This window comes from Pseudomonas sp. GW822-FHT02G04, from assembly GCF_058802085.1.
This window is the reverse complement of the sequence record NZ_JBXANU010000003.1, coordinates 111,679-168,449: the sequence shown is the minus strand read 5'-3', so window position 1 is coordinate 168,449 and position 56,771 is coordinate 111,679. Positions and strand designations below refer to the sequence as shown.

The 56,771-nt window shown below is 59.0% G+C and carries 52 protein-coding genes and 2 pseudogenes (2 of these 54 only partly in view); 34 read left to right on the top strand and 20 right to left on the bottom strand.

Features of this window, described 5'->3' with window-relative positions; translation table 11 throughout:
- The 28 genes from tssA to AC1RO5_RS05470 form a co-directional block, all read left to right on the top strand.
- A protein-coding gene (tssA, locus tag AC1RO5_RS05605; protein WP_493173437.1) for a type VI secretion system protein TssA crosses the window boundary here: on the top strand, positions 1–1,356 show its 3' portion. 201 nt of this gene lie to the left of the window's left edge; the window shows 1,356 of its 1,557 coding nt (coding positions 202–1,557); its start codon lies off the left edge, out of view; its stop codon occupies positions 1,354–1,356.
- A 32-nt stretch (positions 1,357–1,388) separates the two neighbouring features.
- A complete protein-coding gene (gene tssB / locus AC1RO5_RS05600; RefSeq protein WP_493173435.1) occupies positions 1,389–1,892 on the top strand; it encodes a type VI secretion system contractile sheath small subunit in 504 nt (167 codons plus the stop codon).
- A 28-nt stretch (positions 1,893–1,920) separates the two neighbouring features.
- On the top strand, positions 1,921–3,396 hold the full coding sequence (gene tssC / locus AC1RO5_RS05595; RefSeq protein ID WP_019580436.1) for a type VI secretion system contractile sheath large subunit: 1,476 nt from the start codon (positions 1,921–1,923) through the stop codon (positions 3,394–3,396).
- A gap of 12 nt (positions 3,397–3,408) precedes the next feature.
- Positions 3,409–3,816 carry a type VI secretion system baseplate subunit TssE gene (tssE, locus tag AC1RO5_RS05590; RefSeq protein WP_007934529.1) on the top strand — a complete coding sequence of 136 codons (408 nt, stop codon included), beginning with the start codon at positions 3,409–3,411 and terminating at the stop codon, positions 3,814–3,816.
- 10 nt (positions 3,817–3,826) lie between these two features.
- Positions 3,827–4,351, top strand: a complete 525-nt coding sequence (locus AC1RO5_RS05585; RefSeq protein ID WP_493173432.1) for a PAAR domain-containing protein — start codon at positions 3,827–3,829, stop codon at positions 4,349–4,351.
- A gap of 61 nt (positions 4,352–4,412) precedes the next feature.
- Positions 4,413–5,351 carry a DUF6402 family protein gene (locus AC1RO5_RS05580; protein WP_493173430.1) on the top strand — a complete coding sequence of 313 codons (939 nt, stop codon included), beginning with the start codon at positions 4,413–4,415 and terminating at the stop codon, positions 5,349–5,351.
- Positions 5,351–5,764, top strand: a complete 414-nt coding sequence (locus tag AC1RO5_RS05575; protein ID WP_493173428.1) for a hypothetical protein — start codon at positions 5,351–5,353, stop codon at positions 5,762–5,764. Before AC1RO5_RS05580 ends, AC1RO5_RS05575 begins: the two co-directional genes overlap by 1 nt.
- Before the next feature lie 69 nt (positions 5,765–5,833).
- Complete coding sequence (locus tag AC1RO5_RS05570) at positions 5,834–6,049, top strand: hypothetical protein (protein ID WP_493173426.1); 216 nt, start codon at positions 5,834–5,836, stop codon at positions 6,047–6,049.
- A 60-nt stretch (positions 6,050–6,109) separates the two neighbouring features.
- Entirely contained in the window at positions 6,110–7,897 is a 1,788-nt protein-coding gene (tssF, locus tag AC1RO5_RS05565; protein WP_493173424.1) for a type VI secretion system baseplate subunit TssF, read from the top strand.
- Positions 7,861–8,868 (top strand): type VI secretion system baseplate subunit TssG, encoded by a 1,008-nt coding sequence (tssG, locus tag AC1RO5_RS05560; protein WP_493173422.1) that lies wholly within the window; start codon positions 7,861–7,863, stop codon positions 8,866–8,868. Before tssF ends, tssG begins: the two co-directional genes overlap by 37 nt.
- A 13-nt stretch (positions 8,869–8,881) precedes the next feature.
- Positions 8,882–11,530 (top strand): type VI secretion system ATPase TssH, encoded by a 2,649-nt coding sequence (gene tssH, locus AC1RO5_RS05555; protein WP_493173420.1) that lies wholly within the window; start codon positions 8,882–8,884, stop codon positions 11,528–11,530.
- A gap of 10 nt (positions 11,531–11,540) precedes the next feature.
- A complete protein-coding gene (locus AC1RO5_RS05550) occupies positions 11,541–13,058 on the top strand; it encodes a sigma-54 interaction domain-containing protein (protein ID WP_493173418.1) in 1,518 nt (505 codons plus the stop codon).
- Between the two features lie 306 nt (positions 13,059–13,364).
- On the top strand, positions 13,365–13,505 hold the full coding sequence (locus AC1RO5_RS05545; protein WP_007894589.1) for a hypothetical protein: 141 nt from the start codon (positions 13,365–13,367) through the stop codon (positions 13,503–13,505).
- Positions 13,506–13,522: 17 nt separating this feature from the next.
- Positions 13,523–14,719 carry a type VI secretion system-associated FHA domain protein TagH gene (tagH, locus tag AC1RO5_RS05540; RefSeq protein WP_493173416.1) on the top strand — a complete coding sequence of 399 codons (1,197 nt, stop codon included), beginning with the start codon at positions 13,523–13,525 and terminating at the stop codon, positions 14,717–14,719.
- A 5-nt stretch (positions 14,720–14,724) separates the two neighbouring features.
- Positions 14,725–15,225, top strand: a complete 501-nt coding sequence (gene tssJ / locus AC1RO5_RS05535; protein ID WP_493173414.1) for a type VI secretion system lipoprotein TssJ — start codon at positions 14,725–14,727, stop codon at positions 15,223–15,225.
- 2 nt (positions 15,226–15,227) lie between these two features.
- Positions 15,228–16,559: a type VI secretion system baseplate subunit TssK gene (tssK, locus tag AC1RO5_RS05530; protein WP_493173412.1), complete on the top strand. Its 1,332-nt coding sequence runs from the start codon at positions 15,228–15,230 to the stop codon at positions 16,557–16,559.
- A 5-nt stretch (positions 16,560–16,564) separates the two neighbouring features.
- Complete coding sequence (icmH, locus tag AC1RO5_RS05525) at positions 16,565–17,440, top strand: type IVB secretion system protein IcmH/DotU (RefSeq protein ID WP_493173410.1); 876 nt, start codon at positions 16,565–16,567, stop codon at positions 17,438–17,440.
- 13 nt (positions 17,441–17,453) lie between these two features.
- Positions 17,454–20,993 carry a type VI secretion system membrane subunit TssM gene (tssM, locus tag AC1RO5_RS05520; RefSeq protein ID WP_493173408.1) on the top strand — a complete coding sequence of 1,180 codons (3,540 nt, stop codon included), beginning with the start codon at positions 17,454–17,456 and terminating at the stop codon, positions 20,991–20,993.
- Positions 20,993–21,721 (top strand): PP2C family protein-serine/threonine phosphatase, encoded by a 729-nt coding sequence (locus AC1RO5_RS05515; RefSeq protein ID WP_493173406.1) that lies wholly within the window; start codon positions 20,993–20,995, stop codon positions 21,719–21,721. Before tssM ends, AC1RO5_RS05515 begins: the two co-directional genes overlap by 1 nt.
- On the top strand, positions 21,718–22,734 hold the full coding sequence (locus tag AC1RO5_RS05510; protein WP_493173404.1) for a serine/threonine-protein kinase: 1,017 nt from the start codon (positions 21,718–21,720) through the stop codon (positions 22,732–22,734). Before AC1RO5_RS05515 ends, AC1RO5_RS05510 begins: the two co-directional genes overlap by 4 nt.
- A gap of 28 nt (positions 22,735–22,762) precedes the next feature.
- The gene (locus AC1RO5_RS05505) at positions 22,763–24,799 is read left to right on the top strand and encodes a type VI secretion system Vgr family protein (RefSeq protein ID WP_493173402.1); all 2,037 of its coding nucleotides are present in this window, start codon (positions 22,763–22,765) and stop codon (positions 24,797–24,799) included.
- Between the two features lie 11 nt (positions 24,800–24,810).
- Positions 24,811–25,842, top strand: a complete 1,032-nt coding sequence (locus AC1RO5_RS05500; RefSeq protein ID WP_493173400.1) for a tetratricopeptide repeat protein — start codon at positions 24,811–24,813, stop codon at positions 25,840–25,842.
- The gene (locus AC1RO5_RS05495) at positions 25,839–28,994 is read left to right on the top strand and encodes a glycoside hydrolase family 19 protein (protein WP_493173398.1); all 3,156 of its coding nucleotides are present in this window, start codon (positions 25,839–25,841) and stop codon (positions 28,992–28,994) included. The genes AC1RO5_RS05500 and AC1RO5_RS05495 overlap by 4 nt, the downstream gene beginning before the upstream one ends.
- Positions 28,991–30,091 carry a tetratricopeptide repeat protein gene (locus AC1RO5_RS05490; RefSeq protein WP_493173396.1) on the top strand — a complete coding sequence of 367 codons (1,101 nt, stop codon included), beginning with the start codon at positions 28,991–28,993 and terminating at the stop codon, positions 30,089–30,091. The genes AC1RO5_RS05495 and AC1RO5_RS05490 overlap by 4 nt, the downstream gene beginning before the upstream one ends.
- 115 nt (positions 30,092–30,206) lie before the next feature.
- Positions 30,207–31,115, top strand: a complete 909-nt coding sequence (locus AC1RO5_RS05485; protein ID WP_493173394.1) for a tetratricopeptide repeat protein — start codon at positions 30,207–30,209, stop codon at positions 31,113–31,115.
- Between the two features lie 97 nt (positions 31,116–31,212).
- Positions 31,213–31,761, top strand: coding sequence for a hypothetical protein (locus AC1RO5_RS05480; protein WP_493173392.1), 549 nt, complete (start codon positions 31,213–31,215; stop codon positions 31,759–31,761).
- Positions 31,762–31,816: 55 nt separating this feature from the next.
- On the top strand, positions 31,817–32,281 hold the full coding sequence (locus AC1RO5_RS05475; RefSeq protein ID WP_493173390.1) for a hypothetical protein: 465 nt from the start codon (positions 31,817–31,819) through the stop codon (positions 32,279–32,281).
- 81 nt (positions 32,282–32,362) lie between these two features.
- Positions 32,363–32,767, top strand: a complete 405-nt coding sequence (locus tag AC1RO5_RS05470) for a hypothetical protein (protein ID WP_493173388.1) — start codon at positions 32,363–32,365, stop codon at positions 32,765–32,767.
- Positions 32,768–32,822: 55 nt separating this feature from the next.
- Here the strand turns inward: AC1RO5_RS05470 and AC1RO5_RS05465 are convergent, their stop codons facing one another.
- Positions 32,823–33,203: a DUF6124 family protein gene (locus AC1RO5_RS05465; RefSeq protein ID WP_493173386.1), complete on the bottom strand. Its 381-nt coding sequence runs from the start codon at positions 33,201–33,203 to the stop codon at positions 32,823–32,825.
- 591 nt (positions 33,204–33,794) lie between these two features.
- Between AC1RO5_RS05465 and AC1RO5_RS05460 the strand changes: the two genes are divergently transcribed.
- Positions 33,795–34,178 carry a helicase gene (locus AC1RO5_RS05460; protein ID WP_493173384.1) on the top strand — a complete coding sequence of 128 codons (384 nt, stop codon included), beginning with the start codon at positions 33,795–33,797 and terminating at the stop codon, positions 34,176–34,178.
- A gap of 187 nt (positions 34,179–34,365) precedes the next feature.
- On the opposite strand, the gene AC1RO5_RS05455 is transcribed toward AC1RO5_RS05460, so the two are convergent.
- From AC1RO5_RS05455 to exbB, 6 genes are all read right to left on the bottom strand, one after another.
- On the bottom strand, positions 34,366–35,766 hold the full coding sequence (locus AC1RO5_RS05455; protein ID WP_493173382.1) for an aminoacyl-tRNA deacylase and HDOD domain-containing protein: 1,401 nt from the start codon (positions 35,764–35,766) through the stop codon (positions 34,366–34,368).
- A gap of 78 nt (positions 35,767–35,844) precedes the next feature.
- On the bottom strand, positions 35,845–37,920 hold the full coding sequence (gene recG, locus AC1RO5_RS05450; RefSeq protein ID WP_493173380.1) for an ATP-dependent DNA helicase RecG: 2,076 nt from the start codon (positions 37,918–37,920) through the stop codon (positions 35,845–35,847).
- 9 nt (positions 37,921–37,929) lie between these two features.
- Complete coding sequence (locus tag AC1RO5_RS05445) at positions 37,930–38,859, bottom strand: hydrogen peroxide-inducible genes activator (protein WP_008007618.1); 930 nt, start codon at positions 38,857–38,859, stop codon at positions 37,930–37,932.
- Between the two features lie 211 nt (positions 38,860–39,070).
- Positions 39,071–39,817, bottom strand: a complete 747-nt coding sequence (locus AC1RO5_RS05440) for a TonB family protein (RefSeq protein WP_493173378.1) — start codon at positions 39,815–39,817, stop codon at positions 39,071–39,073.
- Positions 39,814–40,242 carry a TonB system transport protein ExbD gene (gene exbD / locus AC1RO5_RS05435; protein WP_007934588.1) on the bottom strand — a complete coding sequence of 143 codons (429 nt, stop codon included), beginning with the start codon at positions 40,240–40,242 and terminating at the stop codon, positions 39,814–39,816. Before exbD ends, AC1RO5_RS05440 begins: the two co-directional genes overlap by 4 nt.
- A 6-nt stretch (positions 40,243–40,248) precedes the next feature.
- A complete protein-coding gene (gene exbB / locus AC1RO5_RS05430) occupies positions 40,249–41,199 on the bottom strand; it encodes a tonB-system energizer ExbB (protein ID WP_493173376.1) in 951 nt (316 codons plus the stop codon).
- 189 nt (positions 41,200–41,388) lie between these two features.
- Here exbB and AC1RO5_RS05425 point away from each other — a divergent pair, with 189 nt between their 5' ends.
- Positions 41,389–42,246, top strand: a complete 858-nt coding sequence (locus AC1RO5_RS05425) for an SDR family oxidoreductase (protein ID WP_493173374.1) — start codon at positions 41,389–41,391, stop codon at positions 42,244–42,246.
- Positions 42,247–42,322: 76 nt separating this feature from the next.
- Here the strand turns inward: AC1RO5_RS05425 and AC1RO5_RS05420 are convergent, their stop codons facing one another.
- The 6 genes from AC1RO5_RS05420 to AC1RO5_RS05395 all read right to left on the bottom strand — a co-directional run bounded on the left by AC1RO5_RS05420 (position 42,323) and on the right by AC1RO5_RS05395 (position 47,628).
- A complete protein-coding gene (locus AC1RO5_RS05420) occupies positions 42,323–43,063 on the bottom strand; it encodes a hypothetical protein (RefSeq protein ID WP_493173372.1) in 741 nt (246 codons plus the stop codon).
- Between the two features lie 69 nt (positions 43,064–43,132).
- The gene (locus tag AC1RO5_RS05415; protein WP_003177257.1) at positions 43,133–43,513 is read right to left on the bottom strand and encodes a RidA family protein; all 381 of its coding nucleotides are present in this window, start codon (positions 43,511–43,513) and stop codon (positions 43,133–43,135) included.
- A gap of 24 nt (positions 43,514–43,537) precedes the next feature.
- Positions 43,538–45,643: a bifunctional GTP diphosphokinase/guanosine-3',5'-bis pyrophosphate 3'-pyrophosphohydrolase gene (gene spoT / locus AC1RO5_RS05410; RefSeq protein WP_007934594.1), complete on the bottom strand. Its 2,106-nt coding sequence runs from the start codon at positions 45,641–45,643 to the stop codon at positions 43,538–43,540.
- 57 nt (positions 45,644–45,700) lie between these two features.
- The gene (rpoZ, locus tag AC1RO5_RS05405) at positions 45,701–45,964 is read right to left on the bottom strand and encodes a DNA-directed RNA polymerase subunit omega (RefSeq protein WP_003177259.1); all 264 of its coding nucleotides are present in this window, start codon (positions 45,962–45,964) and stop codon (positions 45,701–45,703) included.
- Between the two features lie 167 nt (positions 45,965–46,131).
- Positions 46,132–46,752 carry a guanylate kinase gene (gmk, locus tag AC1RO5_RS05400; protein WP_493173370.1) on the bottom strand — a complete coding sequence of 207 codons (621 nt, stop codon included), beginning with the start codon at positions 46,750–46,752 and terminating at the stop codon, positions 46,132–46,134.
- A gap of 12 nt (positions 46,753–46,764) precedes the next feature.
- Positions 46,765–47,628 carry a YicC/YloC family endoribonuclease gene (locus tag AC1RO5_RS05395; protein ID WP_018927482.1) on the bottom strand — a complete coding sequence of 288 codons (864 nt, stop codon included), beginning with the start codon at positions 47,626–47,628 and terminating at the stop codon, positions 46,765–46,767.
- 268 nt (positions 47,629–47,896) lie between these two features.
- Between AC1RO5_RS05395 and rph the strand changes: the two genes are divergently transcribed.
- Positions 47,897–48,619 carry a ribonuclease PH gene (gene rph / locus AC1RO5_RS05390; RefSeq protein WP_007934600.1) on the top strand — a complete coding sequence of 241 codons (723 nt, stop codon included), beginning with the start codon at positions 47,897–47,899 and terminating at the stop codon, positions 48,617–48,619.
- Between the two features lie 30 nt (positions 48,620–48,649).
- Complete coding sequence (locus tag AC1RO5_RS05385; RefSeq protein ID WP_018927483.1) at positions 48,650–49,018, top strand: DUF4870 domain-containing protein; 369 nt, start codon at positions 48,650–48,652, stop codon at positions 49,016–49,018.
- 90 nt (positions 49,019–49,108) lie between these two features.
- On the opposite strand, the gene crc is transcribed toward AC1RO5_RS05385, so the two are convergent.
- A complete protein-coding gene (gene crc / locus AC1RO5_RS05380) occupies positions 49,109–49,888 on the bottom strand; it encodes a catabolite repression control protein Crc (RefSeq protein WP_007934608.1) in 780 nt (259 codons plus the stop codon).
- 82 nt (positions 49,889–49,970) lie between these two features.
- On the opposite strand from crc, the gene pyrE reads away from it, so the two are divergent.
- Positions 49,971–50,615, top strand: coding sequence for an orotate phosphoribosyltransferase (gene pyrE / locus AC1RO5_RS05375; protein WP_008038033.1), 645 nt, complete (start codon positions 49,971–49,973; stop codon positions 50,613–50,615).
- A 91-nt stretch (positions 50,616–50,706) separates the two neighbouring features.
- Here pyrE and AC1RO5_RS05370 read toward each other — a convergent pair whose 3' ends face one another.
- From AC1RO5_RS05370 to coaBC, 5 genes and pseudogenes are all read right to left on the bottom strand, one after another.
- Entirely contained in the window at positions 50,707–50,967 is a 261-nt protein-coding gene (locus AC1RO5_RS05370; RefSeq protein ID WP_019580466.1) for a zinc ribbon-containing protein, read from the bottom strand.
- A gap of 196 nt (positions 50,968–51,163) precedes the next feature.
- Complete coding sequence (gene argB, locus AC1RO5_RS05365) at positions 51,164–52,069, bottom strand: acetylglutamate kinase (protein ID WP_018927486.1); 906 nt, start codon at positions 52,067–52,069, stop codon at positions 51,164–51,166.
- 25 nt (positions 52,070–52,094) lie between these two features.
- A pseudogene (locus AC1RO5_RS05360) lies at positions 52,095–53,471 on the bottom strand (phosphomannomutase/phosphoglucomutase); the annotation flags it as partial.
- 342 nt (positions 53,472–53,813) lie between these two features.
- Positions 53,814–54,269, bottom strand: coding sequence for a dUTP diphosphatase (gene dut, locus AC1RO5_RS05355; RefSeq protein WP_007894692.1), 456 nt, complete (start codon positions 54,267–54,269; stop codon positions 53,814–53,816).
- Positions 54,270–54,274: 5 nt separating this feature from the next.
- Positions 54,275–55,483: a bifunctional phosphopantothenoylcysteine decarboxylase/phosphopantothenate--cysteine ligase CoaBC gene (coaBC, locus tag AC1RO5_RS05350; protein ID WP_493173838.1), complete on the bottom strand. Its 1,209-nt coding sequence runs from the start codon at positions 55,481–55,483 to the stop codon at positions 54,275–54,277.
- Between the two features lie 135 nt (positions 55,484–55,618).
- On the opposite strand from coaBC, the pseudogene radC reads away from it, so the two are divergent.
- A pseudogene (gene radC, locus AC1RO5_RS05345) lies at positions 55,619–56,137 on the top strand (RadC family protein); the annotation flags it as partial.
- 223 nt (positions 56,138–56,360) lie between these two features.
- Here radC and AC1RO5_RS05340 read toward each other — a convergent pair.
- Positions 56,361–56,771, bottom strand: partial view of a tyrosine-type recombinase/integrase gene (locus tag AC1RO5_RS05340; RefSeq protein ID WP_493173367.1) — the 3' portion only. It continues 606 nt past the right edge of the window; only the last 411 of its 1,017 coding nucleotides appear in the window; the start codon falls outside the window, past its right edge — the gene reads right to left on this strand; the stop codon is at positions 56,361–56,363.

Sequence of the window (56,771 nt, the reverse complement as noted above, 5' to 3'; positions counted from 1 at the left end):
CGCACTCAATCCAAGGATTTGCGTGTCGGCGCCTGGCTGACCTGGGCGTTGTACCAGCGTGAATCTTTCCAGGGGCTGCTGGCCGGTCTCGGTTTGTTGCACCATCTTTGTGAAAACCATTGGGCCGAGGTTCACCCGAACAAGGCCCGCACCCGCTCCGCCGCCATCAGCTGGTTGGTGCCGCGTCTTGAACAGGTGCTGAACGAAAACGTTGCGATCAAAGAGCAGCTGCCGCTGTTCCGCCGGCTGGTCGAGCATCTGGAAGGCCTCGACGCTGCGTGCACCGAGCACTTGGGCGATGACGCGCCATTGCTGCTGCCGATCTCCCGCCGCTTGAAAAACATGGTTCAGCGCGCCGCCGACAACCAGCCGGAGCCCGGTGTGGTGGGCGCCGCAGTGGCTCAGGTCAAGCAGGCTGCGACTCAGCTGTTCACCCCCGGCGCGCCGATCGACAACGAGAAAGAAGCCCACAAGGCCCTGCGCGCCCAGCAGGAAAGCGCCCGTCCGTTGTGCGCCTGGTGGCTCAAGCAGAAAGCCACCGACCTGCGCGCCCTGCGCCTCAATCGTACGCTGCTGTGGCTGCCCATCGACGCGGTGCCCGAGCGCAATGCCGAACAGATCACCGTCCTGCGTGGTGTGCCGGCAGACAAACTCAAGTCTTATCAGGAGCGCTTCGACCAAGGGAAATACGCTGATCTGCTGGTAGAGCTGGAGGCGAGCCTGGCGAAGGCGCCGTTCTGGTTCGATGGTCAGCGCATGGTCTGGGAATGCCTTCAGGGGCTGAACGCCGAGATGGCAATGCGCGAAGTGGAAATCCACTTCGCACTTTTGGTTCAGCGCCTGCCCGGCATCATCGAGTTGCGCTTCCACGACGGCGCGCCGTTCGCCGACCCGGCCACCCGCGCCTGGATCAGTGCCCACGTCATGCCGCACCTGCAAAGCGCCAGTGCGCCGCGCAAGGTCGAAGTCGCCGATAGCCAGCCGGCCTGGGAACTGGCCCTGGAAGAAGTCATGCCGATTCTGCGCAAGGACGGCCTCAAGGCCGCCGTGCAGATCCTCAAGCAGGGCCTGCAAAGCGCCCACGGCGGGCGGGTTCGGTTCTTCTGGCAGTTCGCCCTCGCGCGGCTGTGCTTCATGGCCAAGAAATACGAACTGGCCAAGACCCAACTCGAAACCCTCGACCAAACATTACAGGACTCAGGCCTGCACGCCTGGGAGCCCGATCTTGCGCTGGAAGTGCTGCACCTGCTGCATAGCTGCTGCGAGTTGTTACCGCAGAACCATGCAGTGCGTGAACGCAAGGAAGAGATTTATCGCAGGCTGTGCCACCTCGATCTCGAAGTGGTACTCGAATAGGCCCCAGGGCCACAACCGCAAGGAGAAAAGCCATGGCCAAAGAAGGCTCGGTAGCCCCCAAGGAACGCATCAACGTCACTTTCAAACCCGCCACCGGCGGTGCTCAGGAAGAGATTGAACTGCCGCTGAAACTACTGGCAATCGGTGACTACACCCACCGCAAGGACGAACGCAAAGTCGAAGATCGCAAGCCGATCAGCATCGACAAGATGACCTTCGACGAAGTGCTGGCCAAGCAAGAGCTGACCCTGACCCTGAGCGTGCCGAACCGTCTGCAGGAAGATGGCGAAGCCGACGAGCTGGCCGTGCAACTGCGTGTCAACTCGATGAAGGACTTCAACCCGGCCTCGCTGGTCGAGCAAGTGCCCGAGCTGAAAAAACTGATGGAGCTGCGCGACGCGCTGGTGGCCCTCAAAGGCCCGCTGGGTAACGCGCCTGCGTTCCGCAAAGCCATCGAAGGCGTGCTCGCCGACGACGAATCCCGCGGTCGTGTACTGGGTGAGCTGGGCCTGAACGCCGCAGCCCCGGACGCCTGAGCCCCTATCAGCCAAGGAAGCCAACACAATGAGCACTAGCGCAGCACAGCAAAAGAGCAACGAGAACGGCGAATACAGCATTCTCGACAGCATCATCGCCGAAACCCGCCTGACCCCGGACGACGAAGCCTACGACATCGCCAAACGCGGTGTGTCGGCGTTCATCGAAGAGCTGCTCAAGCCGCAGAACAACGGTGAGCCGGTCAAGAAGGCCATGGTCGACCGCATGATCGCCGAGATCGATGCCAAGCTCAGCCGTCAGATGGACGAAATCCTGCACCACCCGGACTTCCAGTCCCTGGAATCGTCGTGGCGTGGCCTGCAGTTGCTGGTCGATCGCACCAACTTCCGCGAAAACATCAAGATCGAAATCCTAAACGTCTCCAAGGACGACTTGCTGGACGACTTCGAAGATTCGCCGGAAGTGATGCAGTCGGGCCTGTACAAGCACATCTACACCGCTGAATACGGTCAGTTCGGTGGTCAGCCGGTTGGCGCGATCATCGCCAACTACTACATGTCCCCAAGCTCGCCGGACGTGAAACTGATGCAGTACGTGTCCAGCGTAGCCTGCATGTCCCACGCGCCGTTCATCGCGGCTGCCGGCCCGAAATTCTTCGGCCTGGAAAGCTTCACCGGCCTGCCGGACCTGAAAGATCTGAAAGATCACTTCGAAGGCCCGCAATTCGCCAAATGGCAGAGCTTCCGTCAGTCGGAAGACTCCCGTTACGTTGGCCTGACCGTGCCGCGTTTCCTGCTGCGTAACCCGTACGACCCGGAAGAAAACCCGGTCAAGTCGTTCGTGTACAAAGAAACCGTCGCCAACAGCCACGAGCACTACCTGTGGGGCAACACGGCCTACGCGTTCGGCACCAAGCTGACCGACAGCTTCGCCAAATTCCGCTGGTGCCCGAACATCATCGGCCCACAGAGCGGTGGCGCGGTTGAAGACCTGCCGTTGCACCACTTCGAAAGCATGGGCGAAATCGAAACCAAGATTCCTACCGAGGTATTGGTTAGCGACCGTCGTGAATACGAACTGGCCGAGGAAGGTTTCATCTCCCTGACCATGCGCAAAGGCTCCGACAACGCGGCGTTCTTCTCCGCCAGCTCGGTGCAGAAGCCGAAGTTCTTCGGCATCAGCGCTGAAGGCAAGGCTGCAGAGCTGAACTACAAGCTCGGCACCCAACTGCCGTACATGATGATCGTCAACCGCCTGGCTCACTACTTGAAAGTGCTGCAGCGTGAGCAACTCGGTTCGTGGAAAGAACGTACCGACCTCGAGCTGGAGCTCAACAAGTGGATCCGCCAGTACGTGGCCGACCAGGAAAACCCGAGCGCCGAAGTCCGTGGCCGTCGTCCACTGCGCGCAGCCCAAATCATCGTCAGCGATGTTGAAGGCGAGCCGGGCTGGTACCGCGTCAGCCTGAACGTGCGCCCGCACTTCAAGTACATGGGTGCCGATTTCACCCTGTCGCTGGTTGGCAAGCTGGACAAAGAGTAAACGGAGCGACTCATGACTGGATACGGCAGCCTTTTCGAACGCCTGGGTGGCGACGCGGACAAACGCGTCGGCTGGAGCCGCGAGGTTTCCGCCATGGCGTCGGTGGCTGCCCATCTGGCCAAGATGCTCAGCACCCGTGCGGGCAGTGTGCAAACGCTGTCCGATTACGGGCTACCCGATCTCAATGACATGCGCCTGAGCCTGCACGACTCCCTGAGTCAGGCCCGCCTGGCCATCGAAAGCTTCATCGAAGCCTACGAACCGCGCCTGAGCAACGTGCGTGTCATCTCCCTGCCGCGTGACAACGATCAGCTTCGCCTGTCCTTCAGCATCGAAGGCCTGCTGGAAGTTGATGGTTTCAAGCGCCAGGTCAGTTTCGCCGCGCGCCTGGATGGCAGCGGTCAAGTAAAGGTCAACTAAGGAGATTCGAATGTCCGGCAAACCCGCAGCACGCGTATCCGACCCCACCGCTTGCCCGCTCCCCGGCCACGGCACCAACCCGATCGCCGCCGGCTCCGGCGACGTGTTCTTCGACAGCCTCGCGGCCGCCCGCCAAGGCGATGCCTCGGCGTGTGGTGGTGCGATGTCGGGCGGGTTGGCGACGACGGTTTTGATCAATGGGAAACCGGCCGCCACGGTGGATTCCGTCGGGACACATGGCAACAAGGTTACGGCCGGGTCCGGGACGGTGATTATCGGGAACTCGCATACGCCGGCGCCGTTTGTGCCGCCGTTGCCGGTGGAGATTCAGTGGCCGTTTAACGAGCACTTTGTGATCAATTGCCAAGACACCGGGAAGCCGTTGGCTGGCGTTGCGTACACGCTAAAAACCGCTTCAGGAAAGATCATCAACGGTATTACCAGTGCTGATGGAAAGACTCAGAAAATTTCTTCCGGTCAGGCTGAAGCTGTGGAGTTGGTGATTGAACAACAAACCGAAGTGATGATTGCGTAAGTATTGGATTGCTTTTTAGAAGTGAACTTTGGACTCTGGATTTTAAACTAAGGATTTTGAAATGACAGATACAGTGGTGGCATCTAGCTTGACTCCAGCGAGCAACAAAACTGGGCAGTCTACTACTGTGCGTCATTTTAAAGTGAGCGATATTCCTGCTGCGATGGATAAGATGAAATGGCCTGTGGCCGCGGCATTGATGCGTCACTGGTTTAAGGGTGAACCATGGAAGAATGCCAGTGGCGGGATGGAGAAAGAAGAAAAAGAGCGTACTAGACCAGTGCCTGATCAGTACATCGAAGAAAATATAGTCAAGATGGACTGGGTGCTTAAATTTAAGAAGCCTAGTGAAACGCGTCAAGTGTTAAAAGAGGCGTGGAATAACGAAAAAGCCATGCCTGAAATCCGCACAAAGATACTACGGGCATTCGGCAAGTCTGGGCCCGGTTGTTATCCAGTGAAGTTCAATGGTAAGGGGCGTGCAGCCGAGAAATTCGGCTATTTTAATTCGCGATCTGTTAATTTCAGTCAATTAGGTGGCGGTGAATTGGATGAGCTGCGTGGAGCATTGGCGAATTTCAACATGCGGGTTATCGCCGAAGGCGTTGTAAACGTCTTTGATAAGAAAGTCGTATTCGTCGCGGATCGCCTGGGTTACTACGTCGAAGATAACTATGATTTTAACGACGGTGACGATTTTGTCAGCCAACCTCTCGGATATTGGAATTTTGATGGTGTCGCCGGGGTTCTCGACGCTAACGCGCAAAACATGGCAATTGACCAAGAGACCGCTGGAATCGCGCGGTCATCTATATTCGGGATGAGTGAAGCATCAGAAAGACGGTTTGTGGAAGCAGCAAACAAACGATATTTCTTTATTCAGAACAAACATTTTGTGGAGTACAGAAAGCTTCACTCCAAGGGTGGGGACTTCAGGCTTTTTTCTGATATTTTTTACGAAAGTATTGCTCCTGTTTCTATTGAGCTGGTGAAAAACTAATGAGCTCAAAAAAAATAGCTTTATCACTATGTTTTTTGGTAATCGCGATCAGTATTTTTTCTGTTTCGCTGAATGGCGTGCTTGAGCGCAAGGCCAGTAGTTTTGTAGTTAGTGAATCAGGTAACTATCTAATTGAAAATGTGCCTGTTAGAGGTTTGCTCGTGCCATTCGATGATTTGGCGTACTTGCGAATTACCGACAAAAGAGATTCGAACACAGTGTTTCGATCTCCTTTGTATTCGCGCAGCACAGTGGATATGAGCTCCCACGAGGATGATGTGATTGTGGGAATTGTCTGGATCGATTTTTACAAGCGCGATCAGCATTTTGGTATCAGGGTTCCGGACTGGAAAACGCATTGGCTCAATAGTTTTATCAGCAATACCCCATATGAAATTGTTGGGGGTGATTGAGGTGAGGATCAGGGAGCTGGGAACGAAAAAGGGGACTGTCCCTAATATTCTACAAAGGGAAGTTTTTGCATGAGCGAAATTGAGGGGGTTTCGATGGGGCTGGTTGAGACCGATTGGTTTTTTATTTTAGCCAGTTTCTCTTTGCTCTTGGCATTGATCGGTCTGCGAAGCACAAGCCTCAACTCAAAGTTGTACCGAACTCTGACGTTTCTCATGTTGATGATCTTTCCAGCTATCGAAATATTAGGAGTGTATCTCCATATTTTGAGTGTGCCAGCAGCATGATAATCGCCGTACTCACATCGGCCATAAGCTCACCCGAATTCAACACCAGGCAGCTAATCCATGTCCTTTAACCACTACTACCAAAGCGAACTCACCGCACTTCGCCAGTTAGGTCGTCGTTTCGCCGAGCGTAGCCCGGCGTTGGCGCCTTTTCTCGGTCAGGCCGGGCGGGATCCGGATGTGGAGCGGTTGCTGGAGGGCTTTGCCTTTCTGACCGGTCGCTTGCGCCAGAAGCTCGACGACGAGTTGCCGGAACTCAGCCATTCCCTGATGCAGTTGCTGTGGCCGAACTACATGCGGCCGCTGCCGGCGTTCAGCATTTTGCAGTTCGACCCGTTGAAGCGTTCCGGGCCGGCGTTGATGGTCGAGCGTGATACGCCGGTGGAGAGTGTGCCGGTCGATGATGTGCGTTGCCGTTTCCGCACGTGCTACCCGACCGAAGTGTTGCCGCTGGATCTGGCTGCGCTGAATTACTCGGTGAAGGGCGACGGTTCGCTGTTGAGCTTGCGCCTGGAGATGAGCGCAGATGGTCACCTCGGCGAGCTGGAGCTGAGCCGTCTGCGTCTGCACTTCGCCGGTGAACGCTACATCAGCCAGATGCTTTACCTGAGCCTGTTGCGCAACCTCGAAGGCATTGAGCTGATCCCGCTGGACGGTGGCGGCAAGCCCATCAACGGCGTAAGCGGTCAACCGATGGCGTTCAAGATGCCTGGCGACCGCGTGCAGCCGGTGGGTTTTGCCGAAGAAGAAGCGTTGATCCCGTATCCGCTGAACACCTTCCGTGGCTATCGCTACCTGCAGGAATATTTCGCCTTCCAGGACAAATTCCTGTTCGTTGATATCAACGGTCTGGACCTGCTCAAGGCATTGCCGGAAGACACGCTTAAGCAGATGCGTGGCCTGGAATTGCGCTTCGATATTCGCAAGAGCGGCATCATGCGGATGCGTCCGACCCTGGACAACGTGAAGCTCTACTGCACGCCAATCGTCAACCTGTTCGAGCACGATGCACTGCCGATTCGCCTCGATGGCAAACAGGACGAATACCTGCTGTTGCCGGCCGAATACGACCTGGAAAACTGCGGTGTGTTCTCGGTGGAAACCGTGACTGGCTGGAAGCCCGGCGGCCTCGGTTATCAGGAATACGTGCCGTTCGAATCCTTCGAGCACGACCCGAGTTTCGACGTGCCCACCAGCCGTCCGCATTACAGCATCCGCCAGCGTTCGTCCTTGCTGCACGATGGCCTCGACACCTACCTGAGCTTCGGCATCCGCCACACCGAAGCCCATGAAACCCTGTCGATCGAGCTGATGTGCACCAACCAGAACCTGCCGCGCAAGCTCAAGCTCGGCGATATCTGCATGGCCTGTGAAGAGACGCCGGAGTTTTTGAGCTTCCGCAACATCACCCCGGCCACCTCGAGTTTCGCTCCGCCGCTGAACCGCGACTTCCTCTGGAAGCTGATCAGCAACATGTCGCTCAACTATCTGTCGCTGGCCGACGTCAACGCGTTGAAGGTGATTCTCGAAACCTACGACCTGCCGCGCTACTACGACCAACACGCGGAAAAAGTCAGCAAACGCCTGCTGGGCGGGCTCAAGTCGATCAAGCACCAGCATGTCGACAGATTGCACCGAGGGTTGCCGGTTCGCGGGTTGCGCACCGAGCTGACCATCGACCCGGAAGGGTATATCGGCGAGGGCGACCTGTTCGTGTTCGCTTCGGTTCTTAACGAGTTTTTCGCGCTTTACGCCAGTCTCAATTCGTACCACGAGCTGCGGGTAAAAAGCACACAGGGAGAGGTGTACCAATGGACACCACGTATGGGCCTGCAGCCCCTGCTTTAAGCGGGCTGACCCGGGTAATACGCGAGTACTCGCTGTTTCAGGCCGTGCTGCTGGTGATTGACCGGCTGCGCGATGCACACCCGTACCTGAGCGAAGACGACCTGTACAACCAGCTGGAATTCCAGGCCAACCCGAGCCTGGGTTTCCCTGGCAGCGACGTCGATCGCGTGGAGTTTTTCGAAGAGCACGGGCAGATGCGCGCGCGCCTGCGTTTCAACCTGATTGGCCTGGTCGGTTCCGGTTCGCCGTTGCCTGCGTTTTACGGCGAACAGGCCTTGGGCGACAGCGAAGACGGCAACCCGACCCGTAACTTCCTCGACCTGTTTCACCATCGCCTGCAACGGCTGATGCTGCCGATCTGGCAAAAGTATCGCTACCGCGCGAGTTTCCAGAGTGGCGCGCTCGACCCGTTTTCGGCGCAGCTGTTTGCTCTGATCGGCCTCGGCGGCGAAGAGATCCGCAAGGCCCAGGAACTGAACTGGAAACGCCTGCTGCCGTACCTCGGCCTGCTCAGCTTGCGGGCGCACTCGGCGGCTCTGATCGAAGCGGTGCTGCGCTACTACTTCAAGCACGCGGAGCTGACCATCGAGCAGTGCATCGAGCGCCGCGTCGAAATCCTCGACGAGCAGCGCAATCGCCTCGGTCGCGGCAACAGCATGCTCGGCGAAGACCTGGTGCTGGGCGAACACGTACGCGACCGCAGCGGCAAATTCCGCATTCACATCCGCGAGCTCGACTGGCAACGCTTCCACGAATTCCTGCCGATCGGTTTCGGCTACCAGCCGCTGTGCGCGCTGGTGCGGTTCACCCTGCGTGACCCGCTCGACTACGACATTCGCCTGGTGCTGCGCCAGGAAGAAATCCGCGAACTTCGCATCGGTGAGCAGAACGCCTGTCGCCTGGGGTGGACCAGTTGGCTCGGCCGCGAAAAAGCGGACGGCGTGGTGACCCTGGGCAGCAAAATTCATTAAGGACAGATGACACATGATCAACGTAGACCTGCAACAACTGATCCAGGCGCTGGACGCCGAAACCCGTCGTGATCTGGAAAGTTCTGCCGAACGCTGCGTCGCCCGTGGCGGCAGCAAGATCCTCGTCGAAGACTTGCTGCTGGGCCTGCTGGAGCGTCCGCAAGGTCTGCTCGCACGGGCGTTGCAGGATGCCGAAGTGGACGCCGGCGAGCTGAGCGCCGCGCTGCAATCGCGGGTCGAGCACAGCGCCTCGCGCAACCCGGTGTTCGCCCCGGAACTGGTGCAGTGGTTGCAAGATGCCTTGCTGGTGGCCAACCTTGAGCTGGGCCAGAGCCAGGTCGAGCAAGCCGCGTTGATCCTCGCGCTGCTGCGCAACCCGATGCGCTATGCCGGCAGCCGTTATCAGTCGTTGCTGGCCAAGCTGAACATCGAGCGCCTGAAAGAGTTCGCCCTGTCGCAGAAAGAACAACCGGCCACCGGCAAACCCGCCGTGCCCGGCGAATCGCTGCTGGACCGCTTCACCCACAACCTGACCCAACAGGCCCGCGACGGCAAACTCGACCCGGTGCTGTGCCGCGATGGCGCGATCCGTCAGATGGTCGACATTCTCGCTCGTCGCCGCAAAAACAATCCGATTGTGGTCGGTGAAGCTGGCGTCGGTAAAACCGCTATCGTCGAAGGCCTGGCCTCGCGCATCGCAGCCGGTGAAGTGCCGCAAGTCTTGAAAGGCGTTGAGCTGCTATCGCTGGACATGGGCCTGTTGCAGGCCGGCGCCAGCGTCAAAGGCGAGTTCGAACGGCGCCTCAAAGGCGTGATCGACGAAGTCAAAGCCTCGCCGAAGCCAATTATCCTGTTCATCGACGAAGCCCACACCCTGATCGGCGCGGGTGGCAACGCCGGCGGTTCCGACGCGGCCAACCTGCTCAAGCCAGCCCTGGCCCGTGGCGAGTTGCGCACCATCGCCGCCACCACATGGGCGGAGTACAAAAAATACTTCGAGAAAGACCCGGCCCTGGCCCGTCGTTTCCAGCCAGTGCAACTGCACGAACCGACCGTCAGCGAAGCGGTGACCATTCTGCGTGGCCTGGCTCAGGTTTACGAGAAGAGCCACGGCATCTACCTGCGCGATGACGCGGTGGTTGCCGCGGCCGAGTTGTCTGCCCGTTATCTCGCCGGTCGTCAGCTGCCGGATAAGGCCGTCGACGTGCTCGACACCGCCTGCACCCGGGTGCGCATCAGCCTCGCCGCCGCCCCGGAAAGCCTGGAGCGCCTGCGTGGCGAACTGGCTGAAGGTGGCCGTCAGCGTCAGGCCCTGCGTCGTGACGCCGAAGCCGGTCTGCTGATCGATCACGAAGCGCTGGACGCTCTGGAAAATCGCCTGACTGATGCCGAAGACGAAAAGGTCGCTCTGGAAACGCTGTGGACCGAGCAGAAAGAGCTGGCCGAGCGCCTGCTGGAGCTGCGTCAGCAACTGGCCAAGGCTCGCGAAGCCGCTGCTGTCGAACCGACCATCACGGTTGAAGAAGACGCCGAAGGCACCGTGATCGAAACGTTGCCGGTGGACGAAGCGCAAAGCGTTAAAACCCTGGAAACCGCGCTCAACGAAACTCACAAAGCTCTGACCGAGCTTCAGGTCAAAGAACGCCTGGTGAGCTTCGAAGTCTGCCCGCGTCTGGTCGCCGAAGTGATCAGCGCCTGGACCGGTGTGCCATTGGCGCAACTGGCCCGCGAACACAACGCCAAGGTCGCAAGCTTCGCCACCGACTTGCGCACGCGCATTCGGGGTCAGGAGCAAGCGGTTCATGCGCTGGACCGTTCGATGCGCGCCACTGCCGCAGGCCTGAACAAACCTGATGCGCCGGTCGGCGTGTTCCTGCTGGTCGGCCCGAGCGGCGTCGGCAAGACCGAAACCGCCCTGACCCTCGCTGATTTGTTGTACGGCGGTGATCGTTTCATCACCACCATCAACATGTCCGAGTTCCAGGAGAAGCACACCGTGTCGCGTCTGATCGGTGCGCCGCCGGGCTACGTCGGTTACGGCGAGGGCGGCATGCTCACCGAAGCCGTGCGGCAGAAACCGTACTCGGTGGTGCTGCTCGATGAAGTCGAAAAGGCCGACCCGGACGTGCTCAACCTGTTCTATCAAATCTTCGACAAAGGCGTGGCCAACGACGGGGAAGGGCGCGAGATCGATTTTCGCAACACGCTGATCCTGATGACCTCGAACCTGGGCAGCGACCGCATCAGCGAACTCTGCGAAGACGGCGCGCGGCCGACCGCCGAAGTCCTCGAAGAAACCATTCGCCCGGTGCTCAGCAAACACTTCAAACCGGCGTTGCTGGCGCGCATGCGCGTGGTGCCTTACTACCCGGTGGCCGGCCCGGTGCTGCGCGAGCTGATCGAAATCAAACTCGGTCGTCTGGGCGAGCGCCTGAACCGTCGTCAGCTGGATTTCACCTACTCGCAAGACCTCGTCGATCACCTGGCCGAGCGCTGCACCCAAAGCGACAGCGGTGCGCGCCTGATCGACCACTTGCTCGACCTGCATGTGCTGCCGCTGGTGGCCGACCGTTTGCTCGATGCGATGGCCACCGGTGAAAGCCTCAAGCGCGTGCATGCGACGCTCGACGGCAACGCCAGCGTGACGTGCGAGTTCGCCTGAGGTGGGTGTGATGTTCACTCAAGTGCCGCAACCGCTGCTCTATGCCGAAGCCTTGCTGGCGCAGTTCGCCAGCCTGTCGCGGGCAGCGGACAGCACGGTGCTGCTGGGTGACTTCGTGCGCGGCCTGGCCGAACTCAGCGGTTGCGAGCTGACGCAGTTGTACCTGCTGGACGCGACTCACACCTGCCTGGGGATGAACGCCGAGTGCCTGAACGGCGTTCTGCAACCCCGGGAAGGGGCCAGCCTGCCGGCGGATTACAACGGTGAACAACTGCTGCAATTCGCCCTGTGCCAGAACCGCGTGGTGTGCCTCAGCGAGCTGAGTGGCAGCCTGCACGAAACCAGTTTCCTGCCGCCCCAGGCCACGCCTTGGCAGTCGCTGCTGTGCGTGCCGCTGGTCAATCAGCAGAAGGCTGTCGAAGGTTTGCTGCTGTGCGCCAGTCGGCGGGTAATCGACCTGCAAGGCTTTGCCGATTCCCTCGGTCAACTGGGCTCGTTCGTGCTCGGTCAACTGCACTTGCTGCAGCGTTTGCGTCAGCCGACCGGTGATACACGCCCGGCGCCGCTCAACGTCCCGAGCGCCAGCGGTTATGGCCTGATCGGTAAGAGCGCAGCGATGCGCCAGACCTATTCGCTGATCAGCAAAGTCTTGCACAGCCCGTACACCGTGCTGCTGCGCGGCGAGACCGGCACCGGCAAGGAAGTGGTCGCGCGGGCGATTCACGACTGCGGCCCGCGCCGGTCCCAGGCGTTCATCGTGCAGAACTGCGCGGCGTTCCCCGAGAACCTGCTGGAAAGCGAGCTGTTCGGCTACCGCAAAGGCGCCTTCACCGGTGCCGATCGTGACCGTGCCGGGCTGTTCGACGCGGCCAACGGCGGCACCTTGTTGCTCGATGAAATCGGCGACATGCCGCTGTCGCTGCAAGCCAAGTTACTGCGGGTATTGCAGGAAGGCGAGATCCGTCCGCTGGGTTCCAACGACACCCACAAGATCGACGTGCGGATCATTGCCGCGACGCACCGCGATTTGTCGGTGCTGGTCAGTGAAGGCAAGTTCCGCGAGGACTTGTACTACCGCCTCGCGCAATTCCCGATCGAGCTGCCGGCGCTGCGTCAGCGCGAAGGCGACATCCTCGACCTGGCGCGGCACTTCGCCGACAAGGCTTGCGCGTTTCTGCAGCGCGATGCGGTGCGTTGGTCCGACGCGGCGCTGGATCACCTGTCCGGTTATGCCTTCCCCGGCAACGTTCGCGAACTCAAGGGTTTGGTCGAGCGCGCAGTGCTGCTGTGCGAGGGCGGCGAGTTGCTGGCCGAACATTTCTCCCTGCGCATGGAAGCCATGCCGGAAGACAGCAGCCTGAACCTGCGCGAACGCCTGGAGCAGGTCGAACGCAGTCTGCTGCTCGATTGCCTGCGCAAGAACGACGGCAACCAGACCCTCGCCGCCCGCGAACTCGGGCTGCCACGGCGCACGCTGCTGTACCGCCTCGGGCGGCTGAATATCAATTTGGGTGACTTCGATGGCTGATCTCGATTTCTGCCACCCGATCACCTTGGTTGGAATGCCAACTGTGGCCAGTGAATTCCCTGTGGCGAGGGAGCTTGCTCCCGCTGGGCAGCGAAGCAGCCCCCAAACCATGCGCCGCGGTGCTTCAGTCAGACCGCATCTGCTGATTTACGACTGCTGCGCAGCCGAGCGGGAGCAAGCTCCCTCGCCACAGAGGCCGGCTTCAATGCCGCTGGCTAGAACACTCGAACCTACCTCATTTGCTTCTAACAGCGCCACCCGAAAGGGTCGGCGCTTTGTGCTTTGTCTACCTCTGGAGACCCTCTGATGCCTGTTCGTCACTGGCAAGCCGTCCTGCTGACCCTCGTCGTTCTATGCGGCCTCGGCGGCTGTAGCGGCAATTACAAATACAACGACAACACCTATCGCCCATTGGGTGATCCGCAGGCGGTCAATCGCGGCAAGTGACCGCAAGGAGCATCATCATGGAACTGGTTTTCGAAATGCTGAACACCAAGCAATTCGTGCCCACAGATTTGTGCCAGAAGACCTTCAAACAGGCTGGTGGCGTGATCGGTCGGGGCGAGGATTGCGACTGGATCATCCCCGACCGCAAGCGTCACCTGTCCAACCACCACGCGGTGATCAGCTACCGCGAAGGCACGTTTTTCCTGACCGATACCAGCAGCAACGGTATCCAGGACAGCGAAAGTGGCGCGCGCCTGCGCAAGGGTGAGCCGATGCGCATCGAGCACGGCAGCGTGTATGTGCTGGGTGACTTCGAGATCCGCGCGCGACTGGTGCGCGACCCGGCCACGTTCGACGTCGAAGTCGGCCGTCCGCAGGCCGCGGGCAGCATCATCCCGGACGACGCGTTCCTCGACCTCGACCCGCTCAATGCCCTCGACCAGCAAGAGCGCGTGTACTCGGAAATCGACGAACTGATCTCCCCGAGCACGGTGATCGAGGACACTCGTCAGCGGGCCGACTACGCGCGCATCGACATGGAAAGCCTGATGGTGCCGGAGCTGATCGCCGCCCCGGCAGAACCTGCGCCAGCCCCGCCGCCGAAAGCGGTGGAGCGTCAGAGCGAAGGTTTCTGGGAGCACTTTGGTGCAGTGTTGGGCGTGGACCTCAAAGGCCTCGACCACGATGCCCGCGAAGCCCTGGCCCTGAACGCCGCGCGCTTGCTCAAGCAGAGCGTCGGCGGTTTGCAGCAGAGCCTGCGCACCCGCAGCGAGCTGAAAAACGAACTGCGCCTGGCCCAGACCACCGTGCAAGGCACCCAAAAGAACCCGTTGAAATTCGCCGTCGATGCCGGTGAAGCGCTGGGCATTCTGTTGCAGGGCAACAAGCCGGGCCAATTGCCGGCCGAGCAAGCGATCTCCCGTGCGTTCCGCGATTTGCAGGCGCATCAGGTGGCCTTGCTGACCGCCAGCCGCGCCGCCGTTCGCGGCACTCTTGAGCACTTCTCGCCACAACAGCTGACCCTGCGTTTCGAGCGCGACAACAAGCCGTTGCTCGCCACCTCCGGCAGTCGCTGGAGAGCTTATGGGCGTTATCACCAGGCCCTGCGTCAGGACGATGACTGGAGCGAGCGCCTGCTGGCCCGTGACTTCGCCCAGGCCTACGAAGAACAGATCCGCCTGATTTCCACCCTTCACACCGACCACCAAGGATGATGCGCATGTCTCGCTGTTCCACCGTTTTTTTCAAGATGCTGACTGCGTTCGCTGCTTTGGTGCTGCTGGCCGGTTGCTCGTCGCTGTCGCCGTATTCCACCGTGACCAAACTCAACCTGAAGCTGACCGCCAGCGATCAATTGAACCCGGACCTCAACGGTCGTCCATCGCCGATCGTCGTGCGCCTGTTCGAGCTCAAGCACCCGGTGGCCTTCGAGAACGCTGATTTCTTCAGCCTCTACGAACGCGCCAAGGAATCCCTGGCCCCGGACCTGGTGGCCAGCGAAGAACTGGAACTGCGCCCAGGCGAAACCGTCGAGCTCAAGCTCAGCGTGGAAGAGGGCAGCCGTTACGTTGGCGTGCTCGCCGCCTACCGCGACCTGCCGGAAACCAAGTGGCGCTACACCGTGCAAATCACTCCGGTGCAAGTCACCGCGGCTGACCTGACCCTCGATCAGGCCGGCATCCGCAACACCCATGAAACGCTCGCCAAGGCGGATGACTGAACATGAATGCCCATAAAGTCATTTGGCAGGAAGGCATGCTGCTGCGTCCGCAGCACTTCCAGCACAACGATCGTTACTACGACCACCAGATGAAGACCCGCACCCAGTTGCTGGGTAGCTACACCTGGGGCTTCCTCAACCTGGAAATCGACTTGCAGTTCCTCAACATGGGCAAACTGGTGATCAGCCAGGCCTCGGGGATTCTGCCGGATGGCAGCCTGTTCGAACTGGGCGGCAACACCGAGCCGCTGGCCCTGGACGTGCCGCCGAACACCGGCAACACGCCGATCTATCTGGCGCTGCCGCTGGTGACTGGTAACCACATCGAAGCCCGCCGCCCGGATCAATCCGACGTGCTGGCGCGCTACACGGCGTACGAAGCGGAAGTCGCCGACTCCAACGCCGGCGACGACTCCGCCAGCCAGGTCAGCTGTGCCCGTCCGGACTTCCGCCTGTTGCTCGGTGAGCAGCAGAGCGATCAGGCCTACGTGAAGCTGAAGATCTGCGAAGTGCTCGATACCACGCCCGACGGCGTGATCAGCCTCGATCCGGATTTCGTACCGACCTACATTCAGGCGCACTCGTCCAGCTACTTGCTGTCGTGCCTCAAAGAAGTGATCAGCATGCTCGGCCACCGGGGCGACACCATCGCCGACCGGATCCGCTCCAACGGCAAGGTCGGTGGTGCGGAAGTCGGCGACTTCATGATGCTGCAACTGATCAACCGCACCGAACTGTTGCTGCGCCATTACCTCGGCCTGGAACAGGTTCACCCGGAGGAGTTGTACCGCACGCTGCTGACCATGCTCGGTGATCTGGCGACGTTTTCCAGTGACAGCAAACGCCCGCGTCTGGACAGCCGTTACCAGCACAGCGACCAGGGCGCGAGCTTTCGCAAACTGATGGAAGCGATTCGTCAGGTGCTGTCGATGGTGCTCGAACAGCACGCCATCGAGCTGATCCTGCAAGCGCGTCAGTATGGGATCATCGTGTCGCCGTTGCACGATCACAAACTGCTGGGCTCGGCCTCGTTCGTGCTCGCCGCCAGTGCCAACTGCGACTCCGAAGAACTGCGCCATCGCCTGCCGGCGCACCTCAAGGTCGGCCCGGTGGAGCGCATCCGCCAACTGGTCAACCTGCACCTGCCGGGTATCAAGGTCAAACCGCTGCCGGTGGCCCCACGGCAGATCGCGTTCCACTCCAACAAAACCTATTTCATCCTCGAACTCAGTTCCGAAGACCTGGCGCAACTCGAACGCTCCGGCGGCTTCGCGTTCCACGTGTCCGGCGAATTCGCCGAGCTTGAACTGAAATTCTGGGCCATCAGGAACTGACCGACATGATCAAGGACATGGAACACACCCAGGACGACAAAACTGTCCTGCTCGACCGCCAGGGCCACGGCCCGGCCTCGAGTCCGCTGACTGACTTCGCGGCACCGCCGCGTTTTGAACAGTTGGAAGAACGGATGATCTACGCCGCGCGTCTGCGTCCGGCCGAAGCGTTCAACATCAGCCTCAACTCGCTGGTGGCGGCGGCGTCCGAACTGCTGTCGGAAGTGGTGCGGCTCAAGCACAGCGACACCCGCGAAGACCTGTACGCGCTCAATGAGCGGCTGACCGCCGGGCTGAAACTGTTTGAAGTGCGGGCGCTGCACAATGGCGCCGAAAGCAGCCAGGTGATGGCCGCCCGTTATGTGCTCTGCACCGTGGTCGACGAAGCCGTCGTCACCACGCCGTGGGGCAACGAAAGCGAGTGGTCGCAGATGAGCCTGCTCAGCAGCTTCCACAACGAAACCTTCGGTGGCGAGAAGTTCTTCCAGCTGCTGGATCGCCTGTCGAAAAACCCGGTCAAGCACCTGCCGATGCTGGAGCTGATGTACCTGTGCCTGTCCCTCGGTTTCGAAGGCAAGTACCGCGTGCAAGCGCGCGGCATGCTCGAGCTCGAAGGCATCCGCGACGCCCTGTATCGGCAGATTCGTCAACTGCGCGGCGACGTGCCTCGCGAGTTGTCGCCGCACTGGGAAGGCTTGAACGATCAGCGCCGCAGCCTGGTGCGCATCGTGCCGGCGTGGATGGTGGTGCTATTCACCGTGGTCTGCCTGGTGGTGATGTATTCGGGTTTCGCCTGGGTATTGGGCGAACAACGCGAAACCGTTCTGCAACCTTATCAGCAGCTTGATCCGGCCACGGTTCAGCCGCAGTCGCAGCCGTAAACAGGGACGTTTGATGAAAAAGTTTTTCAAGAAAGTCGGCGCATTCCTGCGCCAGACCTGGGTCTGGACCCTGCTGCTGGTGCTGTTTGTCGCGCTGCTGGTGTGGTTCGTCGGGCCGCTGCTGGCGGTCAATGACTACAAGTTCTGGGAAGGTTCGACCTCCCGTTTGCTGACCATCAGTGTGCTGTTCCTGATCTGGGGCCTGACCATGGTCTTCGTCAGCTGGCGCGCCGGTGTGCGCAAAAAAGCGGTGGAAGCCACCGAAGACGGCCAAGACCGCATTCGCCGTGAAGAGCTGATCGACGAAGAAGAGAAAGAGTTGAAGGTGCGTTTCAAGGACGCCCTGAAAACCCTGAAGACGTCGAGCCTGTATCGCGGCCGCAGCGAGCGCTGGCGCAGTGATTTGCCGTGGTACTTGCTGATCGGCCCGCAGGGCAGCGGCAAGACCAGCCTGCTGGACTTCTCGGGCCTTGAGTTTCCGATCAACAAGATCGACCGCAAACTCACCCGCGACACTCTCGGCACGCGGCACTGCGACTGGTACTTCGCCGACCACGGCGTGTTGATCGACACCGCCGGGCGTTACCTGACCCAGCCGGATGCCGAAGTCGATGGCAGCGCCTGGAGCACCTTGCTCGACCTGCTGCGCAAGCGTCGCCGCAACCGCCCGTTGAACGGCGTACTGGTGACCATTCCGGTGGAAACCCTGCTGGGCGGCAGCGAGCAGGACCTCGAAACCCTGGCCCGCCAGGTGCGCGCGCGTCTGCAAGACGTGCATCAGAAATTGCACGTCGATGTGCCGATTTATCTGGTGTTGAGCAAGGCCGATCGCCTGCTCGGTTTCGAGGAGTTCTTCGATCAACTGACCCGCGAAGAAAGCGATCAGGTCCTCGGTACCAGCTTCCGCAAAGAGCAGAGCGGCACCGATGTGGCCGTGTTGCGCGCCGAGTTCGAAGAGCTGCTGCGTCGCCTCAACAGCCAAGTGATCATGCGCATGCACCAGGAGCGCGACACCCAGCGCCGTGGCCGCATCCTCGACTTCCCGCATCAACTGGGGCAGATCGGCGAGCGCCTGTGCCTGTTCGTCGACCTGGCGTTCACCGGCAACCGCTACCAGCGTGTCAGTCAGTTGCGCGGTTTCTACCTGACCAGCGCACCGCACCTGACTCAAGAGATGGACCAGACCACCGCCGGCATCGGCGCCAGTCTGGGCATGAACGCCGGCATGCTGCCGACCCTGCGCAGCGGCCGTTCGCGGTTCATTCACCATTTGCTCAGCCGGGTGATCTTCCCCGAGGCCGACCTGGCCGGTCTGGACAAGCGCGAGCGCAGCCGCATCCATTGGGGTCAACGTGCTCTGTACGTGGGCGCACTGGCGGCATTGGCGCTGTTCGGCATGCTCTGGGCGGGCGGCTTCTCGGCCAACTATGAGCGTCTGGAAAACCTGCGCTCCCTGGCACAAACCTGGAACCAGCAACGCTCGGCCCTGACTGCGCGCGATGATTCCATGGCGGTGCTTAAAACCCTCGACACCAGCTATGCGGCGACACAGGTATTCCCGAACAAAGGTGACGTGTCGTACCTCGAACGTGGTGGTCTGTACCAAGGCGAAGACGCCAATCCGGTGGTCAAGAGCGCCTACGAGCGTGAACTCGAAGCACAACTGCTGCCACGGGTTGCGACGCTGCTGGAAGGGCAGATCCGCGCCAACATGAAGGACCGCGAACGCCTGCTCAACAGCCTGCGCGCGTACCTGATGCTGAACATGAAAGATCGTCGCGATGCGGCATGGCTCAAGGATTGGGTCGCCACTGACTGGTCCCTGCGCTACGCCGGCAATACCGCCGTGCAGAACGGTTTGAACACCCACTTCGAGCGTTTGCTCAAGCAGCCGTTTATCTACCCGCTCAACGAACAACTGGTGGCGCAGGCGCGTCAGGTCCTGCGCAGCGAGTCGCTGGCCAACGTGGTTTACCGGATGCTGCGCGAGCAGGCTCGCAACCTGCCGGAATACCGCCTGAGCCAACACATCGGCCCGCAGGGTTCGTTGTTTGTCGGCACCGATTACGTGATTCCGGGGTTCTACACCCAACAGGGCTATCAGCAGTATTTCTCGGTCCAGGGTGCAGCGCTGGTCACCGATATCCTGCGTGACAACTGGGTACTGGGCGAAGGCTCGGGCATCAGCGGCATGGACTTGCGTCGCTTGATGGTCGAACTGGAGCAACTGTACTTCCGCGACTACGCCAACTTCTGGAGCGAAGCCGTGGGCCAGGTGGCTCTGCCCGCGATCAGCGATTTCAGTGAGGGTGCCGAGCAACTGGCGGGCCTGACGTCGGCCAATTCCCCGGTGCTGCAACTGCTGGTGGAAGTGCGCGAGAACACCCGCTTCCCGGCGGAAGCCGAACCGGTTGATGAAGCCGCCGATGCCGCTGCAAAACTGGGCGAGCAGAAGGGCAAGCTCGGCAAGTTGGGCAAATTGGCGTCGGCCGCAGCGGATGCGGCGTCTGACATGGCCGCGACCAAAAACCTGCCGGACACCGCGAAGAAATCCCTGCAACGTCGCTTCGAACCGCTGCACCGCTTGCTGGATGACAACAACGGCCCGGCCGCTGATCTGACCCCGGCCCTGCAAGCACTCAACGACCTGCAAATGCAAATGGCAAGCCTGGCCCGCGCCAGTTCGCCGGAGCAGGCTGCGTTCGAAATGGCCAAGACCCGCATGAGTGGTCAGCGTGATTCGTTGAGCAACCTGCGCAATGCCTCGAACCGTTTGCCGCGCCCAGTGAGCGTGTGGTTCAACGTACTGGCCGAAGACACCTGGCGTCTGGTGCTCAACGATTCCTACCAGTACCTGAACCAGCGTTATCAGAGCGAGCTGTACAGCTTCTACGGCAAGGCGATCAACAAGCGTTACCCGTTCAGCGCCCACAGCACCAGCGACGTTGCGATCAGCGACTTCCGCGAGTTCTTCAAGGCCCAAGGCATCGCCGACCGCTTCTTTGATACCTACATGCGTCCATTCGTCAGTGGCGACCCAGGCAACTACCGCCTGCGCATTATTGACGGTCACAGCATGCCGATCTCCAAGGTCTACCTCGACCAGATGGCTGCGGCACAAGTGATCCGCCAGAGCTTCTTCGCCATCAACCCGGCTGAGCCGCAAGTGCAGTTCAAACTGGAGCCGTACACCCTCGACCCGGCGGTCAGCCGTTCCGAGTTCAAGTTTGGCGACAAGACCATCGAATACCGCCACGGCCCGATCGTGCCGGTGTCGTTCAAATGGCCGACCGACGCTGAAGACGGTCGCACCAGCCTGGTTCTCGACAAAATGGCCGGCCGCCCGATCGGTATCGAGAAGAACACCGGCCCATGGTCGCTGTTCCGTCTGTTCGACCTGATGCAGACCGAGTACCTGACCGGTCGCGACGTGTTGGTGCTCAAGGCTGACGTGGGCGGCCTGCGCGCCAACTACTTGCTGTCGAGCCAGCGCACGCCGAACCCGTTCGACATGGGCGTGCTGCGCACCTTCCGTATGCCGGTGCAGCTCTGATGCTGGTTGCCAGCCCCTGGTGCAGCGCTGCGCGTACCGATCCGGGCAAGGTTCGGGCGCGCAACGAAGATGCTTTTCTCGACTGTCCACAGCAGGGGCTGTGGGTGGTCGCGGACGGCATGGGCGGTCATCAGGGTGGCGACATCGCCAGCCAGTTGATCGTCGCCAGTCTGGCGGAATTGCCGGTGCAGGATGACTTCGACGAACGACTCAAAGGCATTCGCCAGTGCCTGCACTGGCTCAATCGCCGCTTGGGTCAGGAGTTGACCGTCACCGCCGGGCGTCACGACAGCATCATGGGCAGCACCGTGGTGGCGCTGCTGGTGGAAGGCAATCGCGCGGCCTGCATCTGGGCCGGCGACAGCCGTTGCTACCTGTGGCGCGGCCAGCGTTTGTATCAGCTGTCCAAGGACCATTCGCTGCAACAGCAACTGATCGACGAGCAACAAATGAGCATCGAAGACGCTCGTGCGCATCCTGCCGCTCACGCCTTGACCCGTGCGGTTGGAGCAGCCGAGCAGCTGACCCTGGACGTGCTCGAGCTCGAGGTCTATCCCGGCGATGCGTTTCTGTTGTGCAGCGACGGTTTGTATCAAGGGCTGACTAGCGATGCCTTGGGCAACGCGCTGAGCCTGACCGCGCCGCACGTTGCGCTGGAGCGTCTGTTCGACGGCGCTCTGCGTGGCTCCGCCCGGGATAACCTGACTGCCGTGGTGATCCGCCAATGACTGAATTCATGCCACCGATCGACGACCTGCTGGTGACCGAGGAAGAAGCCAATAACCTGACTTACTTCGCCTTCGCCAAGCCTTTAAACGGAAAGCCGCATCAGGCCGAACCTACGCTGGCGCCGACCCGGGCCAGCATCAGTGAACTGCCCGACGTGCTGGCGGGACGTTACCGCATCGAGCGCCTGCTCGGTGCCGGTGGCATGGGCGCGGTCTACCGTGCACGGGATCTGCTGCGCGAACAGTTTGGCGATCCCGACCCTTACATTGCGCTGAAAATCCTCAGCGAAGAATTTGCCGAATCGCCGGACGCCAGTGCCTTGCTCTACAGCGAGTTCACCCTGACCCGACGACTGCGCCACAACAACGTGCTGCGTTTGCACACCTTCGAAGTGGACACCGACTGCCAGCGGGCCTTCATCACCATGGAACTCATGCGTGGGCTGACCCTGGACAAATTACTCTGCGAGCGGCCCCTGGGCCTGCCGTGGAAAGAACTGCGCGACATCGCGCTGCCGCTGCTCGACGCGCTGGCCTACACCCACGCTCGCGGCGTGCTGCACGGCGACATGAAACCGAGCAACGTGATGCTCAGTGAAGAAGGCCTGCGCCTGTTCGACTTCGGCCTCGGCCAGACAGAAGAGGGCATCTTGCCCGGCCTGCCGCACCTGAGCCGCAGCCGCTTCAACGCCTGGACCCCCGGCTACGCCGCCCCCGAACTGCTTGAAGGCCAGCCACTCTCGGCCAGCGCGGACGTGTACGGCGTGGCCTGCGTGCTCTACGAATTGGCGGGCGGCAAACACCCGTTCCGCCGCTTGCCGTCGACCGAGGCCCGCGACGGCCACCTCGACCGCGAGCTGCACGCACCTCGAAATCTACCCAAACACTGCTGGCCAGCCCTGCGAACAGCGCTGGCTTTCGATGCGGCAGATCGAACGATCACTGCCGCCCAACTGCGTGACGCTATGGGCGCCACTTCGTCTTTGCTGCAACGCCTTCGACTGCGGGCGTAACGGATGACTACCGAACAGGGAGCAAGCAATGTTCAACTCAGCTAACGAAACGCACTTCAGCCTCACAGTCGAAGACTATGCCGGCGACCTGCAAGTGTTGTCGTTCACCGGCACCGAAGGCATCAGCCAGCCGTATCGCTTCGACCTGGAACTGGTCAGCGAAAACCCGGATCTGGACCTGGAAAAGCTCCTGCACAAACAGGCGTTCCTCGCATTCGACCCGAAAGGCAGCGGCATTCACGGCCAGATCTACCGCGTCGCCCAAGGTGATGCCGGCAAGCGCCTGACCCGCTACAAAATCTCCCTGGTGCCGCACCTGCAATACCTGCATCACCGCACCAACCAGCGCATCTACCAGCAGATGTCGGCGCCGAAAATCATCGCGCTGATCCTCGAAGAACACGGCATCAAGGGCAACGCCTACCGCTTCCAGCTGAGCACCCCGTGCCCGGACCGCGACTACTGCGTGCAATACGACGAAACCGACCTGCACTTCGTCCAGCGCCTGTGCGAAGAAGAAGGCATTCACTACCACTTCCAGCACAGCGAAAAAGCCCACCTGCTGGTGTTCGGCGACGACCAGACCGTGTTCCCCAAACTCGGCCAGCCCACCGCCTACGTGCAAGGCAGCGGCATGGTCGCCGACGAACCGGTGATCAAAGGCTTCAAACTGCGCCTTGAAACCCGCACCGGCCGCGTCACCCGCCGCGACTACGACTTCGAAAAGCCCAACCTGCGACTTGAAGCAGGCTATAAACCCGACGGCGAAAGCACCGAACCAGACCTCGAAGACTACGACTACCCCGGCCGCTTCCTCGACCGCGCCCGCGGCAAATTCCTCAGCCAACGCGCCCTGGAACGCCACCGCGCCGACTACCAACAAGCCGAAGGCCATGGCGACCAGACCACCCTCGTCAGCGGCCACTTCCTGGAAATCTCCGACCACCCGCGCACCGAGTGGAACGACCTGTGGCTGCTCACCGAAATCGTCCACGAAGGCAAACAGCCGCAAGTGCTCGAAGAGGCGGTGACCAGCGACACCACCGACAACAAAGACGACTTCCACCAGGGCTACCGCAACCGCTTCCTCGCCACCCCATGGGCCGTGTTCTACCGCCCGGCCCTGGAACATCTAAAGCCACGCGTCCTTGGCAGCCAGACCGCCATGGTCACCGGCCCCAAAGGCGAAGAAATCCACTGCGACCAATACGGCCGCATCAAAGTGCAATTCCACTGGGACCGCGAAGGCCTGGCCGACGACAAAACCAGCTGCTGGATGCGCGTCTCTTCGAGCTGGGCCGGCGACCGCTACGGCGCCATCGCCATCCCGCGTATCGGCATGGAAGTGCTCGTCACCTTCCTCGAAGGCGACCCCGACCAACCGCTGGTGACCGGTTGCCTGTACCACAAGGAAAACCAGGTTCCCTACGACCTGCCAGCGAACAAAACCCGCACCGTATTCAAAACCCTCAGCTCACCAGGGGGTGGTGGGTACAACGAACTGCGGATTGAAGACAAGAAAGGGGCGGAGCAGATCTTCATCCATGCCCAGCGGGATTGGGATGAAAACATCGAGCACGACCAGAAGATTCGGGTGGGGAATGAACGTCACGACACGGTGGTGAAGAACACCTACACCGAGCTGAAGGCCGAAGAACATCGCACCACCATCGCTGATCGCAAGACTGAAGCGCGGATGGATGATCACCTGACGGTTGGGCAGAACCAGCATGTGAAGCTTGGGAATGCGCAGTTGACCAGTGCCGGGAAGGAAATACACCTCAAGGCTGGGGACAAGATTGTTATCGAAGCGGGGATGGAGCTCACGGTTAAGACCGGTGGGAGTTTCATCAAGCTCGATGCCGGTGGTGTGACGGTGGTTGGGCCGATGGTGAAGATAAATGCCGGTGGGTCGGCGGGGAGTGGGACCGGGATCGGGATTAAGCCACCGGTGCTGCCGGGGGCGGCGGATAAGGATAAGGCGGGGAGTTTGATGGATCAGGCGTTGGGGAATGCGGCGCCTGAGAAGGTTAAACCGAAGGCTTTTTTTGTGTTTTCTGAGTGATGAGTTTCGTGATGACAACAAACAAAAACGCAAGGCAGTTCAGGTGGTGCTCCATCGCACTGCTGACGTTGGGTATGTGCAGCGGCGCCGTTGCCTCATCGCCCAGTGACCCGCAATGCCCGAGCGGCAACTTTGCAGAGTTCGCCCAGGTTTTCTCATCCCAACCTGAGATACAGAAGGCATTTATTGCCTCGTCCGTTCAGGAACTTCGAGTGGTTGCCGATGGCGACAAGCCAAAGGTTGTCCAGCGCAATATCAAAGCGCTGGACGCTGCCGAGTTGAACGTTCTTGTGCCGGAAAATGCTGCTGCGTCGAGCCTAACTATTAAGGTCGATTTACCGAACAAGCTGATCGTTCGTGACCAGACAGGCAAATTTCTAAAGGTTTTCGTCTTCAAACACGGCGACTGTTGGGTTCTGGATCGTGTCGAAGATTGGTCGCTTGAAAACGTATCTGATGTTGTGTCTCGAACAGAGAAACTATTGCCAGGTCAGCGAGAGCTGAGGAAAGGTGCATGGTTTGACAGGCTGGCTAATCATGCATCGCCTGAATCGGGTGTTTATTTGTACGCAGCAGCACTGGATAGCTACTTGGCCGGAGCGCAAGAAGGTTCGCCGCAAGCTGCACTCGCTGCTGCGGGAATCAGTCTTTCTGGGCAAGCTCCACGCCTGGATAACAGCAAAATTGTGGATCTTTTGATTGCTGCTTCAAAAAGCATTCCAGATGCAGGCGTGACGCTTGCGAATTTTTACTGCGATGAGGGTGAATACGACGACAAGCACGTCTGTATCAACCCGCAACAGTCAATGGCTGCATTGGAAAGCGCCGCGAGCCGAGGCTCAGTAGATGCACTGAGCCAACTGGGTGAGGTGTATGAAGTCGGCACCATCGTCCCTGCTGACCTGCCCCGAGCAATGGCGTGTTATCAGGAGGTTCAGAAAACGGACCCTGAGTCCGGTACGCGAGGTGTTGACCACTTGGCGGCCCAAGGCGTCGTCGCTGATAACTCAATTCAATGTCTTAAAGCAGGGAGCTTCCGATGAGTACCGGACTACTCGAACAGCGGGCTAACTACCCGCATACCCAATATGAATACGGTCCAGCGAAAGGTTACGCCGATGCCGACGGCGACGGGCGAAAGGAAATCGACTGTTCAGGTCTGTTGTACCGAATGCTGAAGGACGCGGGATATTCAATTCCATACCTGACAACGGGACAGCTGAATGTTGACGTAACCCATTTTGACGTCGTTCCGCTCGCGAACGTCGAGCCTGGTGATATTGCACTCTGGATCAATTTCCACGGGCATACGGGGGTAGTCGAGACCATCAATTCGGTGCGGAACGCGGGGGATTTTTTCGGTTCGCAATCCTCATCAGGGCCTAAGTCCGCCAAGTACGGGCACGGTAGCGGTTACTGGCCAATGCCAGAAAAGTTCTTGCGTCCGAAACCCCAATACAGAACGGGTGCACAATCGGCACCAGCGGCTGCTCCTGCTCCTGCTCCAGCCCCGGTAGCTGCTCCGACGGGCCCTGCACCGTTGATGAACTTCCAATATCCGTTCCGCAAGGCTGACGGCAAACAGTTCACTGATGCTGAAGAACTCTACAAAGTCCTTGAGGGTGAGACCTCGGGTCATTACCTGCTGGGTAGCAATAAATTTTGGCACGGTGGTATTCACATCACCGACAAAAGTGCTCCTCAGTGCGTGCTGAATGAACCAGTACGTTGTATGGCTGATGGTGAGGTCGTTGCGTATCGGCTCAATCAGGACTATCTGGAGTCAACCTTTGGCGACAACGAGAAAAAGCTGAAGTATTCCAACTCCTTTTGCCTAGTGCGTCACGAGTACAAATCGGCACCCAACCCGGAGGAAGGGCCGAACAAGGGCAAGCAAAACAAGCTGAACTTCTACAGCTTGTATATGCATTTGTTGCCCTATAAGCGCTATCCATTGTCCGAGGAAGAAACACCAAAACCCAAAGTGACCATGAAGGTAAATGACTTCAAGGCATACGACGAGTTTCCCGAAACAAGCAGCGTTCAGTCACCCGGAAAACTGGCTATGGGCACCAAGCTTGAGGTGCTGGAGCAGAGAAGCGTCGGTAACGTCACCTATGCTAAAGGAAAAATCCTTTCCGGCAGTGTAAAGAACGGGTCACACAAAGTTCGTGAAGCAGGGAGAGAGGTTTGGTTCGCCTATTTGAAGAATGGTGCACCTTACCAAAACTCCCAACCCAAACGTATTTGGCTCGCGGACGATGTACCGGAACGTGCCAAGCCAAAGTATTGGCAAGGGAAAGTAAAAGCTAGGACGTGCAAACGCTTGGCGATGTATGCCGCACCAGCGAACCCTACGGATGGGCAACCTGCAGGTGCGCGTATAGAAGAAAGTCGTGAGATAACGGTCAGCAGCACTATTGCGTTCGATAGCAAGGATGTTGTGAGCTTGGTTCTCGACAACAAATTGCGGCGAATGGCCCCATGTACACCAGTGGAAGCTAGCATATGGACAGGCACGGGGAGCGTACCATCAAATTTCTGGGCCATTGTCGAAAGCGATCCGGATAGCCAGTACGTGCAGTGGGAGACGCTCACGCCTACAGAATTTGAGGTTGTGACGACTAGCATTGGAATCAAAGCTGGCGACCCGATCGGCTATTTGGGGCAAACGGAAAATCTCACTAGCGAGCAAGGCGCGTCGGACAGCAAGTTTCAGGTTCACGTCGAAATATTCACCGCCGAATCGGAAGTAAAAGACTTCCTTAAAAACCTCGCTGGTCTGAAAACAGGCAAACAGTACCTGCACTTGCCGACCGGAACGGAGCTCAAGAAAACACCCCCGGCGACGGGCATGACAGTGCTCAAACTCGACCATGCAGTCGACCTCAGTAAGGCTCCGGTCATAAAGGAAGGTACTGAAGACTGGCACAAGGTCAGTGTTACCGAGGACGCTCAACCGGTCAGCGGACTAGTGAAAAAAGCAGGCGCCCAAATCGTCACCCAGCATGACTGGGAAAAATTGGGATTCCATATTGTTGAAGAAACAAACGCTATGGCAGACGGTTTCCTCGACCCCGAAGACATGCCACAGTTCTTCAAAGATTTGCTCATGAAAATTGATAAAAACCATGATGGTGAAGTCGATCCCGGCGAGCTCGCCGACGCATTGAAGAATACTGATACGAGAGATCAGTGGGCGAAGCTTATTGCTCATCATCCGACTGAATGGAAGGACAAAGCAGAGTCGGCTAAGTGGAATAAGTTGGATAAGTTGTTGGAGTCATCACCCAAAACGTTGAAGCATGAAAAAGAAAGAATAAGCAAATATGTGTTTTGGGATGAGCTTGTTGGCAAGGCTGCTATTGGTTCAGAAGTGGTTTGGCACTTTCATCCAATAGCATTTGTTGCTGGATTTACATCCGCTACTGCGGAGCTTTTGTCGTACGATCAAATGAAAAAAATGTTCCCGGAGTCGTCAGAGGAAAAGCGAGAAGAGGTACGGGGGCTGTTCAATAAGTATGCCGATCGTTTTGAAATTAATACAATTCCTAGAATTGCTCAGTTTTTTGCTCAAGTTAAAACCGAAGTTGGAAATGCTTTGGTTGGTAAAGTGGAAGACTTATGGTATTCCGCAGAAGCGCTCAGATCTAAATTCGGGCGGTATTTTAATACATACCCAGCGGAAGCGGATCAGTACGGGTATAAGCGTATCGAAATGGCGCAGTATAACGCTCTTAGTCCGGCTGCAAAAAGTGCCTATACCATTCGAAAAAATAAAGCTTATTCTCAGTTTCCAAATGAAGATGAAATCGCAAAACGCATTTACTGTTGCTGCTCCCTTCAGGGCAATTTTGTATTGACTGCGGGTGGCTGTGTGGAAGGTATAAAGTATAAAGGTAAAGGATTTATTCAACTAACATGGAAGTCTAACTATAAAGCCGTTGAGGATTTGTTAAGGGCGAAGCTGCCGGAGGAGACCATTAACATGGTTGATAATCCCGATCAGTTGCTCGAAACGAAAATAGGCCTTATATCTGCGATGGGTTTTTGGGAGCTAAATAAGCTGAATGATCTTGTTGCGCCTAATACAACCTCTACAGATAAAATAACAGAAATTGTGAATAAACATACTAATAGTTATGGTGAGCGGCGAAGTAATTTTACAGCCATATATCAGGAGATAAATCAGTGAGCGGATTCGTGAAAAACTGTCGTTTTTTGATATTTGTTCTTTTAGGGGGTGGAAGCATTTCCGTTTCCGCAGATCAAGTGTTAAATCCGCCTGCGGCCTCGGAGATATTTAAAGAGTTTGACATTGGTTTGCTTCCGAATAAAAGCAGCCAAAAACTATTGATTTTGAAAAGTGAACCCGGCGATACGGCTCAACGCTTACTTGTGACGGCAATCGTCGATTCTAAGCAGTCCGTAATTGTTGAGGCGCCAACTGCGTTGCCATTAATCAAAAATGCTTATTCCCCAGCAAGTTATGATGGGTTTGAAGTTGGCGTCTTAAAGGGGGCAGATAAAACCATCAGTGTAGTGGATGCGCAAGCAGAAATTGTCTCATTCAAGTATGCTTCCACGAAGCCTGGCGCAATTGTTTACCTGAATACAAAGGAAGAAGACAACGCCAAGTATACTTTTAATCTTCAGTTTCAATATGACGCTCAGTCGGAGAAGATTGTTATGAATAATCTTTTTCTGGTGGTTAATAATGAGTCCTGTGATAGGTCGCTTGTAAGTGTTTATGCAATTCCTTCGAATGCGCTTATGTCTAAATCACTCGAAACGTTTTCGGGGGCTGAAGCATTCGAGTATTTAAAGAGGCTTCATGTCGAAGCTCAGCGTTCAGACGATAAACGTGAAAAGCTTATGTCAGTGGCGGTAGCTTCAAATTTTGATCAGGCGCTATTGGCATACAAGAATGGTGATAAGGTAAAATTCAAGGAGCTTATGAGTTATCTAGTTGTAGATGGCGGTGAGGATGAGACGTGCGCGCCCGATACTTATATAGTTGAAAAGTACTATTATTCAAATATGGTTGGTTGGTCTAATGATCTTGGCTTTTTATTTGCTGAGGCTGGTTATTATGGTGAGGCAATAGAACTGCTAAAACAGGTAGTCGCACAGAGTCCGAACAGGATTGTTGCTTATCTAAATCTGGCGGATGCTTATTGGGGGGCAGATAAAAAAGACTTGTCTGCCGAGAACTATAAAAAATACAGCGCATTGATGAGTCGATCGGGCAAGGCAGCAAAAATCCCTAAAAGAGTTAGTGAGCGCAGCTAAAACCTGTCGAGCCGTAAAGAGGGGACGGATTTATTTGTGGGGTAGATTTAACTTTCGATAAATAAATCTATCCCCTTTGTTCGGTTCGCTTTGTTCGTTGTCCAGGGAGATACTTTTGAGCTTTAACAGCCGTTGGTTATATGTAATTCTGTTGCTGGTGTCTTCAGCGTGGGGCGAGGGTAAAAAGCTCGCATGCGATGCGGATACCAATATTTGCTCTGTGGCCATTGCAGAGAATTATTGTGGGTCTGACGGTGTAGCCAAGTCCAGGTGGGACATCCGAAGTGGAGATTATGTGCTGAGCTGTGAATGTGACTGCACCACTCAAGAGAATAGCTTCTGGTTTGTCAGTCAGGATGGAAAAGTTAAAGCTCTTGAGGCGAGCAAGGTTGTAAGTACGGTAGATATTGTAAAAAACAAATCGGGTGTTCCTGACTCGTTCGGAACGGTACCCTACTGTAAAGCACTAAAAACAAATCAGGATCGACTTGTTTGTTTGCAGAAGGGACCAAGTACCTCTGAGTCATCGCAACCGTACTGTTATTCAGTCGTTGAGCAAGATGCAGCGGAAGCCTGTACGACTGAAGACTGCATGCAGAAACAAAGACTGGTAGAGAAAGCTGTTGCGAGTCTGAAAGGTGAGATTCTGATAGAGTTTAAGAATGCAACATCTCGGCTTTATAAAAATAAAGAAGCGTTCGTGAATTTTCCGAAACGAGGTTTTGTAGAGAAGTATATAACTGACCATGGTTACTCAAGTGGTGACCAGCAAAGCTTCAATGATATTGCTTATTTTTGGCAGCAGGCCGGATTCAATGAGGATGCTATTTGGTTGTTGGGAAACGTCATTGCCGATAATCCGAAACGAGTCGTGGCCTATCTCAATATTGCAGATGCATATTGGTCGGAAGGCGACAAAGCTACCGCCGCGAAAAACTATAAAACGTATAACGAGCTCATGATCGCAGGCGGTAAACAGCAAAAAATTCCTGAGCGTGCAAAGGAGCGTAGTGTTCTGAAGTAGAAAATAAAGGGGGGGCGATTTGTGAGGTGGCTTTTGTTGAGGTCGGTATATAAATCGGTCCCCTTATTTTCCAGTTAACGGTGAAAGGGAATTTTCCATGAATCAGCGTCTTCTCGCGGGCAGCCTTTCGCTGCTGCTCTCGTTTCCAGTCTTCGCCGCGCCTTCGGATGCCTACACCCAACGCGATGTCATGCAATGTGGTGGCGTTGAGGTGGTGTTGGTGTCGTCCTGCCGATCCGTGACGGTGCAGGAAACTGAAACCCACGTAATCCCGGTCTGCTCCGACCAGACAATCAACATCGGCGGCAAAGTGCTTCGGCGCAACATCGACAAAGTTTCACAGCTCACGTCCGACGGTGCGAAGACGAAGATGTTGAGTAACGTGGTAGTGGCGATGGATTGTGTGAAAGGAACCAAGGGCAGCCTGGTTTCAATCGGCGGTTATGGCGGGTGCGGATCCTGCCCGGAGTGGCGCGGGTATTACTCCACGGCCGGCCGGTTAGAGCATTACAGCTACAGCAATAGCTATCGGTCGTTTGGTTCGAAAGGCTCCTGGGAAGGGCTGATCAAGGCTTATGGCGTCACGAAGAGACAGCTTCAGCAGGAGAGTCCTGCGGTTAAAGGGATCGACTATGAGCGGCCTTAAGTCGGCGGCGCAAGTCTTTGAAGAATGGTCAGCTAGTGGATCAATAGGGAAGTAAATGGAAATGGCCAGGTTTTTTAGTTGTGTGTGCATAGTTGTATCAATCATCGGTTTATCGTCACAACCAGCGTTAGCCAAAGACCTGCAAACCATCGAGCAGATGCACCCGGCCAATGTCGCTTGTCCCTCGAACGAGTTCTCAGCGTTCCTCGCAGCCTTTTCCGAGCGAGCAGACGTGCAAAAAGCGTTCGTCCGACAGCCGCTGAAAATGGTCACGACCGTAGCGGGAGATCCCGAGCCTGAGATGGAAAAGCGCAGTGTCAGCGGCGATCAGATCAAGTTTCCAATCATCCCGGATCGTGTGAAACGAGAGGGCGATGGTCTTAAGTTGACCATCAAGGAAGAGCGGGGCAACAACGCCACGGCGATCCTGCAGAAGTCGGATACCGATTATGTCTTCGAGTATCAGTTTGTTCGTGAGCAATGTTGGCGGCTTGTAGAGGTCTCGGATTTTTCACTTTAGACATGCGGTAAGCGCTACTGAGAGCACGTCATCGTTTTCAAAAAAATGAGATCAGAGGGATTTGTGAAGAGATTATTTTTAATGCTGTTGTTGGTGTTGCCGCTGACGGCCCGCAGTGAGATCACAACGCAGGTTTCTTGTTTCCGTTCGCTGGAAGGCAAGAACATCAATTTCGAATTCAGAATCTATTACGACTCGGTCACCCAATGGAGCGGCACGGGGGTTAGGTATAGCAAGTCGAAGAAGGCCATTTCTCTAGTCCATCGAAGCACCGAGCAAGAAATCCTGGCAGAGGATCGGCCCTATGAATTCACGACAACTTGGGTGGAAGTTTCCGAGGGGGCGCTGACGGGTGAGTATGAGATGGTCCGTCAGGGTGCTCGGATCTATGGGATGACCTATACGAATTACAAATCCGGTAAGAAGTATTCGTTCGATCAAGATATCAGCATGGAGGCGTCACCAGAGACAGGCTGTCAGTGGTGAGTCGAGATCATCGAGAAAGGGGACTCAACGTCCCCTTTCTCTTTCTGCGGTCCCTTTATGCCTTCGCCCGATGCTCCGCCGGATTCGGCGAATCAATGTGATCCAGCGCTCGCTCTACCATCAACTGCACCCCATCGGCCATTCTGCTGAGCGCCAGGGCGACTGAGCGGCGGGTGCCTTCGATGTCATCAGCCAGGTCGGCAGCGATGGCGCTGATGGACTTCAGGTCTTCGGAGGCGTTGGCCAGGAGGGCTTCGGTGTCGATGTCGGGGGAGACGGTGAAGAGTTTGCCTTTGCGCTTGGGTTTTTCGTTGGGCGGTGGGGCGAAATGGTGGTCGAGGGCGCGTTCGGCGGCTTCGTGGAGTTTTCTGGAATCTAAGGATTCGTAGGGGGATGTGGCTGGGTTTTCTGGGGGATTCGGTGTTGGCTTGATCATAGATGTTAACTTCCTGGGGTTAAGAGGCTGACACCGTTTCGCTTTGCACTTCGAAAGAGGTGGCAGCTGTGCGTTGGTGTGCAAGACCGGTCCAGGTGCCCGGCAGACCCGAAGGTCTCCGACGCACAGCCGCCATAACGATCCGCGAGCATAGGAAAACGCTCGATGAATTGCCACCAACGATTGTGCACCTGAATCGGACTTGCACGTCCGAGTCACCGATTTTGCGGTGACGAACAGAGGTTATCGGTGAACGCCAAGGTCGCCTAGTTCACGGACAGCCCGGCGTTTTGAAGGAAATGTCCGAGTGGTTTGAGGGCATTAAGATCAAAAGATCGCAGCCTTCGGCAGCTCCTACAGGAATGTGTTTCTTCAGGTGTAGGGCGGGTGTTGGGTGTGACGCGGAGCGTCACGGGATGCATTCCCACGCGGGAGCGTGGGAACGATCAAGGTTGAGGCTGGAAAACGTGACTTGGCGGTCATCATGCGGGAAAAGCGGTTCATCTTCTTCTAACGCAACCAGATGGTGGCGTTCTGGCTTGGAGCGGCTACACTGCGCCGGCCGTTCATTTTTCTTTTGAGGCTGTGCGCATGAAATTTCGTTTTCTTCTGTGGATGCTGGGTTTGTTGATGGGTAAGGCCAGTCGGACTAATCCTGCGTTTCAGCAGCAGTTGGGTGACAAGGCGTTGGTGTTTCAGCTACAGACCCTGGACGGGAAGGTAGCGCGGCATTTCGTGGTGAAGGATCAGCGCATTACCAGCAAGGCTGGGGTGTATGCGGAGCCGGCGTTTGCGATTGCGTTCAAGGATGCGGCGTATGGTTTTGCCACGATGCAGGCGAAGAACAAGCAGTTGGCGTTTATGCAGGGGATTCAAGACAAGTCGATTCAGATCAAGGGTAACCCGGCGCTGGTGATCTGGTTTCAGGGATTGACCAAGTATCTGAAGCCTAGGAAGGCTAAGCCTAAGACTTGAGTTTGGCGTGAGGCGGTGACGCGGAGCGTCACGGGATGCATTCCCACGCGGAGCGTGGGAACGATCAATCAGGCTCACCTTGGTGGCTGGGTTTGCGACTGCTGCGCAGTCGAGCGGGAGCAAGCTCCCTCGCCACAAAAAAATGCCCCGCACTCGATCAAGTGTGGGGCATTTTTTATGGCTGCTTTCAGGCCTGGCTAAATTGCGAAGCGAGTTCGCGCAGCAGCACTTCGGCTTCCAGAACCTTGCTGACCACGTCATTGGCTTTGTCACGCGTCAGGCCCACGCGCTCCAGCAGGGCATCCGGAATGTCTTCATCCGGCCCCGAACCAATCCCGCGACTACGCAGCAAACGCACCGCCAAACACACAAGGTTCGGGTATTCCGCGTAATCACCGTCATAGCTCGGGTCGTGCTGGAAGCGCAGGGCGGTGGCCAGTTCGTCGGGCATGTCCCAGTAGCGCATCAGCCATGCGCCGATCTGTTCGCGGCTGATGCCCAGCAGGTGTTGCTCCACGTAGCTGTGGCACAGGTGCGGGTTGACCTCCAGGTGGCGGCAGATCAGCGAGAAGTGCGGCGGGAAGACGTGGGCCAGTAGCAGGTAGCCGAAGTTGTGCAGCAGGCCGGCGAGGTAGGTCAGGCCGGCTTCCGGGCGCTGGGCGCGGGGCATGGCGCGGGTCAGGCCTTCGATGACGGCGGCGGTGTAGATCGATTGCTGCCAGTACGGCGTGGTGTGTTGCGGGTGGTCTTTGGGCAGGCTCAGGGTTTTACCCAGGGCCAGGCCCAGCGCCAGGTTGATCACCAGGTCGAAACCCAGCACGCGGACGATGGCGTCTTCCACTGAACGAATCTTGCCCGGCGAGGCGTAGTACGGCGACGCCGCCCAGCTGACGACTTGTGCGGCCAGGGCCGGGTCGGTTTCGACCACGCCGGTGATGTCGTCGATGGTGGCGTTGGGGTCGACCCGCAATTTGATGATTTTTTGCGCGGTTTCGGCCAGTGGTGGAATTTCGATGGTCGCTTCCAGGCGTTGCTGAATGCGCCGCGCGGTGAACGCTTGCACGGCCTGGGTGATTTCCTCGCGGTCATCGTCGGGGCGGTCGAGGTTCGGGCGGATGCTGTGCACGGCTTCGCCGAAATTGGCGGCGCTGGCTTTGGTGAGCATGGTTTTGAAATCGTCGCTGGTGATTTCCAGCAACACGCCCGGCTCGCCCGAGTTGATCAGCAACTTCGGCTCGCGCAGCAGGCTTTCGTCATACAGGCACGGCGAACTGGTGAGCGCCGGCAGGCCGGGCAACAGGCTCAGGCTGTGTTTGCCGAGCATTTTTACCAGGCGTTCGGTGGATACAGCCGTCAACCGGCGGCCGGTGAGTTCGGCGAGGCGGTTGAGGTCGAGCAATTGGCTTTGCGGAAACAGCACCATGAGCGCGCCGACGGCATCGTCCAGCAAAACCGCCTGCACTTTGCGTGCGGCGTTCAGGCCGTGATGCTCGAGGACTTCCTGGTAGGCGATGCCCAGCTTGCCGAGCAGCAGCCGAATAACAGACGGAGCGTGCGGGGTTTCAGGGGCGAGGGCAGCTTCTGTCATGGTCTGTATCCGTTTTCAAACAATTGCAGGAGTATAACCAGCTTGTTTAAGGCCAGGGTCCAGAAACTGCGACAGTGCTCACACTTGGCCGTATTGCTGCCCATGGCGTAGCCAGCGGTCGAGCAGCGGGCTGACGTGATCCGGCCAGCGCTCGAGCAAGGCCTGGGCGGCGTCGCGCACGGCGGGCAGCAAGTCGGCGTCGCGCATCAGGTCCGCGACCTTGAATTGCAGCAGGCCGGTCTGGCGGGTGCCGAGCATTTCTCCGGGGCCGCGCAGTTCGAGGTCCTTTTCGGCGATGACAAAACCGTCGTTGGTTTCGCGCATGATGCCCAGCCGCTGACGACCGATCTGCGACAGCGGCGGATGGTAGAGCAGCACGCAATGGCTGACGGCGCTGCCCCGGCCGACTCGGCCACGCAATTGGTGCAGCTGCGCGAGGCCGAGGCGTTCGGGGTTTTCGATGATCATCAGGCTGGCGTTGGGCACGTCGACGCCGACTTCGATCACGGTGGTGGCGACCAGCAGTTGCAGGTTGCCGGCCTTGAACTCGGCCATCACCGCGGCTTTCTCGGCGGGCTTCATGCGGCCGTGGATCAAGCCGACCTTCAACTCGCCGAGGGCGGCGGTGAGGTCTTCATGGGTGGTTTCCGCGGCCTGGCAGGTCAGCTCTTCCGATTCTTCGATCAGCGTGCACACCCAATAGGCCTGACGGCCTTCGGCACAAGCGCCGCGCACCCTTTCGATCACTTCGACGCGCCGGGTGTCGGTGACCAGCACCGTGTTTACCGGGGTACGGCCGGGCGGCAGTTCGTCGAGGATCGAGGTGTCGAGGTCGGCGTAGGCGCTCATGGCCAGCGTCCGGGGGATCGGCGTGGCGGTCATGATCAACTGGTGCGGACACATCCGCCCGCCGACGCCTTTCTGCCGCAATGCCAAGCGCTGCTGCACGCCGAAGCGGTGTTGTTCGTCGATGATCGCCAGTGCCAGGTTCTTGAACTGCACTTCGTCCTGGAACAGTGCGTGGGTGCCGACCACCATCGGTGCGCCGCCCGCGATCTGCTCAAGCGCGGCTGCACGGTTTTTGCCCTTGAGCTTGCCGGCCAGCCACGCGACTTCGATGCCCAGTGGTTCGAGCCAGCGTTTGAAGGTGATGAAGTGCTGCTCGGCGAGAATTTCGGTGGGCGCCATCAGTGCGACCTGATAACCCGCTTCCAGTGCCTGAAGCGCGGCGAGGGCGGCGACCACGGTTTTGCCGGCGCCGACGTCGCCCTGAATCAGCCGCAGCATCGGTTCGTGCTGACTGAGGTCGTAAGCGATTTCGTTGCCGACCCGTTGTTGGGCGCCGGTCGGGGTGAAGCCGAGGTTGGCCAGATACTGTTGTGGCAGCTTCGAGGCTTTGGGCATGGCCGGCGCGCGCAAGGCACGCATACTTTCGCGCAGGCGTTGCTGGGACAGTTGATGGGTCAGCAGTTCTTCGAAGGCCAGACGATGCTGGGCCCAGTGATGACCGAGGGCGAGTTCGTCGACATCGGCATCGGCGGGCGGGTGATGCAGGTAGCGGATCGCATCGGCCAGCGGCGCCAGTTGATAATCCCTGGCCAGTTCGGTCGGCAGCCAGTCGGGCAGGCTGCTGGGGCCGAGCAGGGTCAGGGTTTGCATGCACAACTGGCGCAAACGCTGCTGGGTCAGGCCTTCGGTGAGCGGGTAGACCGGGGTCAGGGTTTCATCCACCGGCGGCGGTTCGTCACCGGTGATGGCGCGGTATTCCGGGTGGTAAATCTCCAGCCCCGAGGCGCCGGGCCGGGCTTCGCCGTAGCAGCGAATCCGCGTGCCGCGTTTGAGGCCTTCTTTCTGGGCGTTGCTGAAATGGTAGAAGCGCAGGCTGAGCCCGCCGGTGCCGTCCTGCAGACGGACAACCAGGCTACGGCGCCGGCCCATGACCACATCGGCGCCGCTGACGGTGCCTTCGATCACCGCGTCTTGCCCGGGTCGCAAATGGCCGATCGGGACCACGCGAGTGCGGTCCTGATAGCGCAACGGCAGGTGGAACAGCACGTCCTGGAGATTCTCCAGACCGACCTTGGCGAGTTTCTCGGCCATGGCTTCGCCGACACCCTTGAGTGCCGTCACCGACACTTGCGACAACTCGGTCATGACAGCGACTTAACCGGCCACCACCGGCGCTGGCGGCTTGGCCACCGAGCACAGGCGAATGGAGTCGGCGAGGATTTCAATCGCCTTTGGCCGCGGGAAGCTCGCGCGCCAGGCGATGGCCACGGTACGGAACGGCACCGGTGCGCTCAATGGGCGCACTTCGATCACGCCGGGAGCGTAGTGGTGGCTGTCCACCGCCGACAGCGGCAGGATCGAAATGCCGAGGCCGGAGGCGACCATGTGGCGGATGGTTTCCAGTGAGCTGGATTCCACCGTGGTGTGCTTGGCGCCGTCGTTGCCTTTGGCCAGGGTCGGGCAGGCTTCCAGCACTTGATCGCGGAAGCAGTGGCCTTCGCCGAGCAGCAGCAGGCTCTTGTCGTTGAGCAGGGCGGCGTCGATGGATTCTTTTTGGGTCCACGGGTGCTGGGCCGGCATCAGGACGTAGAACGGCTCGTCGTAGAGCTGCAAGGTCAGCACGTCGGCTTCGTTGAACGGCAGGGCGATGATGATCGCGTCGAGCTCGCCGTTGCGCAGTTTGTCGCGCAGCACGTGGGTGAAGTTTTCTTCGATGTACAACGGCATCTGCGGGGCGACCCGGTGCAGTTGTGGTATCAGGTGCGGGAACAGGTACGGGCCGACGGTGTAGATCGCGCCGACTTTCAGCGGGGCCGTCAGCTGGTTCTTGCCGGCCTGGGCCAGTTCGCGGATGCCTTGGGCCTGTTCCAGGACTTTCTGCGCCTGGGCGACTATGCCTTCGCCCACCGGGGTCAGGCGCACGGCGCTCTTGCTGCGCTCGAAAATCAGCACACCGAGTTCGTCTTCAAGCTTTTTCACGCCTACCGACAGGGTCGGCTGGCTGACGTGGCAACGCTCGGCCGCGTGGCCGAAGTGCTGCTCTTGGGCGAGGGTAACGATGTAGCGTAATTCTGTGAGAGTCATAGCAAGCGTCCATGAAGTTGCGGGCCAAGCATACCGGCTGCAATCGATAGACGCACGTTATCAGACTGAGTGTGTCGAGTGACACAGGGTAATGCAGGTTTGGCGTTTCCAGATATGCAAAAAGCAAAAAGATCGCAGCCTTCGGCAGCTCGAGGGATTGATGTACACCCTGTAGGAGCTGCCGAAGGCTGCGATCTTTTGGTCTTCTGTTTTAGCGGCGTCGTTCCAGCGAGTAAACAAACGGTGCAACGATTTCGATGGCGCCGTTGTTCAGCATGTCGGCCGGTGGCTTGGGCAGCGGCTGGGCACGACGGATCATTTCCAGGGTAGCCCGGTCCAGATCGGCGTTGCCGGAGCGGCCCACCAGTTCGAACGACAACACGTTTCCTTCGGCATCCACCACAAAGCGCAGACGGTTCAAGCCTTCCTTGCCGCGTTGCTGTGCGCTGGCCGGGTACTTTTTGTACTTGGCCAGGTGCGCGAGCAGGGTGCCTTGCCAACTAGCCTTAGCGGCTTGTTGTGCGGGCGAGGGGCCGGGTGCCGGCTGAGCGGATTTCTCCGTCGGCGCCTGGGTTGGCTGCGCGTCGCTCGGTTTTGCCTCGGACGGTTTTTCCTTCGGCGGCTCCGGCTTTTTCTCCACAGGCTTGGGCGGTTGCGGCTTCGGCTTGGGTTTGACCGGTTTCGGCACGGCAATCTCGGCCTTCGGCGCTTCAGCGAGTTTCGGAATCGGCAGTTCTTCCACCGGCGCCGGTGGCTGCGGTGGCGTGATCACCTTCGGCGGTGCGGGCGGTGGCGGCGCCGGAATTGGCGCCAGCTCGACCATCATCGCTTGCGGCGGCAGCTCGATCGGCGGGCGCGACGTCCAGTTCAGCGCCAGCGCAATGGCCAGCGCATGGACGCCCAGCACCACGGCCAGGCTACCGCTGTAACGCGTCAGCTTTTGGCGCGTGTTGATCATTTTTTGGCTGCCGTCTCGAGTCCGACCAGGCCGACCTTCAGGTAACCGGCGGCGCGCAAGGCATCCATCACGCTCATCAGGTCGCCGTAGTCCACGCCTTTGTCGGCCTGGAAGAAGATCGTCGTGTCTTTCTTGCCCTGGGTTTTGGCGTCGAGCGTGGCGCCGAGGGCTTCGGTCTTCACTTCGTCTTCGCCGAGGAACAGGCGTTGGTCAGCTTTGACGCTGAGGAACACCGGTTTCTCTGGCCGCGGCGCCGGTTTGGCGGTGGAGGCGGGCAGGTCGACCTTGATGTCCACGGTGGCCAGCGGCGCCGCCACCATGAAAATGATCAACAGCACCAGCATCACGTCGATGAACGGCGTGACGTTGATTTCGTGGTTCTCGGCCAGATCGTCGTCTGCGCCTTCTTTCAAATGCAGGCCCATGGCCGATTACCCCACTTTCACCATGTGCGGTTGCGAGCTGCGCTCGGGCGGCAGGTGGTCGAGGTCACGGCTGACCAGCAGCAGGACTTCTGCCGAGGCGTCGGACACTTGCGCCTTGTAACCGGCGATGGAGCGGGCGAAGACGTTGTAGATGACGACCGCAGGAATCGCTGCAACCAGACCCAGCGCGGTCGCCAGCAGGGCTTCGGCGATGCCGGGGGCCACAACGGCGAGGTTGGTGGTCTGGGTTTTGGCGATACCGATGAAGCTGTTCATGATGCCCCACACGGTGCCGAACAGGCCGACGAACGGCGCGGTGGAACCGATGGTGGCCAGCACGCCGGTGCCGCTGCTCATGTTGCGACCGCAGGCGGCAACCAGGCGCTCGAGGCGGAAGCTCACACGCTCCTTGATGCCTTCTTTCTCGCGGCTGTTGGCCGACAGGCGCATTTCTTCCAGCGCATCGTGGACCAGCAGGTTGGCGAGGGTGCCTTCCTTGGCCGCTGTCGAGCTGGCTTCTTTAAGGGTGGCGGCTTTTTTCAGGTGGACGATTTCAGCACGCAGACGGCGCTTGGCGCCCATCAGCTCGAAGCCCTTGGCGATCCAGATGGTCCAGGTGATGATCGAGGCGATGGCCAGGCCGATCATCACGATCTTCACGATGATGTCGGCGTTCTGGTACATGCCCCACGGCGACAGGTCGTGAGCCATGCCCAGCGAGTTGTCGGCTTCGAGAGCTTGCGGCATGTCAGCGGCGTCTACGGCCTGGACCGGATCGGTCGCGGCAGGTGCAGCTTGAACGGCTGGTGTTTGAGTGGCAGCAGGCTGTGTGGCCGGCGCTTGTGCATCGGCGAACGCGGCGGTCGGCGCCAGCATCAGGCTGAGCAGCAGAGCGGCTACCGCGCTCCAGGCGCGAGGTCGTTTGGTTGGCGAAGCGGAGAGTTGATTGCGTGTCATGCTGGCCGGACCTGAGAGGAAAAGACGGTAAATGTTCTTCCAGGCCTCGTGAGGCCGAGAACAAAAGTGGCGTGCATTATTGCAAGTAATTCTTGTTAACAAAAGTAATAGAGTATCTTTTTTTCTTCCATTGCTAGCTGCTCATCCATTTCGGGCGCTAGTCTGTACCTTTCTTGAGGGAGTTTTCTGATGTCCGCGCCTTCTGTTTTGATCGCCGGCTGCGGTGATGTCGGCAGCCGTCTGGCTACGCAATTGCTGGCCGGGCGCTGGCAGGTTCATGGCCTGCGCCGCAATGTGTCGCGCTTGCCGGTCGGAGTGGTGGGCGTTGCGGGTGACTTGTTCAGTGCGCAATGCCCGGCTGACTGGCCGACCGCGCCACTGGATTATCTGGTGTACAGCGCCGCTGCCACTGATCACGACGAAGCGGGTTACCGCGCGGCTTATGTCGAAGGCTTGCAGCATGTGCTGGGGTGGTTGAAACAACATGGCCAGCAGCCAAAGCGCATTCTGTTTGTGTCCAGCAGCAGTGTTTACGGTCAGCAGGACGGTGAGTGGGTCGATGAAACCTCGCCGACGGTGGCAGGCGGTTACTCGGGGCGTTTGATGCTGGAAGCCGAGCAAGTGGCACGTGAGAGCGGCATCCCGGCCAGCATCGTGCGTCTGACTGGCATTTATGGTCCGGGTCGAGAGTGGCTGCTGACTCAGGTTCGTCGCGGTTATCGCGTGGCGATCGATCCGCCGTTGTACGCCAACCGCATTCACGTCGATGACGCGGCGGGGTTGCTGGCGTTTCTGTTGGAGGCGGATCGGCTCGGTGTGACGCTGGATGAGGACTACATCGGCGTCGACGATGCGCCCGCGCCAATGGCAGAGGTGGTGGGCTGGTTGCGTGAATACCTGGGCGTGACCGAATGGGCCGATGACGCCAGTGTGCGTCGTGCCGGCAGCAAGCGTTGCAGCAATGCTCGGGCGAAGGCGTTGGGCTGGACGCCGAAGTATTCGAGTTTCCGCGAAGGCTATGCCGCGATTCTCGAAGGCCGCTGCTGACGTCCAGTTACCCCAAAACAACTGTGGGGGAGCCTGCTCGCTCCCACATGGGTTTTGCGTTGGCCTTAGGGGCGGGTTACTGCTTCTTGAGCAACCACTTGCGCTCGCCGGGTGCAAACTGCGGCATCTCGTCCGCCAAGGCGGTGTTCACGGCCTGAAAGAGCTCCAGTTCCTTGCCTTTGCGGGCGAAGATCCAGGTATTGCCCTGGCCATTGAGTTGCAGCCAGATGTTGTCGTTGCTGATGCTCATTGATGCGCAATCGCCGGTCAGGCACAGGGCGTAACGGTCGGCGCCGGGCAGGCCGGACACTTGGCCGTCGGCCTGAAACTGCACAGTGCCACCTTCGCCTGGGCCGTTGATGATTTTCCAGCTGCCGCCCATGTAAGCCGAGTACAACGCACGCTCAAAGCTGGCACCGATCGGTGCTCCGTCCGGGACAGGGATCTGGGCGCGGTCGAAAAGCTGCTCTGGTTCGTATTCGCTCGCGACTTGGTGCAGTTGCTTGCCATCACGTTTCAGCTCGCTGGCGGAGCTGCCATAAAAGTCGACTTTCCAGGCGCCTGACTTTTCACCCAGCAGCTTGCCTTCGACGTTTTCAAAACCATTGGTGTAGCGCGCCTGACCGGCCTTGGTGTTGACGTCCCATTCCAGGTTCGGGCCATAGGCCTGGAGCGCTTCACGCAGGGAGCCGCCTTTGGAGGCTGAATCGATCGCCGCCTGATTGATCCAGGTGCCGCTGATGTCGCGGTCGGCAGGGTTGCTGGCACATCCGCCCAAGAGTAGGGCGACCAGCGAGAGAGCTAGCGCATGGCGCATGATGGAATCCTTTCAGAACCCTTTGTACAAGATCAGTCGGCGCAGCCTCGCAAGGCTGCGCCGGACACATTACTCGATGACCAGAATGGCATCCATTTCAACCTGTGAACCCTTTGGCAGGGCTGCAACGCCGATGGCGGCGCGGGCAGGGTAAGGCTGGTCGAAGTACTTGCCCATGATCTCGTTGACCTTGGCGAAGTGGCTCAGGTCGGTGAGGAAAATGTTCAGTTTGACGATGTCCTTGAACGAACCACCGGCAGCTTCAGCCACGGCTTTGAGGTTCTCGAACACCTGGACGGTCTGGGCTTCGAAGCCTTCGACCAGTTCCATGGTTTTTGGGTCCAGAGGAATCTGACCCGACATGTAAACGGTGTTGCCAGCCTTGATCGCCTGGGAGTAAGTACCGATGGCGGCCGGGGCCTTGTCGCTGTTGATAACGGTCTTGGTCATGTATGACTCCTTGTGAAGGGTGGGCTACGCGCGCATGCGGGTGATGCGGATGACCCCGGTCAGGGCGCGCAGTTTCTTGATCACGCGGGCCAGGTGCACGCGGTCGTGCACGCTGACCACCAGTTGGACCACGCTGATACGACCGTCGCGTTCGTCCATGCTGATTTTTTCGATATTGCCGTCGGCCGCGTTGACGCTGCTGGCCAGCAGGGCGATCAGGCCGCGCTGGTGTTCCAGTTCGACGCGCAGCTCGACGTTGAATTCGCCGGTGACATCCTTGGCCCACGAGAGCTGGATGCATTTTTCCGGGTTGTGGCGGATTTCGCTGATGTTGCGGCAGTTGTCCAGGTGCACCACCATCCCTTTGCCGGCGGACAGATGGCCGACAATCGGGTCGCCAGGGATTGGTGTGCAGCACTTGGCGTAACTGAGCACCAGGCCTTCGGTACCGCGAATCGCCAGCGGGCCTTCCGGACTTGGCAGCTGTTCGCCTTCGCCGAGCAGGCGGCGGGCGACCACGTAAGCCATGCGATTGCCCAGGCCGATGTCTTCGAGCAGGTCTTCGATCAGTTCCAGGCGGTATTCGTGGAGCATCAACTGCACACGCTCGGCCGGGACTTTTTCCAGCGAGCTGTCGAAGCCGTTGAGCACCTTGTTCAGCAGGCGTTCGCCGAGGCTGATGGATTCGGAGCGGCGTTGCAGCTTAAGCGCATGGCGGATGTGGGTCCGTGCCTTGCCGGTGACTACGAAGTTGAGCCATGCCGGGTTCGGCCGCGCGCCGGGGGCGCTGACGATCTCGACCGTGGAGCCGCTTTGCAGCGGTTCGGACAGCGGCGCGAGACGACGGTTGATCCGACAGGCAATGCAGCTGTTGCCCACATCGGTGTGCACCGCGTAAGCGAAGTCGACTGCCGTGGAGCCTTTGGGCAGCTCCATGATCCGGCCCTTGGGCGTGAACACGTAGACCTCGTCCGGGAACAGGTCGATCTTCACGCTCTCGATGAATTCCAGCGAGTTGCCGGCCCGTTGCTGCATCTCCAGCACGCCTTTGACCCACTGACGGGCGCGGGCGTGAGTACCTTTGGGCTGCTCGTCGCCGCTGGATTTGTACAGCCAATGGGCGGCGATGCCGTTGTTGGCCATCTCTTCCATTTCACGGGTGCGGATCTGGATCTCGATCGGTACACCGTGCATGCCGAACAGTGTGGTGTGCAGCGACTGGTAGCCGTTGGCCTTGGGGATCGCAATGTAATCCTTGAAGCGCCCCGGCAACGGTTTGTACAAATTATGCACAGCACCCAGCACGCGGTAGCAGGTATCGACCTTGTCGACGATGATCCGGAACGCATAAACGTCCATGATCTCGTTGAAGGCCCGACGCTTGCCGCGCATTTTCTTATAGATGCCGTAGAGGTGTTTCTGACGACCGCTGACCTCGCCCTGAATGCCGTCGATGGCCAGGCAGTGGCTGAGGGACTCTTCGATCTTGTTGACGATTTCCTTGCGGTTGCCCCGGGCGCGCTTGACCGCCTGGTTGATCCGCGCGGAACGCATCGGGTGCATGGCCTTGAAACCGAGGTCTTCGAATTCTATGCGGATGGCGTGCATGCCCAGCCGGTTGGCAATGGGCGCATAGATTTCCAGGGTTTCCTTGGCGATCCGCCGGCGCTTTTCGCCGGACAGCACTTCCAGGGTGCGCATGTTGTGCAGGCGGTCGGCCAGCTTGACCAGGATCACGCGAATGTCGCGCGCCATGGCCATGGCCATTTTCTGGAAGTTTTCGGCCTGGGCTTCGGCTTTGGTCTCGAAGTTCATCTGGGTCAGTTTGCTGACCCCGTCGACCAGTTCGGCCACGGTTTCGCCGAACTGCGCTTGCAGCGCTTCCTTGGCAATACCGGTGTCTTCGATCACGTCATGCAGCATTGCAGCCATCAAGCTTTGATGGTCCATGTGCATGTCGGCAAGAATATTCGCCACCGCAAGAGGATGCGTGACGTACGCCTCACCGCTACGGCGGCGTTGGCCGTCGTGGGCTTGTTCGGCGTAGAAGTACGCTCGGCGGACCAGGTTGACCTGGTCCTTGCCGAGGTAGGTCGATAAGCGATCGGCGAGGGCGTCTATGCTCGGCATGATGACACCTGCCGTTTGCTATGACCCCGCGCCGTGCTACGTCGACCAGGCATGGCCTTATACTGCCTCGTTGGACTCGTCCTCGAACGCTGCGAACAGCGGTTCGTCTTCGACGATTTCAGCGTTGGCGATGAACTCGTAGCTCATCAGGCCTTCAGCGATTTCACGCAGCGCTACAACTGTAGGCTTGTCGTTTTCCCACTGAACCAGGGGCTCTTTGCCACCGGTGGCCAGTTGACGGGCACGCTTGGTAGAGAGCATGACCAGCTCAAAGCGGTTTTCCACGTGTTCTAGGCAGTCTTCAACGGTTACGCGGGCCATGGTATTCCTCGGAGCGAATGCAATATGCGCGCTGCCCGGTTGGGCGAGCGGACTCAACAGTTTAAAAAATCACCAGCGATTAGGGAAGCGCTGATTTTTTGACCAGGCTCTTCAACGCGCTATAAGCACCAATGTAAAGCCCTTGCAGCGGTTTTGGGAAGAGCTGATTAGCCGAGCAATTCAGCCAATAATTTGCCATGACGTTGCTGCTGACGCTTCTGATGCAGCTGATTGGCGCGGAAAATCGCCTTCAGATCGTCCAGTGCGTGGGCGAAATTGTCGTTGATGATCAGGTAGTCGTAGTCGACATAGTGGCTCATCTCGCTGACGGCTTCGCGCATCCGGCCTTCGATGATCTCGTCACTGTCCTGGCCGCGATTGGTCAGGCGCTGGTGCAAGGCCTCCAGCGACGGCGGCAGAATGAAGATCGAACGGGCCTGGGGCATCAACTTGCGCACTTGCTCTGCACCCTGCCAGTCAATTTCCAGAATCAGGTCGTGGTCTTCGTCCAGGGTCTGCTGCAGGTGGCTTTGCGAAGTGCCGTAGAGATTGCCGAACACTTCGGCACGCTCGAGGAAGTCCCCGTGCTCGATCATCTTCACGAACTCGCTGCGGTCGACGAAGTGATAGTTCACGCCGTTCACTTCACCGGGGCGCATGGCGCGGGTGGTGTGGGAGACCGAGACGCGGATCTCCTGATCAGCGTCGGTCAGGGCTTTGACCAGGCTGCTCTTGCCCGCGCCCGAAGGTGCGGAAATGATGTACAGGGTGCCGGTACTGTGGGTCATGTCAGGTTTGCCTTACTCAATATTCTGCACTTGTTCGCGCATCTGCTCGATCAACACCTTGAGGTTGACCGCTGCTTGGGTGCTGCGCGGGTCGAAGGCTTTGGAGCCCAGTGTGTTGGCTTCGCGGTTGAGCTCCTGCATCAGGAAGTCCAGGCGCCGACCGGCAGCGCCGCCGGATTTGAGCACCCGGCGAACTTCGATGATGTGAGTGCTCAGGCGATCCAGTTCTTCGGCGACGTCGCTCTTTTGCGCGAGCATGACCATTTCCTGCTCCAGGCGCTGCGGGTCGAGGTCGGCCTTCATGTCGGTGAAGCGGTCGAGGACTTTCTGACGCTGAGTGGCGAGCATCTGCGGGACCAGCTCACGCAGGATCACCACATCTTCTTCAATGGACGTCAGGCGCTCGTTGATCAACCGCGCCAGCTCCGCGCCTTCGCGCTCGCGGCCGGCCTTGAGTTCTTTCAGGCCCTGGTTGAACAGCGCCATGGCTTCGGCATTCAGCGCTTGCGGGTCGGCGGCGTCGGCCACCAGCACGCCGGGCCAGGCCAGGACTTCCAGCGGGTTCAGCGCGGCTGGGTTCTTGATCAGGCTGGCGACGGTCTCGGCGGCAGCGACCAGTTGCGCGGCGCGCTCGCGGTCCACTTGCAGCGGTTTGCCAGTGCTTTCTTCGGTGAAACGCAGGGTGCATTCGAGCTTGCCCCGGGAAATTCCCTGGCGCAGGGCTTCACGGACCGCGCCCTCGAGGTCGCGGAAAGATTCCGGCAGGCGCAGATGGGGTTCCAGGTAGCGGCTGTTGACCGAGCGCAGCTCCCAGCTCAGGGTGCCCTGGACGCCGGCTTTCTCGACGCGGGCGAAGGCGGTCATGCTGTGCACCATGGAGGTACCTCGCAATGCAGGTCGGCGCGTAACCCATGGTTCGCGGACCCGCTATCTGTGAATTAAAGCCGACAGGCAGCAAAGGCGCAGGATTGTAGCGCAGTGGGGCGGATGCGCCCAATCACACGCTGTGACAATGAGCTGCAGACCGTCGGCTACGCTCTATTCAGAGCCTTCAATCGTCGGGCGAATTTTTTAGAAGTGCCCACTCGCGGCCCACGGCTCTATAATGCTCGGCAGTTTTCCGTCCCCCGTACAGGTACTCCCTATGAAACGTCCAAGTGGTCGCGCTGCCGATCAGCTCCGCTCGATCCGCATTACCCGCAACTACACCAAACACGCCGAGGGATCTGTACTGGTCGAGTTCGGTGATACCAAGGTTATCTGCACCGTCAGCGTCGAGAACGGCGTGCCGCGTTTCCTCAAGGGTCAGGGCCAGGGCTGGTTGACCGCTGAATACGGCATGCTGCCGCGCGCCACTGGCGAGCGTAACCAGCGTGAGGCAAGCCGCGGCAAGCAAGGCGGCCGCACTCTGGAAATCCAGCGTCTGATCGGTCGTTCCCTGCGCGCTGCGCTGGACATGTCCAAGCTGGGCGACGTCACCCTGTACGTCGACTGCGACGTGATCCAGGCTGACGGCGGCACCCGCACCGCGTCCATCACCGGCGCCATGGTTGCACTGGTCGATGCCTTGAAAGTGATCAAGAAGCGCGGTGGCCTCAAAGGTGGCGACCCGCTCAAGCAAATGATCGCTGCCGTTTCGGTGGGCATGTATCAGGGCGAACCTGTGCTTGACCTCGACTACCTGGAAGACTCGGCTGCAGAGACTGACCTCAACGTGGTGATGACCAGCACTGGTGGCTTCATCGAAGTCCAGGGCACTGCCGAAGGCGCGCCGTTCCAGCCGGAAGAGCTGAACGCGATGCTGGCACTGGCGAAGAAAGGCATGATCGAGATTTTCGAACTGCAGAAGGCTGCACTGGCTGACTGATTGTTTTGATGTCCGGCAAAGGAGAGCGCCATGAGTGATGAACAGCAGTTGCTTCCTACCCCGAGCTCCGAGGCTCGCCAGTGGGCGATGTTTTGTCACCTCTCGGCGTTTCTCGGTGTCTGGTTTCCGTTCGGTCACCTGATCGGGCCGCTGATACTCTGGCAGTGGAAGCGTGAAGCGGACCCGTTCATCGATGCCCAAGGCAAAGAAGCGCTGAACTTTCAGATCACCGTGGCCCTGGTCTCGGGCATCTGTTACGTGCTGATGCTGGTGTTGATCGGTTTTGCGCTGCTGCCGCTGGTCCTGATCGGGGCGATGGTGCTGTGCATCATTGCCGGGCTCAAGGCCAATGACGGGGTGCCTTACCGCTATCCCTTCACCTGGCGGTTGATCAAGTAACAGCCAGCAAAGTCCCCACGGAAAGCAAAAATCAGCGCGCACAAAAAAGCCGACAGCAATGTCGGCTTTTTTGCATCTGCGAAAAGACGCTTAGATCGTCAGCGTCCAGTCGTAGTCCACGATCAGCGGTGCGTGCTGCGAGAACCGTGGCTGACGCGGCAGGCGTGCGCTGCGTACGAAGCGGCGCAGGCCCGGGGTCAGCAACTGGTAGTCGAAACGCCAGCCCAGGTTGAGCATCTCGGCCTGTTCGTTGTCCGGCCACCAGCTGTACTGGTCGCCTTCGCGGCTGACTTCCCGCAGGGCGTCGACATAACCCATGTTGCCGACAATCTCGTCCATCCAGGCACGCTCAGGCGCCAGGAAGCCCGGGGATTGCTGGCTGTCGCGCCAGTTCTTGATATCCAGCTTCTGTTGCGCCACGTACAGCGAGCCACAATAAATGTACTCGCGACGTTTGCGTCGCTGTTTATCCAGATAACGGGCGAAGTCGTCCATTAGCTTGAACTTCTGGTTCAAGTCTTCATCGCCATTCTGCCCCGAAGGGAGCAGCAAGGTCGCGATGCTGACCTTGTCGAAATCGGCTTGCAGGTAGCGCCCGTAGCGGTCGGCCGTCTCGAAGCCGAGACCGCTGATGACAGCCTTCGGTTGCAACCGCGAGTACAAAGCCACGCCACCTTGGGCGGGAACTTCGGCTTCGCAGGCATAAAGGAAGTAGCCATCCAGTTGGAAGGCTGGGTCGTCCAGTTCAAAGGCGGAGGCGCGGGTGTCCTGCAGGCAGATGACGTCGGCATTCTGTGCTTGCAGCCAACTGAGCAAACCACGCTCGACTGCAGCCTGAATACCATTGACGTTCACACTGATGATCCGCATAAGTGGCCCCAAAAATCGCGTGCGGGTATGATACACGGCGTCTACCTAATTAGCTAAATCCGTGGTATTTGGGGTTTTTTTCATGCAAGCGTATCAACGCGATTTCATTCGTTTTGCCATCGATCGCGGCGTTTTGCGCTTCGGTGAGTTCACCCTGAAGTCCGGGCGCACCAGTCCATACTTCTTCAATGCCGGCCTGTTCAACTCAGGTTCGGCCCTGGCGCAGCTGGGTCGTTTCTACGCGGCAGCCATCGTCGAGAGCGGTATTCCCTTCGACGTACTGTTCGGCCCGGCCTACAAAGGCATCCCGTTGGCGGCTACTACCGCCGTGGCGCTGGCCGAACATCACGACCGTGACCTGCCATGGTGCTTCAACCGCAAGGAAGCCAAGGCCCACGGCGAAGGCGGCAGCCTGGTCGGCGCGCCATTGACTGGCGACGTGCTGATCATCGACGACGTGATCACTGCGGGCACCGCCATCCGTGAAGTGATGCAGATCATCGCCTCCCAGGACGGTGCCAAAGCTGCCGGTGTGCTGATCGCCCTGAACCGTCAGGAGCGTGGCAATGGTGAGTTGTCGGCCATTCAGGAAGTGGAGCGTGACTTCGGCATTCCGGTGATCAGCATCGTTTCGCTGAACCAGGTGCTGGAGTTCCTGGCTGACGATCCGCAGCTCAAGCAGCATTTGCCTGCGGTTGAAGCCTACCGCGCCCAGTTCGGCGTGTAACCACGCTCCCACAGGGATTGCAGACAGCAAAAGACCCCGCTCAGCAAGTTGAGCGGGGTCTTTTGTTTATGTATGGCCCGGTCCCTCAGATTTATTTTTTGCTGGTGCTGCTGAATGTCTCGGCCTTTTTGATCCCGGTGGGTTTATTGGTTTTCTCCGGGTACGGATCAGCCACAGCATCGCCCTGGCCAGTCAGAATTCTCCAGCCATGACGGGTGTGTGCGGTTTTGCGGAGTTGCGGGCAGGGCGGCATCGATGTTTTGCCCTGATTCGAGTATTCGTGACCGCAATCGACACAGGCATAGGTGCCAGGTGAAACATCGCTGCCGTAGGGGACGTAGTCTTTTTGCATGGTAAATCTCCTGTGGGTACAGAGAAGATCCTATGCAGATTGCTTCCTTCGTGAAGTCGGACGTTTCGCCCAATCAGGTCAGGCATTTCTGGCGCGCATAAAAAAGATCGCAGACTTCGTCAGCTCCTACAGGTCTTTCGTACATCCGAAATCCGTAGGTGCTGCCGAAAGGCTGCGATCTTTTTAAGGTTTTGAATCAGGGACGCTTGCGATTGCTGATCAGCGTACCCACACCGGTGTCGGTGAAGATTTCCAGCAGAATTGCATTTGGCACTCGACCATCAATGATCAGCGAGCTGCCCACGCCGCCCTGTACCGCTTCCAGCGCGCAACGGATCTTCGGCAGCATGCCGCCGTAGATGGTGCCATCGGCGATCAGATCGTCGACTTGCTGGGTGCTCAGGCCGGTCAGAACCTTGCCGCTCTTGTCCATCAGGCCGGCGATGTTGGTCAGCAGCATCAGCTTCTCAGCTTTCAGAGCCTCGGCCACTTTACCGGCCACCAGGTCGGCGTTGATGTTGTACGACTCGCCGTTGGCACCGACGCCGATCGGCGCGATCACCGGAATGAAATCGCCTTTGACCAGCAGGTTCAGCAGGTCGGTGTTGATCCCGACCACTTCGCCGACGTGGCCGATGTCGATGATTTCCGGCTGGGTCATCTCCGGGGTCTGGCGGGTGACGGTGAGCTTCTTTGCGCGAATCAGCTCGGCGTCTTTACCGGTCAGGCCGATGGCGCTGCCGCCGTGACGGTTGATCAGGTTGACGATGTCCTTGTTGACCTGGCCGCCGAGGACCATTTCCACCACGTCCATGGTCGCGGCGTCGGTGACGCGCATGCCATCGACAAAGTGGCTCTCGATCGACAGTCGCTTGAGCAGGTCGCCGATTTGCGGGCCGCCGCCGTGAACCACCACCGGGTTGATGCCGACGGCTTTCATCAGCACGATGTCGCGGGCGAAGCCGGTTTTCAGCTCCTCGCTTTCCATCGCGTTGCCGCCGTATTTGATCACCAGCGTCTTGCCGACATAGCGGCGAATATAAGGCAGCGCTTCGGACAGGACCTTGGCGGTGTTGGCGGCGGCTTCGCGTTCGAGGGTCATTCAGGGCTCCGGGTGCTTCAATAGATCAAAACGGTAATTGGAGATCAGGTGCAACGCGCTTCAGCTGGACGTGGAACACATCCTTGATGCGTTGCAATTCAGCCTCGTCATCGGCCTCGAAACGCAGTACCAGCACCGGTGTGGTGTTGGAGGCGCGAACCAGGCCCCAGCCTTTGGCATAGTCGACTCGCACGCCGTCAATGGTGGTCAGGTCGGCGCCTTCACCCCACTGCGCGTCGTGCAGTGCATCAATGATGCTGAATTTGCTCTCTTCGGTCACATGGATATTGATTTCCGGCGTAGAAATATCGTTCGGGAAGGTCGCGAACAACTCTTCCGCGGTGGATTTTTCCTTGCTGAGGATCTCCAGCAACCGCGCGGCGCTGTAGATACCGTCGTCGAAACCGAACCAGCGCTCCTTGAAGAAGATGTGCCCGCTCATTTCGCCGGCCAACAGGGCGCCGGATTGTTTCATTTTCTTTTTGATCAGCGAGTGACCTGTTTTCCACATCAGCGGACGACCGCCATATTCCTTGATCAGCGGGATCAGGCGGCGGGTGCATTTGACGTCGAAGATGATTTCCGCGTCGGGGTTGCGTGCTACCACATCTTTGGCGAACAGCATCAGCAGGCGGTCCGGGAACACGACGCTGCCGGTGTTGGTGACCACGCCCACGCGGTCGCCATCGCCGTCGAAGGCCAGGCCCAGGTCGGCGTTGGTTTCCTTGACCTTGGCGATCAGGTCTACCAGGTTTTCCAGCTTGCCCGGGTCCGGGTGATGGTTCGGGAAGTTGCCATCGACTTCGCAGAACAGCGGGATGACTTCGCAGTTCAGGGCTTCGATCAGTTGTGGGGCAATCACGCCGGCCGCGCCGTTACCGCAATCGACCACGACTTTCAGGCGGCGGGCGAGTTTGATGTCCTGGACGATTTCGGTGTTGTAGCGGTCGAGGATCTCGACCTTGGTGATGCTGCCCTTGCCGCTGGTCAGGTTGTTGGTCTTGAGGCGGTCGTGCAGGGCCTGGATCTGTTCATTGGCCAAGGTGTCGCCGGCAATGACGATCTTGAAGCCGTTGTAGTTCGACGGGTTGTGGCTGCCGGTGAGCATCACTCCGGATTTGCCGGCCAGTACGTTGGCGGCGTAGTACAGCGCAGGCGTTGGCACCAGGCCGACGTCGCTGATGTGGCAACCGCTGTCGGCCAGGCCCTGAATCAGTTGTTCCACCAGTTCCGGGCCGGACAGGCGACCGTCGCGGCCGACGGACACATTGGGTTCGCCCTGGGCCAGGCTCTGGGAGCCGATGGCGCGACCGAGCCAATAAGCGGTTTCAGCGTTCAAGAATTCCGGGACGGTGCCACGAATGTCGTAGGCGCGGAAGATGCTGTCGGGGAACTTGGGTGCGACTTGGGCTGGGGTGCTCATCTGTAGGAATGCTCCATCTCGAAAGTGGCTGGACCTGCCGGCGAAAAGCTCGTCGGCTGGCTCGAACTGAAGGGTATGACGGCGTTTTCCGCAGAGAGTTCGTGGTGCGAAAAGGCCATGCCACCAATGTCGACGAGTATTGGGTCAACCAATGCCTTGATTTTCAGTGGTAAACCTTCCAGATGACGTCTGTGCGATTTGTGGTGAGGGAGCTTGCTCCCGCTTGAGTGCGCAGCGCTCACAAAGTCGGCGATAGTCGCCAGAATCGTGGGGCCGCTACGCTGCCCAGCGCGAGCAAGCTCGCTCGCCACAGGGGGCACATCAGTGACTGCCGGAATGTCCGAACCCGCCGGTGCCGCGCTGGGTTTCGACGAACTCTTCGACCATTTCGAAGTGCGCTTGAACCACTGGTACCAGAACAAGTTGTGCGAGGCGTTCGCCAACGACCATGTTGAAATCGGTCTGGCCACGGTTCCAGCACGACACCATCAGTGGGCCCTGGTAATCGGAGTCGATCAGGCCGACCAGGTTGCCCAGCACGATGCCGTGCTTATGGCCCAGGCCCGAGCGCGGCAGAATCAAGGCCGCCAGGCCCGGGTCGCCGATATACACCGACAGGCCGGTAGGGATCAGCAGGGTTTCGCCCGGCTTGATGACGGTGTCTTTTTCCAGCATGGCGCGCAGGTCGAGGCCGGCGGAGCCGGGCGTGGCGTACTGCGGCAGCGGAAATTCGGTGCCGATGCGTGGGTCGAGGATCTTGGCTTGCAAAGCGTGCATGTAAATTAAACCTGGTTCAGACGTTCGGCGATAAAAGTGATCAGCTGGCGGGCAATCTTGCCCTTGCTGGTCTGGGCAAAAACAGTGGCGTGCAGCTTCCGGTCGATCACACTGCAGGCGTTTTCTTCGCTGTTGAAGCCAATACTCGGGTTGGCGACGTCGTTGGCGACGATCAGATCGAGGTTCTTGTCTTTCAACTTGCGGGCAGCGTAGTCGAGCAGGTGTTCGGTTTCGGCGGCAAAGCCGACACTGAATGGACGGTCGGGACGGGTGGCGATGGTGGCCAGGATGTCTGGGTTGCGCACCATCTGTAGCAACAAGCCGTCGCCGCTTGTAGGGTCTTTCTTGAGTTTCTGTGGGGCCACGACTTCCGGACGGTAGTCCGCGACCGCTGCCGAGGCGATAAACAAGTCGCAAGGAATCGCGGCTTCACAGGCCGCGAGCATGTCGCGAGCGCTGACCACGTCGATGCGCGTGACGCGATCCGGGGTCGGCAGGTGCACGGGACCGGTGATCAGGGTCACGCGGGCGCCGGCTTCCACCGCGGCTTCGGCCAGGGCAAAGCCCATCTTTCCGGAACTGTGGTTGGTGATGTAGCGCACCGGGTCGATGTTTTCCTGGGTCGGACCAGCGGTGATCAGCACGTGTTTGCCGGTCAGCGCCTGGCGCTGGAAGCAGTCAGCCGCGCATTGGGCGAGGTCGGTGGCTTCGAGCATGCGGCCCATGCCGACGTCGCCGCAGGCCTGGCTGCCGGAAGCCGGGCCGAAGACTTTGAGGTCGCGGCTTTCGAGGGTCTGCAGGTTGGCCTGGGTCGCCGGGTCGCGCCACATGGCCTGATTCATCGCCGGCGCCACGGCGACCACTGCGTCGGTGGCCAGCACCAGCGTGGTCAGCAGGTCGTCGGCAATGCCTTGGGCCAGGCGGGCGATCAGGTCCGCGGTGGCGGGGGCAATCAGCACCAGGTCGGCCCATTTGGCCAGTTCGATGTGGCCCATGGCGGCTTCGGCCGCCGGGTCCAGCAGGTCCAGGTGGACCGGGTGCCCGGACAGGGCCTGCATGGTCAGCGGGGTAATGAATTCGCTGCCGCCACGGGTCATGACCACGCGCACTTCGGCGCCCTGGTCGATCAGGCGGCGAACCAGCTCGGCGCTCTTGTAGGCAGCAATGCCGCCGCCGACGCCCAGAACGATGCGTTTCCGATACAGCCGCTGCATAGGTCTGCCTTTCATTTCGTTGATGACTGCATGGCGATACCCCCTCCCCAGGGGTGAAATCGCCCGCAAAAAAGATGGGCTACGATATCACAGCGACCGCTACGGAACAGCGGCGCCCACTTACATGGAGGTGTTATGAGCATTCGCGATTGGCCAGCGGCGGAGCGACCGCGGGAGAGGTTACTTGAGTTGGGTTCGGGGAGTCTTTCGGACGCCGAGTTGCTAGCGATTTTTTTACGTACCGGTGTATCGGGTAAAAGTGCAGTAGATCTGGCACGACATCTGTTGAATCAGTTTGGCAGCCTGCGGTCACTGCTCGAAGCCGATCAAACTGCGTTCAGCAGGCAATTGGGGCTCGGGCCAGCGAAATTCGCTCAGTTGCAAGCGGCACAGGAAATGGGCAGGCGGCATTTAGCCGAACGTGCACGGCAAAAATCGGCGCTGGAAAATCCGCAGGCGGTTCGTGACTACCTGAAGTCGATGCTGCGCCACGAGCCTCACGAGGTATTCGGGTGTCTGTTTTTGGATTCAAAACATCAAGTGTTGACCTTTGAAGTGCTGTTTCGCGGCTCCATCGACAGTACCAGTGTCTATCCAAGACAAGTGGTTAAACGCGCTTTGGCCCACAACGCCGCAGCGTTGATCCTCTGCCATTTTGTGGCGCGCCACAAAATGAACATTATGTGCCCCGTTCTCTTATGTGCCCGAAGGCGGCGACACCGGCGTAGATCAAGGATTTTTGCCCAGTCGCAGGAGACATAACGGGCGAGCCGCCAAGACGGCGAATCCCCGCCCGATCGGCAGATGGATGGTTGTTGTGAGGCTGGACGTTCAAGCGAAGCGAAAGCAGGTCGTCCAGCCCAGCCGCGGGTTGTGACTACAAGGACGACAGCCAAGCCAGCATTGCGGCATCGTCCTGCCACGCGGGTTTGCGCGAGCGTCCCAGGTTTGCAGCGACGGGCTCGCACAGCTCCAGAGCATCGGTCTTCATGCGGATGGTGATTTCGGCATACCGGTTCGTCGTCTCCAGCCTGACGTGCCCCAGCCAGCCCCGAATGACATTCACCTCGACGCCAGCTTCGAGCAGATGAACCGCGGTGGTATGCCGAAACACATGTGGCGTGACCCGGATCTGCGAAAAGGGCCTGGCCGAGGTCTCCCAGGCCTGCGCAAGGTGGCGGATGCGCTTGTAGATACCGAAGCGGGTCATCGGCGCTCCGCCCGTCCCGACGAACACCGACTCGGCGGGCCCCAAGGAGGCGGCGCGTTCGTCCAACATGGCTTGCAA

Excerpts from the sequence above, each read along its gene's own strand:
- rpoZ (WP_003177259.1), bottom strand. The coding sequence starts at position 45,964 with ATGGCCCGCGTAACCGTTGAAGACTGCCTAGAACACGTGGAAAACCGC.
- AC1RO5_RS05420 (WP_493173372.1), bottom strand. The coding sequence starts at position 43,063 with ATGCGCCATGCGCTAGCTCTCTCGCTGGTCGCCCTACTCTTGGGCGGA.
- tssB (WP_493173435.1), top strand. The coding sequence starts at position 1,389 with ATGGCCAAAGAAGGCTCGGTAGCCCCCAAGGAACGCATCAACGTCACT.
- gmk (WP_493173370.1), bottom strand. The coding sequence starts at position 46,752 with ATGACCCACAGTACCGGCACCCTGTACATCATTTCCGCACCTTCGGGC.
- AC1RO5_RS05515 (WP_493173406.1), top strand. The coding sequence starts at position 20,993 with ATGCTGGTTGCCAGCCCCTGGTGCAGCGCTGCGCGTACCGATCCGGGC.
- AC1RO5_RS05370 (WP_019580466.1), bottom strand. The coding sequence starts at position 50,967 with ATGCAAAAAGACTACGTCCCCTACGGCAGCGATGTTTCACCTGGCACC.
- AC1RO5_RS05580 (WP_493173430.1), top strand. The coding sequence starts at position 4,413 with ATGACAGATACAGTGGTGGCATCTAGCTTGACTCCAGCGAGCAACAAA.
- AC1RO5_RS05425 (WP_493173374.1), top strand. The coding sequence starts at position 41,389 with ATGTCCGCGCCTTCTGTTTTGATCGCCGGCTGCGGTGATGTCGGCAGC.
- exbD (WP_007934588.1), bottom strand. The coding sequence starts at position 40,242 with ATGGGCCTGCATTTGAAAGAAGGCGCAGACGACGATCTGGCCGAGAAC.
- tssM (WP_493173408.1), top strand. The coding sequence starts at position 17,454 with ATGAAAAAGTTTTTCAAGAAAGTCGGCGCATTCCTGCGCCAGACCTGG.
- AC1RO5_RS05455 (WP_493173382.1), bottom strand. The coding sequence starts at position 35,766 with ATGACAGAAGCTGCCCTCGCCCCTGAAACCCCGCACGCTCCGTCTGTT.
- recG (WP_493173380.1), bottom strand. The coding sequence starts at position 37,920 with ATGACCGAGTTGTCGCAAGTGTCGGTGACGGCACTCAAGGGTGTCGGC.
- crc (WP_007934608.1), bottom strand. The coding sequence starts at position 49,888 with ATGCGGATCATCAGTGTGAACGTCAATGGTATTCAGGCTGCAGTCGAG.
- AC1RO5_RS05545 (WP_007894589.1), top strand. The coding sequence starts at position 13,365 with ATGCCTGTTCGTCACTGGCAAGCCGTCCTGCTGACCCTCGTCGTTCTA.
- AC1RO5_RS05510 (WP_493173404.1), top strand. The coding sequence starts at position 21,718 with ATGACTGAATTCATGCCACCGATCGACGACCTGCTGGTGACCGAGGAA.
- AC1RO5_RS05460 (WP_493173384.1), top strand. The coding sequence starts at position 33,795 with ATGAAATTTCGTTTTCTTCTGTGGATGCTGGGTTTGTTGATGGGTAAG.
- tssH (WP_493173420.1), top strand. The coding sequence starts at position 8,882 with ATGATCAACGTAGACCTGCAACAACTGATCCAGGCGCTGGACGCCGAA.
- spoT (WP_007934594.1), bottom strand. The coding sequence starts at position 45,643 with ATGCCGAGCATAGACGCCCTCGCCGATCGCTTATCGACCTACCTCGGC.
- AC1RO5_RS05585 (WP_493173432.1), top strand. The coding sequence starts at position 3,827 with ATGTCCGGCAAACCCGCAGCACGCGTATCCGACCCCACCGCTTGCCCG.
- AC1RO5_RS05445 (WP_008007618.1), bottom strand. The coding sequence starts at position 38,859 with ATGACTCTCACAGAATTACGCTACATCGTTACCCTCGCCCAAGAGCAG.
- tssC (WP_019580436.1), top strand. The coding sequence starts at position 1,921 with ATGAGCACTAGCGCAGCACAGCAAAAGAGCAACGAGAACGGCGAATAC.
- tssE (WP_007934529.1), top strand. The coding sequence starts at position 3,409 with ATGACTGGATACGGCAGCCTTTTCGAACGCCTGGGTGGCGACGCGGAC.
- dut (WP_007894692.1), bottom strand. The coding sequence starts at position 54,269 with ATGCACGCTTTGCAAGCCAAGATCCTCGACCCACGCATCGGCACCGAA.
- AC1RO5_RS05575 (WP_493173428.1), top strand. The coding sequence starts at position 5,351 with ATGAGCTCAAAAAAAATAGCTTTATCACTATGTTTTTTGGTAATCGCG.
- AC1RO5_RS05495 (WP_493173398.1), top strand. The coding sequence starts at position 25,839 with ATGAGTACCGGACTACTCGAACAGCGGGCTAACTACCCGCATACCCAA.
- AC1RO5_RS05480 (WP_493173392.1), top strand. The coding sequence starts at position 31,213 with ATGAATCAGCGTCTTCTCGCGGGCAGCCTTTCGCTGCTGCTCTCGTTT.
- AC1RO5_RS05475 (WP_493173390.1), top strand. The coding sequence starts at position 31,817 with ATGGAAATGGCCAGGTTTTTTAGTTGTGTGTGCATAGTTGTATCAATC.
- AC1RO5_RS05395 (WP_018927482.1), bottom strand. The coding sequence starts at position 47,628 with ATGGTGCACAGCATGACCGCCTTCGCCCGCGTCGAGAAAGCCGGCGTC.
- pyrE (WP_008038033.1), top strand. The coding sequence starts at position 49,971 with ATGCAAGCGTATCAACGCGATTTCATTCGTTTTGCCATCGATCGCGGC.
- tssG (WP_493173422.1), top strand. The coding sequence starts at position 7,861 with ATGGACACCACGTATGGGCCTGCAGCCCCTGCTTTAAGCGGGCTGACC.
- tssF (WP_493173424.1), top strand. The coding sequence starts at position 6,110 with ATGTCCTTTAACCACTACTACCAAAGCGAACTCACCGCACTTCGCCAG.
- tssK (WP_493173412.1), top strand. The coding sequence starts at position 15,228 with ATGAATGCCCATAAAGTCATTTGGCAGGAAGGCATGCTGCTGCGTCCG.
- tssJ (WP_493173414.1), top strand. The coding sequence starts at position 14,725 with ATGTCTCGCTGTTCCACCGTTTTTTTCAAGATGCTGACTGCGTTCGCT.
- AC1RO5_RS05465 (WP_493173386.1), bottom strand. The coding sequence starts at position 33,203 with ATGATCAAGCCAACACCGAATCCCCCAGAAAACCCAGCCACATCCCCC.
- icmH (WP_493173410.1), top strand. The coding sequence starts at position 16,565 with ATGATCAAGGACATGGAACACACCCAGGACGACAAAACTGTCCTGCTC.
- AC1RO5_RS05440 (WP_493173378.1), bottom strand. The coding sequence starts at position 39,817 with ATGATCAACACGCGCCAAAAGCTGACGCGTTACAGCGGTAGCCTGGCC.
- AC1RO5_RS05570 (WP_493173426.1), top strand. The coding sequence starts at position 5,834 with ATGAGCGAAATTGAGGGGGTTTCGATGGGGCTGGTTGAGACCGATTGG.
- AC1RO5_RS05385 (WP_018927483.1), top strand. The coding sequence starts at position 48,650 with ATGAGTGATGAACAGCAGTTGCTTCCTACCCCGAGCTCCGAGGCTCGC.
- AC1RO5_RS05500 (WP_493173400.1), top strand. The coding sequence starts at position 24,811 with ATGACAACAAACAAAAACGCAAGGCAGTTCAGGTGGTGCTCCATCGCA.
- argB (WP_018927486.1), bottom strand. The coding sequence starts at position 52,069 with ATGACCCTCGAACGCGAAGCCGCCGCCAACACCGCCAAGGTCCTGTCC.
- AC1RO5_RS05505 (WP_493173402.1), top strand. The coding sequence starts at position 22,763 with ATGTTCAACTCAGCTAACGAAACGCACTTCAGCCTCACAGTCGAAGAC.
- AC1RO5_RS05415 (WP_003177257.1), bottom strand. The coding sequence starts at position 43,513 with ATGACCAAGACCGTTATCAACAGCGACAAGGCCCCGGCCGCCATCGGT.
- rph (WP_007934600.1), top strand. The coding sequence starts at position 47,897 with ATGAAACGTCCAAGTGGTCGCGCTGCCGATCAGCTCCGCTCGATCCGC.
- coaBC (WP_493173838.1), bottom strand. The coding sequence starts at position 55,483 with ATGCAGCGGCTGTATCGGAAACGCATCGTTCTGGGCGTCGGCGGCGGC.
- tagH (WP_493173416.1), top strand. The coding sequence starts at position 13,523 with ATGGAACTGGTTTTCGAAATGCTGAACACCAAGCAATTCGTGCCCACA.
- exbB (WP_493173376.1), bottom strand. The coding sequence starts at position 41,199 with ATGACACGCAATCAACTCTCCGCTTCGCCAACCAAACGACCTCGCGCC.
- AC1RO5_RS05550 (WP_493173418.1), top strand. The coding sequence starts at position 11,541 with ATGTTCACTCAAGTGCCGCAACCGCTGCTCTATGCCGAAGCCTTGCTG.
- AC1RO5_RS05470 (WP_493173388.1), top strand. The coding sequence starts at position 32,363 with ATGCTGTTGTTGGTGTTGCCGCTGACGGCCCGCAGTGAGATCACAACG.